The organism is Pseudomonas sp. SIMBA_068 (genome assembly GCF_046534705.1).
Classification (GTDB): Bacteria; Pseudomonadota; Gammaproteobacteria; order Pseudomonadales; family Pseudomonadaceae; genus Aquipseudomonas; species Aquipseudomonas putida.
Genome location: NZ_JAWRYI010000002.1, coordinates 397946 through 454089, shown reverse-complemented (window position 1 = coordinate 454089; position 56144 = coordinate 397946). Strand labels below are relative to the sequence as shown.

At 63.2% G+C, this 56144-nt stretch carries 57 protein-coding genes (2 of these 57 running past the window's edge); 30 read left to right on the top strand and 27 right to left on the bottom strand.

What is annotated here, in order from left to right; all coding sequences use genetic code 11:
• From treS to SB756_RS08295, 3 genes are all read left to right on the top strand, one after another.
• Nucleotides 1-1563, top strand: the 3' portion of a protein-coding gene (gene treS, locus SB756_RS08305; protein ID WP_410910634.1) for a maltose alpha-D-glucosyltransferase. 504 nt of this gene lie to the left of the window's left edge; only the last 1563 of its 2067 coding nucleotides appear in the window; the start codon falls outside the window, past its left edge; it ends in the stop codon at nucleotides 1561-1563.
• Between the two features lie 111 nt (nucleotides 1564-1674).
• Nucleotides 1675-2304, top strand: coding sequence for a riboflavin synthase subunit alpha (locus SB756_RS08300; protein WP_095115087.1), 630 nt, complete (start codon nucleotides 1675-1677; stop codon nucleotides 2302-2304).
• A 9-nt stretch (nucleotides 2305-2313) separates the two neighbouring features.
• Complete coding sequence (locus SB756_RS08295; protein ID WP_410910633.1) at nucleotides 2314-3015, top strand: YoaK family protein; 702 nt, start codon at nucleotides 2314-2316, stop codon at nucleotides 3013-3015.
• Here the strand turns inward: SB756_RS08295 and proP are convergent, their stop codons facing one another.
• The 6 genes from proP to glaH all read right to left on the bottom strand — a co-directional run bounded on the left by proP (nucleotide 3016) and on the right by glaH (nucleotide 10704).
• Nucleotides 3016-4518: a glycine betaine/L-proline transporter ProP gene (gene proP / locus SB756_RS08290; RefSeq protein ID WP_341795745.1), complete on the bottom strand. Its 1503-nt coding sequence runs from the start codon at nucleotides 4516-4518 to the stop codon at nucleotides 3016-3018.
• Nucleotides 4519-4678: 160 nt separating this feature from the next.
• Nucleotides 4679-5653, bottom strand: coding sequence for a porphobilinogen synthase (gene hemB / locus SB756_RS08285; RefSeq protein WP_016499972.1), 975 nt, complete (start codon nucleotides 5651-5653; stop codon nucleotides 4679-4681).
• A gap of 200 nt (nucleotides 5654-5853) precedes the next feature.
• Nucleotides 5854-6747: a PA4780 family RIO1-like protein kinase gene (locus SB756_RS08280; protein ID WP_049272934.1), complete on the bottom strand. Its 894-nt coding sequence runs from the start codon at nucleotides 6745-6747 to the stop codon at nucleotides 5854-5856.
• Nucleotides 6748-6833: 86 nt separating this feature from the next.
• Nucleotides 6834-8225, bottom strand: coding sequence for a GABA permease (gene gabP / locus SB756_RS08275; RefSeq protein WP_028613034.1), 1392 nt, complete (start codon nucleotides 8223-8225; stop codon nucleotides 6834-6836).
• A 151-nt stretch (nucleotides 8226-8376) separates the two neighbouring features.
• Entirely contained in the window at nucleotides 8377-9612 is a 1236-nt protein-coding gene (gene lhgO, locus SB756_RS08270) for an L-2-hydroxyglutarate oxidase (RefSeq protein ID WP_410910632.1), read from the bottom strand.
• Between the two features lie 114 nt (nucleotides 9613-9726).
• The gene (glaH, locus tag SB756_RS08265) at nucleotides 9727-10704 is read right to left on the bottom strand and encodes a glutarate dioxygenase GlaH (RefSeq protein ID WP_016499976.1); all 978 of its coding nucleotides are present in this window, start codon (nucleotides 10702-10704) and stop codon (nucleotides 9727-9729) included.
• Nucleotides 10705-10899: 195 nt separating this feature from the next.
• Here glaH and csiR point away from each other — a divergent pair, with 195 nt between their 5' ends.
• The 3 genes from csiR to SB756_RS08250 all read left to right on the top strand — a co-directional run bounded on the left by csiR (nucleotide 10900) and on the right by SB756_RS08250 (nucleotide 13775).
• Nucleotides 10900-11595, top strand: a complete 696-nt coding sequence (gene csiR, locus SB756_RS08260) for a DNA-binding transcriptional regulator CsiR (RefSeq protein ID WP_341795748.1) — start codon at nucleotides 10900-10902, stop codon at nucleotides 11593-11595.
• Nucleotides 11596-11725: 130 nt separating this feature from the next.
• On the top strand, nucleotides 11726-12406 hold the full coding sequence (locus tag SB756_RS08255) for a response regulator transcription factor (protein ID WP_016499978.1): 681 nt from the start codon (nucleotides 11726-11728) through the stop codon (nucleotides 12404-12406).
• A complete protein-coding gene (locus SB756_RS08250) occupies nucleotides 12384-13775 on the top strand; it encodes a sensor histidine kinase (RefSeq protein WP_410910631.1) in 1392 nt (463 codons plus the stop codon). The genes SB756_RS08255 and SB756_RS08250 overlap by 23 nt, the downstream gene beginning before the upstream one ends.
• 137 nt (nucleotides 13776-13912) lie before the next feature.
• Here SB756_RS08250 and cysS read toward each other — a convergent pair whose 3' ends face one another.
• A complete protein-coding gene (gene cysS / locus SB756_RS08245; RefSeq protein ID WP_016499980.1) occupies nucleotides 13913-15295 on the bottom strand; it encodes a cysteine--tRNA ligase in 1383 nt (460 codons plus the stop codon).
• A 9-nt stretch (nucleotides 15296-15304) separates the two neighbouring features.
• Nucleotides 15305-17008, bottom strand: a complete 1704-nt coding sequence (locus tag SB756_RS08240; protein WP_410910630.1) for a glutamine--tRNA ligase/YqeY domain fusion protein — start codon at nucleotides 17006-17008, stop codon at nucleotides 15305-15307.
• A 248-nt stretch (nucleotides 17009-17256) separates the two neighbouring features.
• Between SB756_RS08240 and SB756_RS08235 the strand changes: the two genes are divergently transcribed.
• Together SB756_RS08235 and SB756_RS08230 are read left to right on the top strand one after the other, a co-directional pair.
• On the top strand, nucleotides 17257-17760 hold the full coding sequence (locus tag SB756_RS08235) for a peptidylprolyl isomerase (RefSeq protein WP_031311992.1): 504 nt from the start codon (nucleotides 17257-17259) through the stop codon (nucleotides 17758-17760).
• Entirely contained in the window at nucleotides 17757-18479 is a 723-nt protein-coding gene (locus SB756_RS08230) for a UDP-2,3-diacylglucosamine diphosphatase (protein ID WP_341795750.1), read from the top strand. Before SB756_RS08235 ends, SB756_RS08230 begins: the two co-directional genes overlap by 4 nt.
• 158 nt (nucleotides 18480-18637) lie before the next feature.
• Here the strand turns inward: SB756_RS08230 and SB756_RS08225 are convergent, their stop codons facing one another.
• A complete protein-coding gene (locus tag SB756_RS08225) occupies nucleotides 18638-20944 on the bottom strand; it encodes an acylase (RefSeq protein WP_410910629.1) in 2307 nt (768 codons plus the stop codon).
• Nucleotides 20945-21140: 196 nt separating this feature from the next.
• Between SB756_RS08225 and SB756_RS08220 the strand changes: the two genes are divergently transcribed.
• Entirely contained in the window at nucleotides 21141-21515 is a 375-nt protein-coding gene (locus SB756_RS08220; protein ID WP_341795752.1) for a fe2+ zn2+ uptake regulation protein, read from the top strand.
• A gap of 36 nt (nucleotides 21516-21551) precedes the next feature.
• On the opposite strand, the gene SB756_RS08215 is transcribed toward SB756_RS08220, so the two are convergent.
• The gene (locus SB756_RS08215) at nucleotides 21552-21740 is read right to left on the bottom strand and encodes a hypothetical protein (RefSeq protein ID WP_016499986.1); all 189 of its coding nucleotides are present in this window, start codon (nucleotides 21738-21740) and stop codon (nucleotides 21552-21554) included.
• A gap of 150 nt (nucleotides 21741-21890) precedes the next feature.
• Between SB756_RS08215 and SB756_RS08210 the strand changes: the two genes are divergently transcribed.
• From SB756_RS08210 to SB756_RS08195, 4 genes are all read left to right on the top strand, one after another.
• Nucleotides 21891-22349 (top strand): hypothetical protein, encoded by a 459-nt coding sequence (locus SB756_RS08210; RefSeq protein ID WP_410910628.1) that lies wholly within the window; start codon nucleotides 21891-21893, stop codon nucleotides 22347-22349.
• Nucleotides 22350-22599: 250 nt separating this feature from the next.
• Nucleotides 22600-22980, top strand: coding sequence for a Mor transcription activator family protein (locus tag SB756_RS08205; protein WP_258657081.1), 381 nt, complete (start codon nucleotides 22600-22602; stop codon nucleotides 22978-22980).
• Between the two features lie 62 nt (nucleotides 22981-23042).
• Nucleotides 23043-23690, top strand: a complete 648-nt coding sequence (locus tag SB756_RS08200) for a DUF2589 domain-containing protein (protein WP_016499989.1) — start codon at nucleotides 23043-23045, stop codon at nucleotides 23688-23690.
• A gap of 72 nt (nucleotides 23691-23762) precedes the next feature.
• Nucleotides 23763-24317, top strand: a complete 555-nt coding sequence (locus tag SB756_RS08195; RefSeq protein WP_341795755.1) for a DUF2589 domain-containing protein — start codon at nucleotides 23763-23765, stop codon at nucleotides 24315-24317.
• Nucleotides 24318-24336: 19 nt separating this feature from the next.
• Here SB756_RS08195 and SB756_RS08190 read toward each other — a convergent pair whose 3' ends face one another.
• The 3 genes from SB756_RS08190 to SB756_RS08180 are packed head-to-tail and all read right to left on the bottom strand — an operon-like array spanning nucleotide 24337 to nucleotide 30453.
• Complete coding sequence (locus SB756_RS08190; RefSeq protein ID WP_410910627.1) at nucleotides 24337-28011, bottom strand: translocation/assembly module TamB domain-containing protein; 3675 nt, start codon at nucleotides 28009-28011, stop codon at nucleotides 24337-24339.
• The gene (locus tag SB756_RS08185; protein ID WP_341795758.1) at nucleotides 28008-29750 is read right to left on the bottom strand and encodes an autotransporter assembly complex protein TamA; all 1743 of its coding nucleotides are present in this window, start codon (nucleotides 29748-29750) and stop codon (nucleotides 28008-28010) included. Before SB756_RS08185 ends, SB756_RS08190 begins: the two co-directional genes overlap by 4 nt.
• 52 nt (nucleotides 29751-29802) lie before the next feature.
• Nucleotides 29803-30453 carry a GNAT family N-acetyltransferase gene (locus SB756_RS08180; RefSeq protein WP_016499993.1) on the bottom strand — a complete coding sequence of 217 codons (651 nt, stop codon included), beginning with the start codon at nucleotides 30451-30453 and terminating at the stop codon, nucleotides 29803-29805.
• 162 nt (nucleotides 30454-30615) lie between these two features.
• On the opposite strand from SB756_RS08180, the gene xthA reads away from it, so the two are divergent.
• Nucleotides 30616-31428, top strand: a complete 813-nt coding sequence (gene xthA / locus SB756_RS08175; RefSeq protein ID WP_410910626.1) for an exodeoxyribonuclease III — start codon at nucleotides 30616-30618, stop codon at nucleotides 31426-31428.
• 180 nt (nucleotides 31429-31608) lie between these two features.
• Here xthA and SB756_RS08170 read toward each other — a convergent pair whose 3' ends face one another.
• Nucleotides 31609-32361 (bottom strand): anti-sigma factor family protein, encoded by a 753-nt coding sequence (locus tag SB756_RS08170; RefSeq protein WP_016499995.1) that lies wholly within the window; start codon nucleotides 32359-32361, stop codon nucleotides 31609-31611.
• Entirely contained in the window at nucleotides 32358-32879 is a 522-nt protein-coding gene (locus SB756_RS08165) for a sigma-70 family RNA polymerase sigma factor (protein ID WP_341795760.1), read from the bottom strand. The genes SB756_RS08170 and SB756_RS08165 overlap by 4 nt, the downstream gene beginning before the upstream one ends.
• 123 nt (nucleotides 32880-33002) lie before the next feature.
• Between SB756_RS08165 and SB756_RS08160 the strand changes: the two genes are divergently transcribed.
• From SB756_RS08160 to SB756_RS08140, 5 genes are all read left to right on the top strand, one after another.
• Nucleotides 33003-34055 carry a catalase family peroxidase gene (locus SB756_RS08160; RefSeq protein WP_410910625.1) on the top strand — a complete coding sequence of 351 codons (1053 nt, stop codon included), beginning with the start codon at nucleotides 33003-33005 and terminating at the stop codon, nucleotides 34053-34055.
• Complete coding sequence (locus tag SB756_RS08155; protein ID WP_016499998.1) at nucleotides 34052-34585, top strand: cytochrome b; 534 nt, start codon at nucleotides 34052-34054, stop codon at nucleotides 34583-34585. Before SB756_RS08160 ends, SB756_RS08155 begins: the two co-directional genes overlap by 4 nt.
• 86 nt (nucleotides 34586-34671) lie before the next feature.
• A complete protein-coding gene (locus SB756_RS08150) occupies nucleotides 34672-35877 on the top strand; it encodes an MFS transporter (RefSeq protein WP_410910624.1) in 1206 nt (401 codons plus the stop codon).
• A gap of 81 nt (nucleotides 35878-35958) precedes the next feature.
• Complete coding sequence (locus SB756_RS08145; RefSeq protein WP_016500000.1) at nucleotides 35959-36504, top strand: cupin domain-containing protein; 546 nt, start codon at nucleotides 35959-35961, stop codon at nucleotides 36502-36504.
• Nucleotides 36505-36506: 2 nt separating this feature from the next.
• Nucleotides 36507-36806, top strand: coding sequence for a hypothetical protein (locus tag SB756_RS08140; protein WP_410910623.1), 300 nt, complete (start codon nucleotides 36507-36509; stop codon nucleotides 36804-36806).
• Here SB756_RS08140 and SB756_RS08135 read toward each other — a convergent pair.
• Together SB756_RS08135 and SB756_RS08130 are read right to left on the bottom strand one after the other, a co-directional pair.
• Nucleotides 36779-37393 (bottom strand): 2-hydroxychromene-2-carboxylate isomerase, encoded by a 615-nt coding sequence (locus tag SB756_RS08135; RefSeq protein ID WP_016500002.1) that lies wholly within the window; start codon nucleotides 37391-37393, stop codon nucleotides 36779-36781. The genes SB756_RS08140 and SB756_RS08135 overlap by 28 nt on opposite strands.
• 29 nt (nucleotides 37394-37422) lie before the next feature.
• Nucleotides 37423-38154, bottom strand: coding sequence for an SDR family oxidoreductase (locus SB756_RS08130; RefSeq protein ID WP_016500003.1), 732 nt, complete (start codon nucleotides 38152-38154; stop codon nucleotides 37423-37425).
• Between the two features lie 89 nt (nucleotides 38155-38243).
• Here SB756_RS08130 and SB756_RS08125 point away from each other — a divergent pair, with 89 nt between their 5' ends.
• Nucleotides 38244-38807: a TetR/AcrR family transcriptional regulator gene (locus SB756_RS08125; RefSeq protein ID WP_016500004.1), complete on the top strand. Its 564-nt coding sequence runs from the start codon at nucleotides 38244-38246 to the stop codon at nucleotides 38805-38807.
• Complete coding sequence (locus SB756_RS08120; protein ID WP_410910622.1) at nucleotides 38794-39387, top strand: DUF4157 domain-containing protein; 594 nt, start codon at nucleotides 38794-38796, stop codon at nucleotides 39385-39387. The genes SB756_RS08125 and SB756_RS08120 overlap by 14 nt, the downstream gene beginning before the upstream one ends.
• Before the next feature lie 40 nt (nucleotides 39388-39427).
• Here the strand turns inward: SB756_RS08120 and SB756_RS08115 are convergent, their stop codons facing one another.
• On the bottom strand, nucleotides 39428-40420 hold the full coding sequence (locus tag SB756_RS08115; RefSeq protein WP_016500006.1) for a bile acid:sodium symporter family protein: 993 nt from the start codon (nucleotides 40418-40420) through the stop codon (nucleotides 39428-39430).
• 119 nt (nucleotides 40421-40539) lie between these two features.
• Here SB756_RS08115 and ampC point away from each other — a divergent pair, with 119 nt between their 5' ends.
• A complete protein-coding gene (ampC, locus tag SB756_RS08110; RefSeq protein WP_410910621.1) occupies nucleotides 40540-41682 on the top strand; it encodes a class C beta-lactamase in 1143 nt (380 codons plus the stop codon).
• 300 nt (nucleotides 41683-41982) lie between these two features.
• Nucleotides 41983-42315, top strand: a complete 333-nt coding sequence (locus SB756_RS08105; protein ID WP_016486521.1) for a hypothetical protein — start codon at nucleotides 41983-41985, stop codon at nucleotides 42313-42315.
• 46 nt (nucleotides 42316-42361) lie between these two features.
• Here SB756_RS08105 and SB756_RS08100 read toward each other — a convergent pair whose 3' ends face one another.
• The 6 genes from SB756_RS08100 to SB756_RS08075 form a co-directional block, all read right to left on the bottom strand.
• Entirely contained in the window at nucleotides 42362-42673 is a 312-nt protein-coding gene (locus tag SB756_RS08100; protein ID WP_016500009.1) for a hypothetical protein, read from the bottom strand.
• Nucleotides 42674-42815: 142 nt separating this feature from the next.
• Entirely contained in the window at nucleotides 42816-43004 is a 189-nt protein-coding gene (locus tag SB756_RS08095; protein ID WP_003253897.1) for a hypothetical protein, read from the bottom strand.
• Between the two features lie 138 nt (nucleotides 43005-43142).
• Nucleotides 43143-43463, bottom strand: coding sequence for a YbjQ family protein (locus tag SB756_RS08090; RefSeq protein WP_016500011.1), 321 nt, complete (start codon nucleotides 43461-43463; stop codon nucleotides 43143-43145).
• Between the two features lie 69 nt (nucleotides 43464-43532).
• On the bottom strand, nucleotides 43533-44417 hold the full coding sequence (locus tag SB756_RS08085; RefSeq protein ID WP_229609908.1) for an EamA family transporter: 885 nt from the start codon (nucleotides 44415-44417) through the stop codon (nucleotides 43533-43535).
• Between the two features lie 128 nt (nucleotides 44418-44545).
• Nucleotides 44546-45301 carry a class II aldolase/adducin family protein gene (locus SB756_RS08080; protein WP_410910620.1) on the bottom strand — a complete coding sequence of 252 codons (756 nt, stop codon included), beginning with the start codon at nucleotides 45299-45301 and terminating at the stop codon, nucleotides 44546-44548.
• A gap of 33 nt (nucleotides 45302-45334) precedes the next feature.
• On the bottom strand, nucleotides 45335-46378 hold the full coding sequence (locus SB756_RS08075) for an ABC transporter substrate-binding protein (protein ID WP_410910619.1): 1044 nt from the start codon (nucleotides 46376-46378) through the stop codon (nucleotides 45335-45337).
• 177 nt (nucleotides 46379-46555) lie between these two features.
• Between SB756_RS08075 and SB756_RS08070 the strand changes: the two genes are divergently transcribed.
• The 3 genes from SB756_RS08070 (at nucleotide 46556) to SB756_RS08060 (ending at nucleotide 50431) form a co-directional block, all read left to right on the top strand.
• On the top strand, nucleotides 46556-48508 hold the full coding sequence (locus SB756_RS08070; RefSeq protein WP_410910618.1) for an FAD-dependent oxidoreductase: 1953 nt from the start codon (nucleotides 46556-46558) through the stop codon (nucleotides 48506-48508).
• Between the two features lie 39 nt (nucleotides 48509-48547).
• Complete coding sequence (locus SB756_RS08065) at nucleotides 48548-49147, top strand: helix-turn-helix domain-containing protein (protein ID WP_410910617.1); 600 nt, start codon at nucleotides 48548-48550, stop codon at nucleotides 49145-49147.
• Between the two features lie 81 nt (nucleotides 49148-49228).
• Nucleotides 49229-50431, top strand: a complete 1203-nt coding sequence (locus SB756_RS08060; RefSeq protein WP_410910616.1) for an NAD(P)/FAD-dependent oxidoreductase — start codon at nucleotides 49229-49231, stop codon at nucleotides 50429-50431.
• A gap of 119 nt (nucleotides 50432-50550) precedes the next feature.
• Here the strand turns inward: SB756_RS08060 and SB756_RS08055 are convergent, their stop codons facing one another.
• Complete coding sequence (locus tag SB756_RS08055) at nucleotides 50551-51162, bottom strand: FMN-dependent NADH-azoreductase (protein WP_043196405.1); 612 nt, start codon at nucleotides 51160-51162, stop codon at nucleotides 50551-50553.
• A 133-nt stretch (nucleotides 51163-51295) separates the two neighbouring features.
• On the opposite strand from SB756_RS08055, the gene SB756_RS08050 reads away from it, so the two are divergent.
• Together SB756_RS08050 and SB756_RS08045 are read left to right on the top strand one after the other, a co-directional pair.
• Entirely contained in the window at nucleotides 51296-52198 is a 903-nt protein-coding gene (locus SB756_RS08050) for a LysR substrate-binding domain-containing protein (protein ID WP_016500019.1), read from the top strand.
• Complete coding sequence (locus SB756_RS08045; RefSeq protein ID WP_016500020.1) at nucleotides 52191-52550, top strand: MmcQ/YjbR family DNA-binding protein; 360 nt, start codon at nucleotides 52191-52193, stop codon at nucleotides 52548-52550. The genes SB756_RS08050 and SB756_RS08045 overlap by 8 nt, the downstream gene beginning before the upstream one ends.
• Nucleotides 52551-52608: 58 nt before the next feature.
• Here the strand turns inward: SB756_RS08045 and SB756_RS08040 are convergent, their stop codons facing one another.
• Entirely contained in the window at nucleotides 52609-53019 is a 411-nt protein-coding gene (locus tag SB756_RS08040; protein ID WP_410910615.1) for a DUF1294 domain-containing protein, read from the bottom strand.
• A complete protein-coding gene (locus SB756_RS08035; RefSeq protein WP_049273419.1) occupies nucleotides 53012-53842 on the bottom strand; it encodes an undecaprenyl-diphosphate phosphatase in 831 nt (276 codons plus the stop codon). The genes SB756_RS08040 and SB756_RS08035 overlap by 8 nt, the downstream gene beginning before the upstream one ends.
• Nucleotides 53843-54142: 300 nt before the next feature.
• Here SB756_RS08035 and mcpP point away from each other — a divergent pair, with 300 nt between their 5' ends.
• The gene (mcpP, locus tag SB756_RS08030; protein WP_341795772.1) at nucleotides 54143-55777 is read left to right on the top strand and encodes a methyl-accepting chemotaxis protein McpP; all 1635 of its coding nucleotides are present in this window, start codon (nucleotides 54143-54145) and stop codon (nucleotides 55775-55777) included.
• A gap of 95 nt (nucleotides 55778-55872) precedes the next feature.
• Nucleotides 55873-56144, top strand: partial view of a nicotinamide riboside transporter PnuC gene (gene pnuC, locus SB756_RS08025; protein ID WP_410910614.1) — the beginning only. It continues 295 nt past the right edge of the window; the window shows 272 of its 567 coding nt (coding positions 1-272); the start codon lies at nucleotides 55873-55875; its stop codon lies beyond the right edge, outside the window.

Here is a 56144-nt window from a genome sequence, read left to right as displayed (position 1 = left end):
GGGCCTTACCCGGGGCTGTACCACATGGTCGAAATCCGCGAAGAAGACTGGCCGCTACTGCCAGAGGTGCCCAACGGCCGGGATTCGGTCAACCTGCTGCCGGCCCAGTGCGACGAGCTCAAAGCCCGCCATTACATCGTCGGTCAGTTACAACGGGTGATCTTCTTCGAGCCCGGTGTGAAGGAAACCGACTGGAGCGTCACGCCGCCCATCACCGGTGTCGATGGCAAAACCCGTCGTTGGGTCTACCTGCACTACTTCAAGGACGGCCAACCCTCGCTGAACTGGCTGGACCCAACCTTCGCCGCCCAGCAAATGATCATTGGTGATGCCCTGCACGCCCTGGACTGCCTGGGCGCGCGCGGCCTGCGCCTGGACGCCAACGGTTTTCTGGGCGTGGAAACGCGGGCCAGCGGCACCGCCTGGTCAGAAAGCCACCCCCTGTCGATCGTCGGCAACCAGTTGATCGGCGGCATGATCCGCAAGGCGGGCGGCTTCAGCTTCCAGGAACTGAACCTGACCCTGGACGACATCGCGCAGATGTCCAAGGGCGGGGCCGACCTGTCCTACGACTTCATCACCCGGCCGGCCTATCAGCATGCGCTGCTGACCGGTGACACTGAGTTCCTGCGGCTGATGCTCAAGGAAATGCACGCCTTCGGCATCGACCCGGCCTCGCTGATCCATGCCCTTCAAAACCACGACGAGCTGACCGTGGAACTGGTGCATTTCTGGACCCTGCACGCCCACGACATGTACCTGTACAAGGGCCAGACCTTGCCAGGGAGTATTTTGCGTGAACATATCCGTGAAGAAATCTACGAACGGCTCTCGGGCGAGCACGCCCCCTACAACCTGCGCTTCGTGACCAACGGCATTGCCTGCACCACGGCCAGCCTGATCGCCGCGGCGTTGGGCATCCGCGACCTTGAGCAGATCGGCGCAGCCGAAATCGAGCTGATCCAGAAAGTGCACCTGCTGCTGGTCATGTACAACGCCATGCAGCCTGGGGTGGTCGCGCTGTCCGGCTGGGACTTGGTCGGCGCGCTGCCCTTGCCCGCCGAAGCGGTCGCGCAACGGATGCTGGATGGCGATACCCGCTGGATTCACCGAGGCGGTTACGATCTGGCCGGGCTCGCCCCACAGGCCGAGGAATCAGTGCGCGGAATGCCGCGGGCCCGGGCATTGTATGGCAGCCTCGACAGCCAGCTGGACCGTGGTGATTCGTTTGCCTGCAAGGTGAAGAAACTGCTGGCAGTGCGACAGGCCTATGGCATCGCCACCAGCCGCCAGGTGCTGGTACCTGAAGTCAGCAGTCCAGGGTTGCTGGTGATGGTTCATGAACTGCCATCCGGGCGCGGTATCCAGATCAGTGCGCTGAATTTTGGCCAGGAAGTAATTGCCGAGGAATTGCAGTTGACCGGGTTCACGCCGGGGCCGGTAGTGGACATGATCAACGAAACGGTCGAAGGGGACCTGACCGAGGACGGACGACTGCTGGTGAACCTGGACCCGTACGAGGCTCTGTGCCTGCGAATCGTCAACAGCAGTGGACATGTGTAAATGGCGCCGGGCTAAGGCGGTGCAGCAGCAGAGGGGCAGGTCGGTCTTGCATTTACAACGCTACGGGCATAGCGTTCGGGAGATTTCTTTTCCGTGCCCAGGAGCAACACCATGTACACCGGCATCGTCCAGGCCGTTCGCCCTCTGCTTGATGTGACCACATACCCGGGCCACAACCAGTTCACCATCGACCTCACACCGGAGCTGCTCGACGAGCTGAAGATCGGCGCCAGCGTCAGTGTCGAAGGCACCTGCCTGTCGGTCACCGAAATCGCCGGCACCCAAGTCAGGTTCGACGCCATGACCGCCACTCTCGAACGCACCAACCTACGCTTCTTCAAGGCGGGCCAGGGGGTCAACATTGAACGTTCGGCGAAAATGAACGCCGAAGTCGGTGGCCACCTGATGGCCGGCCATATCGCCACCACCGCCGAAATCGTCGAACTGTCGATCAAGGAAACCGGCGCCTTCATCAAGTTCCGCATGCCCCCGGAATGGGGCAAGTACGTGTTCCCACGCGGTTTCATCGGGGTCAATGGCTGCAGCCTGACCGTCGCCGATGTCGACGACAACGTCATCACCATCAACCTGATCCCGGAAACCCTGCGCCAGACCACTTTTGCCAGCTACAAGGCCGGCGATCAGCTCAATATCGAGGTCGATCACCAGACCATGGTGCTGGTTGATGTGGTAGAACGCACCATCAAAGGCACCCTGGCCCGCGAAAAACTGCTGCCCTGAGGCCTGCCCATGCTGCCTAACGCCCTCCCCGCGCGCACGGCCAGGCGGCTACGCCTGCAAGTGTTGCGTGGCCGTGTCGGCCTTGGCCTGGTTGCTGGTTTGTCGGTGCTGGCTGGCATGACCGATGCCATCGGCCTGCTGGCGCTGGGTGACTTCGTGTCGTTCATGAGTGGCAATACCACACGCCTGGCCGTGGCCATCAGTGAGGCAGACCTTGCCCTGGTGCTGCGCCTGAGTGGCGCGATACTGGGCTTCGTCGCTGGCAATGCGCTGGGCGTGCTGCTGGCCCGTGGCTTGCGCCGCCGGGCCTGGCCCGTGTTGCTGATGGTTGCGGTACTGCTGGCGTTCGCAGCGGCGTGGCCGGCGGCGGCCACCTTCCCGGCATTGTTGGCCGCCACACTGGCCATGGGCATGATCAATGCCGTGGTTGAACAGGTGAACGGCCTGCCCATCGGCCTGACTTACGTCACCGGCGCCCTGTCCCGCTTCGGCCGTGGCCTGGGGCGTTGGCTGATGGGCGAGCGGCGCAATGGCTGGCGGGTGCAGCTGGTGCCCTGGGCCGGCATGCTGCTGGGCGCCGCGTTGGGCGCCTGGCTGCAACAGCGCCTGGGCCTGCAGGCACTGGCTGGCAGCTGCGCGCTGGCCTGCGTGCTGGCCCTGGTGTCGCGGTTCATCCCACGCGGCTGGCAGCGTGGCTACATGCCGCGCTGATCAATCGATGCGCGGGTGCTGCTGTGCCAGCGTCTCGCGCTTGGCTTCCAGCTCGGCAATCTGCGCATCGATGTCCTCGATCTTCTGCTCGATGTTGTCGTGGTGCTCCTGCAACAGCTCACGCGCTTCTTCGATGTCCGACGCCGCCGGTGCCGCGCCGCGCAGCGGCTTGTTGGCGGTTTCCTTCATGGTCAGCCCGGTCAGCAGGCCAATAGCGGCGATCACCATCAGGTAGTAGGCCGGCATGTACAGGTCGCCCGTGCTCTCCACCAGCCAGGCAGCGAGGGTCGGGGTGAGCCCGGCGATCAGCACCGAAATGTTGAAAGCGGCTGCCAAGGCGCTGTAGCGGATGTGCGTAGGGAACATTGCCGGCAGCGTCGAGGCCATCACACCGATGAAGAAGTTCAGCAGCACGGCGATGATCAGGAGCCCGGCAAAAATCACCCCCAGCACGCCGCTGTTGATCAGCATGAACGCCGGAATGGCCAGGGCGAACAGGCCGACGCTGCCGACGATGATGAACGGCCGGCGGCCGAACTTGTCGCTGAGCAGGCCGATCACCGGCTGCACGAACAGCATGCCGACCATGATCGCAATGATGATCAGCACGCCATGGTCTTCGCTGTAATGCAGGTTGTGCGACAGGTAGCTGGGCATGTAGGTGAGCAGCATGTAGTAGGTGACGTTGGTGGCAATCACCACGCCGATGCAAGTCACCAGGCTGCGCCAGTGCTGTGTGGCCACTTCCTTGAACGACACCTTGGGCCCGGAGGCCAGGCCTTCGCGGTCGCCCTGCTCCAGCTTATCGACATGCTGCTGAAACGCGGGTGTTTCTTCCAGCGCATGGCGCAAGTAAAGGCCGATGATGCCCAACGGCAGGGCCAGGAAGAACGGCAGGCGCCAGCCCCATTCAAGGAACTTTTCTTCGCCCAGAATGGTGGAAATCAGCACCACCACGCCCGCGCCTAGCACAAAGCCGGCAATCGAGCCGAAGTCCAGCCAGCTACCGAGAAAACCGCGTTTTCGGTCGGGGGCGTATTCGGCCACGAAGATTGAGGCGCCGGTGTACTCGCCGCCCACCGAAAAGCCCTGGGCCATCTTGGCCAGCAACAACAGGATCGGTGCCCAGATGCCGATGCTGGCATAGGACGGAATCAGGCCGATGGCGAAGGTGCTGAGCGACATGATGACGATGGTCGCCGCGAGGATTTTCTGCCGCCCGAACTTGTCGCCCAAGGCGCCGAAGAACAGCCCGCCCAATGGCCGGATCAGGAACGGCACCGAGAAGGTGGCCAGCGCCGCAATCATCTGCACGCTGGGGTCGGCGTTGGGGAAAAACACCTTGCCCAGGGCATAAGCCACGAAACCGTAGACGCCAAAGTCGAACCACTCCATCGCATTGCCCAGTGCGGCAGCGGTAATCGCCTTCTTCATCTTGGCGTCGTCGACGATGGTGATGTCCTTCAGGCCGATTGGCTGGACTTTTTTCTTGCGAGGTTTCATACCCGTATCCCTGTCGATGAATGCTCTAAGGGATCAGATACAACGGGACACTAAATAATTCAGCGCTTAATGATTTTTTGTGTGTTTGCGCGGCATCACCGACAGCGCACAAAGAAAAGCCGCTGCAACTGCAGCGGCTTGTTTTACCGAAGGCCTGGCCTCAGATACCTTCGCGCGCCAGGTCCATGGCGAAGTAGGTCAGGATCAGGTCGGCACCGGCACGCTTGATCGCGCCGATGCTTTCACGCACCACCCGGCCTTCATCGATGGCGCCCGCAAGGCCGCCGAACTTGATCATCGCGTACTCGCCACTCACCTGGTACGCCGCCAACGGCAGGCGCGAGGCAGCGCGGATGTCGGCGATCACGTCAAGGTAGGCGCCCGCTGGCTTGACCATCAGCACATCCGCACCCTCCTGCTCGTCCAGCAGCGATTCGCGCACGGCTTCGCGGCGGTTCATCGGGTTCATCTGGTAGCTCTTGCGGTCGCCCTTCAGCGTGGTACCGCCGGCTTCACGGAACGGACCATACAGCGACGAGGCGAACTTGGTGGAGTAGGCCATGATCGCGGTGTCGTGGAAACCGGCACCATCCAGCGCGCTACGGATGGCCTGTACCTGGCCGTCCATTGCCGCCGACGGGGCGATGAAGTCGGCACCGGCAGCGGCGGCAATGACCGCCTGTCTGCCCAGGTTGGCCAGGGTGGCGTCGTTGTCCACGCCATGGTCATGCAGCACGCCGCAGTGGCCGTGGCTGGTGTATTCGCAGAAGCAGGTGTCGGACATCACCACCATTTCCGGCACGGTGTCCTTGCAGATGCGCGACATGCGCGCAACCAGGCCGTTTTCGTTCCAGGTGTCGCTGCCGGTGGCGTCCAGGTTGTGCGACACGCCAAAGGTCATCACCGACTTGATACCGGCACGGGCATAACGCTCGATTTCCTGGGCCAGCAGCTTCTCGGGGATGCGGTTGACCCCAGGCATGCTGGAGATCGGCACGAAGTCATCGATGCCCTCTTCGACGAAGATCGGCAGGATCAGGTCTTCCAGGCGGAATTCGGTTTCCTGGAAGATCGTGCGCAGGGACTCGTTCTGGCGCAGGCGGCGTGGACGAACGGACGGGAATTGGTTGGACATGACAGCTCCAGGGCATTTTGAACGGCGTATACCTTATGCCTGTCGCGCGCCAGTGAAAAGGCTAAATGACGAGATTGTGTCTTGCGTCAATGGTAACGGCCGGGTTTGCCTGTGCCGGCCCCTTCGCGGGTGAACCCGCTCACGCAGAGACAGCACAGCTTCGGGAAAGCCCCACAAAGATGTGAGGCGCCTGCAACACCTTATTGCAACCAGGGCGGCGTGGGCTCCTCTGCCTTGACCGCGCCATGCTCGGCCTCGTCACGCGCTGCACGGCGGCGTGCGTCATCCAGACGGGCGGCGTCGATCTCGCGCATCACCCCGGACACGTCAGCTTCATGTTCGTCATCTGCGAACACCCCAGTCAACGGGCTGTCGGGCAGCAAGTCACCGGCCTCGAACAGCGCCCACATCTCCTGCGCATACCGGGTGCTTTTCAGCTCCGGGGCAAAGCGCCCGAAATAATGGGCCATGTTGTCCACATCGCGCTGCAGCATGCTGAAGGCGTGGTTGTTGGCGGCTGCATCCACGGCCTGCGGCAAGTCGATGATCACAGGGCCGTCCGGGCCGAGCAGCACGTTGAACTCGGACAGGTCACCATGCACCAGCCCCGCACAAAGCATCAGGACGATCTGGCGAATGACAAAGGCATGGAACGTGCGGGCATCCTCGGCTTCCAGGTGCACGTCGTTCAGGCGTGGGGCAGCGTCGCCATCGGCATCGGTCACCAACTCCATCAACAGCACGCCGTCCTGGAAGTCGTAGGGCTTCGGTACCCTCACACCCGCACTGGCCAAGCGGAATAATGCCGCAACTTCGGCGTTCTGCCAGGCATCTTCGGCTTCTTTACGGCCGAACTTGCTGCCCTTGGCCATGGCCCGGGCCTGTCGGCTATTGCGCACCTTGCGGCCTTCCTGGTATTCGGCAGCCTGGCGGAAACTGCGCTTGTTGGCTTCTTTATAGACCTTGGCGCAGCGCACCTGGTTGCCGCAGCGCACCACGTACACGGCGGCCTCCTTGCCACTCATCAGCGGCCGCAGTACTTCGTCGACCAGGCCGTCTTCGATCAGGGGTTCGATTCTTTTGGGTGTCTTCATCAGGCTGTGTTCGGGGTCCTGGCTGTGATGGTCGACATCCTCTCACAGCCGGGGACGACTTGCTCGTCTGTCTTCAGCCAGGCTGATCAGGCGCCCTGCCCTAAGCTGTTGATCGGCACCCCACGCGCCCGCCGGCGCGTGACCAGCAAGCCGGAACACACCACCAACACAGCCAGCACCATGGTCGACACCACTTCCAGGCGATGGTCTGGACGCAGCAGCATCACGACCAGCACGCTGCAGATGAATACGATCACGCCCCAGGTGAGCCACGGGAACAGCCACATGCGGTAACCCAGGGTCTTGCCCTGTGCGGTCAGGCGCTGGCGCAGGCGCAGCTGGGAAATCGCGATAACCAGGTACACCAGCAAGGCAATGGCCCCCGAGCTGGCCATGAGGAAGCCGAACACCTTGGCCGGCACCAGGTAATTGGCGATCACGGCCAAAAATGCCGCGCCAGTGGATAGCAATACCGCTACCACAGGGGTGCCACTGCGGCTGGTCACCTGGGCGCAAGCCGGTGCATCACCGCGGCGGCTCAGCGAGTAGACCATGCGCGAAGCGGTATACAGCGACGAGTTCAGGCAGCTGGTCACCGAAGTCAACACCACAAAATCGATGATGGCTTTGGCATTCGCCACGCCCAGGGTATCCAGCACCGTGACATAGGAACCTTCGGTCGCCAGGCGCGGGTCAGTCCAGGGCACAAGCGCGATGACGATGAATATCGACAGGATGTAGAACAAGGTAATCCGCCAGATCACCGAATTGGTTGCCTTGGAAATATGCTTGCCCGCATCAGAGGATTCGGCTGCGGCAATGGTCACCACCTCGGCGCCGAGGAACGAGAACATGGTGATCAGCATGGCGCTCAGCACCGCACCGAAACCATTGGGCATGAAACCGCCGGTATCCCACAGGCGCGAAACACCACTGACACCGGAACCGGGCAGCAGGCCAAAAATGGCGCACACACCCAGTGCAATGAACGCGACAATCGCCACCACTTTTACCAGTGCCAGCCAGAATTCGAACTCACCGTAGTTCTTCACGCTGAACAGGTTGGTGGCGGTCAGCAACAAGGTAATCACCAACGACAGCACCCAGATCTCCATCTGTGGAACCCAGGAATTGATGATGGTGGCGGCAATATTGGCTTCGATGGGAATGATCAGTACCCAGAACCACCAGTACAGCCAACCGATGGTATAACCCGCCCACTTGCCGATGGCGAGGTCGGCATAGGTGGAAAACGAACCGGTATCCGGCGAAGCAACCGCCATTTCGGCCAGCATGCGCATCACCAGCACCACCAGGCCGCCGGCCAGGATGTAGGCCAGGATGGTGGCCGGCCCTGCTTCAGCAATGGCACGACCAGAGCCGACGAACAGGCCGGCGCCGATCACACCGGCAATGGACAGCATGGTGACATGCCGTGATTTCAATCCATGACTCAAATTGTTCTTGTGGGTTTGCATGGCACTACCTTGTTGTTTTTGTCATGCCCACGCTGGGGCCGCCGGCTGCACGGTCGCCGACGCAGGCGCGAAAAAGCCCGCCCTGCCCTGAATGGTTAGCAGGGCAGTTCGGGTTGAGTAAAAGGAAACCGCAGAACCTGTTACCGCGTTGTCAGCTGGCCGCCAGGTCCGCCTTGCGCACGCTGCCACCTGCAAGGGTGACCTGCTCACACACCTTGTCGACGATGTAGGCGCCGATCGGGATGGCCGAGGTGGCCGCCGGCGACGGTGCGTTGCACACGTTGACGCTGCGCGCGGTGTTGACGAACAGGAAGTCGTCGATCAGCTTGCCGTCGCGCGACACCGCCTGGGCGCGTACGCCAGCCGGGTAAGGCGTGAGGTCGGCCTTGGTGATGCTCGGGCAGTACTTCTGCACCTGCTTGAGATAGCCGCCCTTGAACAGTGAGTTTTTCATCTCGATCAGGCCCGGGCGGAAGTTCTTCGCCAGCACCTTGAGAATGCCGGGGGTGGTCAGGGTCTGGAACAGGTCGCCGGCGCTGACGTCGGTCTTGCGGTAGCCCTCGCGCTTCATCGCCAGTACGGCGTTGGGGCCAACCGTGACGGTGCCGTCGATCATGCGGGTCAGGTGCACGCCCAAAAACGGCATCGACGGGTCGGGGATCGGGTAGATCAGGTGGTTGACGATCTGGTTGTGCTGCTTGGGCAGCAAGTAGTACTCCCCCCGGAACGGGCAGATGACAAACTCGGTGCGCAGGCCCAGCATGCTGACCACGCGGTCGGCCATCAGGCCCGAACAGGTCACCAGGAAACGGCTACGGAACTCGTCGCGCTGTGTGCGCACGATCACTTCGCTGGCCTGCTCCTGCAGGCCGACCACCTCTGCCCCATAGCGGATTTCGCCGCCGGCACGCTGGAATTCAGCGCCCATTGCAGCAGTCACTTTGGCGTAGTTGACGATGCCGCTGGACGGCACGAAGATGCCACCCATCCCCACGATATTGGGCTCGCGCTCGCGCAGTTCGTCGGCCGACAGCCAGTGGCGCTCCAGGCCGTTGGCCGCGGTACGCTCCCACAGCGCCTTCATGCGTTGCATTTCCAGCTCGTTGGTGGCTACCAGCAGCTTGCCGCACTCATCGAAGGGGATGCCGTGCTGGGTGCAGAAGGCCTTTGTGGCCTTGTTGCCTTCCAGGCAGAAGCGCGCCTTGAGGCTGCCTGGGGTGTAGTACACGCCAGCGTGGATCACGCCGCTGTTGTGACCGGTCTGGTGGCGGGCCGGGCCGGACTCCTTCTCCAGCAGAAGAATCTTCGCGTCCGGGTAGACCTTGATCAGGTGCATGGCCGTGGACATGCCCACAATGCCACCGCCAATAATGATGAAATCGTACACAGCCTTACCTCACACGCAGGCATTGCCTGGCTCGCTCACCAAGGCCCGCTCGGGCCCTGGTGGCATCATGTTGTGCGACGACGCATGGGCGGGCGCCCGCCCTGCGCCCTGTCATTATTGCCCGCGCTGGTACAGCGGTTTGGGGAAGGCGACGTAACCACGCTGGCGCATCAGTTCACGGCGCAGGCCCTCGTGCGGGGTGAAGCGGTCGCGACCATGCAGCCAGAACAGGTTGTTGATCAGCAGGAAGCTGCCCACGCCCACCGGTACCGACACCTTCTTCCCGCTGCCTTCCAGCGAATCGGACAGGGCGTTCAGCCAGATGCCTTCCTCGTAGTTTTCCGGCTGCACGAACTGGTCAATGTAGCGCATGGTCGGGCGGCCTTCGCCATCGGTGTCGAAAACGGAGTGGAACACATCTTCGGCGACCTTCTTGCTCGGTGGTGCGGTCCAGCGCATTTCGCGGCGGGCCATCGGGTGGCGGAAGAACTCCTCGCACTGCTCCCAGTCATCCAGGTGCAGCAGCAGCGAGTTGCCGCCTTCCATGTTCTTTTCGTCGATCTTCAGCATCAGCACGTAATCGGTAATCTGGTTAACGAAAGTGCCGTCGTTGTGCAGTTCCATCACCCGATGCGGCTGGCGCAGGTAGCTGTCGGAGTTGTCGGAGTTGACCACCACGAAGCGCGCATAGAACTGCCCACTCATGGCGTCGTAGTTGGAACGGCCGATCAGGTGTGCGCAGGCGGTAGTGAACTTGACCATGTCTTCGGCCTGGCTCACGTCATCCAGGCCCAGCGGGGTAATCAGCATGCCGCCGGTGGCGCGATCAAGGATGGTGTTGAGCAGCACAGGGCGCAGGGTGCCTTGGCACAGCTGGTCAAGGATTTCACCCAGCCGGAAACGCAGGAACGATTTGTACTCCAACGCCTGCACCGGCCACTCGGCAACAGCCTGGACGAACGCTTCGACGGTTTCAGGGGCGAAGGTCAGTTCAAGCAGGCGCGGCGACTGTTTCGAAGGGGCAATGGTGTAACCACGCGGCTCGAGCGGCAGTGGCATCACAAGTTCTTCGATCTGCGTAAAAGCGTTCATGGCAGTGTCCTGGCAGAAAAAGTGGAGAGCGCCGTCCGGTCATGACCTGGATCAGTGCGGGCGAGGTAAAAATATCGCCACTAACTGGAAATGTCTACATTTTTGTATTTGGGCGACAATTTAGTTTTTTATCCATTGTTTTTCGTCAGCAGGCGGTTTCGGTATGATCGGCAAAACGTATTGAGGAACAGGATCTTGGAAGCGCTCGCCCCCCGACAAAACTCAGCTTTCAGCGGGTATGAGAGGCTCAAGAAGGACATCATCCGGGGCGTGTTCAAGCCCGGTGAAAAACTGTTGATGAGCGCCCTGAAGGAACGCTACGACCTGGGCGTGGGCCCGCTGCGCGAAGCACTGTCGCAACTGGTGGCCGAGCACCTGGTCAACGCGATCAGCCAGAAAGGCTACCGCGTGGCGCCCATGTCACTGGACGAGATGAACGACATCTACGATGCCCGCGCCAACGTGGAAGCGATGATCATCGCCTTGGCCATCGAGCGCGGCGACGACGCCTGGGAGGCGTCAGTGCTGGCCCACTCGCATACCCTGGCCAAGGTGGTGGAAGTGAAAACCCGCGAGCAGCGCCTGGATGTGTGGGACGAGCGGCACAAGGCGTTTCATACCGCCATTGCCTCCGGCTGTGGCTCCAAGCACCTGCTTCAGGCGCGCACTTACCTGTTCGACCAGGCCGAGCGCTACCGCCACCTGTGGCTGACGCAGACGGTGTTCTCCGAACAGGCCCTTGAGCTCAAGCGCCAGGAGCATGCGGCGCTGGTCGAGGTGATCCTCGCCCGTGACGCCAAACGCGCCAGCGCCATGATGCGCTCGCACCTGATGACCCCGGTGCCGATCATTGCGCAGATCATGCATGCCGAAGGTATCGGAGCCCGCTGAAACACCGCGCCGCTTGCTTCGCGGGTGAACCGGCCAGTGCAGGTAAAAGACGCTAGATGAATTTTTCTTAAATCGCCGGTTGTCTATTCTTTGGCACAATCAAATCTCTATTAGATGCCCAGGAACCAGCATGCCTCGCGTACTGACCATCGAAGACGACGCCGTCACCGGCCAGGAAATCGTCGCCGAACTTACCAGCCACGGCCTGGAGGTCGAGTGGGCCGACAACGGCCGTGAAGGCCTGGCCAAGGCCATTGCCGGTGGCTACGACCTGATCACCCTGGACCGCATGCTGCCCGAGGTCGATGGCCTGACCATCGTCACCACCCTGCGCAGCCTCAAGATCGCCACGCCGATCCTGATGATCAGCGCCCTCTCCGACGTCGACGAACGGGTACGCGGCCTGCGGGCCGGCGGTGACGACTACCTGACCAAGCCGTTTGCCTCCGACGAAATGGCCGCACGGGTCGAGGTATTGCTGCGCCGCAACAGTGTGCCCATGACCCAGACACGCCTCCAGGTCGCCGACCTGCAACTGGACCTGATCAGCCACGAGGCGCGCCGCGGTGACAATACGCTCAACCTGCTGCCCACCGAATACAAACTGCTGGAGTACCTGATGCGCCACAGCGGCCAGGTGATCACACGGATGATGATTTTCGAAGAAGTCTGGGGCTACCATTTCGACCCTGGCACAAACCTGATCGACGTGCACATCGGCCGCCTGCGCAAGAAAATCGACTCCCCCGGCCAGTCGCCGCTGATCCGTACGGTACGGGGCTCCGGCTATGCCATTGCTGAACCCGTCTAAAGGCTGGAGCTCCTCGACAAGCCGCCTGCTGGCGCTGTACAGCTTTCTGTTCGTGGCCTGGAGCAGCATCCTCATGGGGGTGCTGTACTTCGAGGTGTCCAGCTACCTGAACAAGCTCACCCGCCATTCCATGTTGCAGCGCCAACACCTGTTCGCGCACATGAGCGGCAAGCAGCTGGACGACGCCCTGATCGCCAGCCAGGCCTTCGAGGAGCGCAGCTTTGACGCCTATGGCCTGTTCGACACCCACCTCAACCCGATTGGCGGCAGTGTGCGCGCCCTGCCCCCGGAGCTCAGGCTGGACGGCAAGATCCATGAGTTGAAACGCTGCCTGGATGCCGACGACCCACACCTGCCCCGCGACAGCTGCGATGCGGTGGCGATCAAAGTGCAAGATGGCCGCTGGCTGGTACTGTTCCGCGATAACGGCTCACTGTTCGTGGTTACCCGGATCATCCTCGATGCCCTGCTCTGGGGTATCTCCTTGACGCTGATCCCAGGCTTTGCCGGCTGGTACCTGCTACGGCGCAGGCCGCTCAAGCGTATCCGCGCAATCCAGGCCCAGGCCGAGCTGATCGTTGCCGGCGACCTGACCCACCGCCTCCCGTTGTCGGCCCGGCGCGATGAGCTGGACATGCTGGCAGCCATCGTCAACGCCATGCTGGACCGCATCGAGCGGCTGATGCATGAGGTCAAGGGGGTGTGCGACAACATTGCCCATGACCTGCGTACCCCGCTCACCCGCTTGCGCGCCCAGCTGTACCGGATTCGCCAGCAGAGCGACGTCGACTCCGCGCAAGCCGAGGCGCTGGACCAGGCCATCGGCGAAACCGACACCCTGATGGCGCGTTTTCGCGGGTTGCTACGCATCAGCGAACTGGAAGATCGCCAGCGCCGGGCCGGCTTCGTCCAGCTTGACCCGCATGAACTGCTGGTCGAACTGCACGACTTCTATTTGCCTTTGGCCGAGGATGGCGGCATCCACCTGGAATTGCACCAGCCCGCGCAGCTGCCGGCACTGCACGGTGACCGCGAACTGCTGTTCGAGGCACTGGCCAACCTGGTGGGCAACGGTATCAAGTTCACGCCCGAGGGTGGGCAAGTGCGAATTAGCGCGACACACGACGACACCGGCGTGCGCCTGGCTATCGAGGACAGCGGGCCGGGCATTCCCGAAGAAGAGCGTACTGCGGTGCTGAAGCGCTTCTATCGCAGCGATGAAGGCCATCGCCATGCCGGGTTTGGGCTGGGATTGTCGATCGTTGCGGCGATCGTGGACCTGCATGGGTTCAGGCTGGAAATTGGGGAGAGCGAGTTGGGTGGGGCGAAGTTGGTATTGCACTGCCCGCTTGCCGGGCTTGGCAAGTAAAAGCCGGGGCCGCTTTGCGGCCCTTTCGCGGCACAAGGCCGCTCCTACAGGGGTAGCGCAGCATTAAAGGCTTGCGCGACCTTTGTAGGAGCGGCCTTGTGCCGCGAAAGGGCTGCAAAGCAGCCCCAGTACGCCGATCAGTCAGCCAAACGCCAGGTAGTCGTGCCCTTGCTGTCTTCCAGCACCACACCCATCGCGGTGAGCTGGTCGCGGATACGGTCCGACTCGGCCCAGTTCTTGTCCGCACGCGCCTGCAGACGCGCCTGAATCAGGCCTTCCACCTCGGCAGCATCGACCTTGCCTTCGGCACCTGCACGCAGGAAGTCATCGGCCTCCAGCTGCAGCACACCCAGCACTTCACCCAGCTCGCGCAGGCGGCCAGCCAGGCCGGCAGCAGCCTCCGGGTCGCTGTCGCGCAGGCGGTTGATCTCGCGCACCAGGTCGAACAGCACGGCGCAGGCTTCGGGGGTGCCGAAGTCGTCGTTCATCGCCACGCTAAAACGCTCGACAAACGCTTCGCCGCCTTTGGCCGCTACCCGTGGCAAGCCGCGCAGGGCGTGGTAGAAGCGCTCAAGCGCGCCCTTGGCGTCGCGCAGGCTGTCTTCGGAGTAGTTGATCGCGCTGCGATAGTGGCTGGCCACCAGCAGGTAACGCACCACTTCCGGGTGGTACTTCTCGAGCACATCGCGGATGGTGAAGAAGTTGTTCAACGACTTCGACATCTTCTCGCCGTTGATCCGGATCATGCCGCAGTGCATCCAGGCGTTGGCGTACTGCTTGCCTGTGGCCGCCTCGCTCTGGGCAATCTCGTTCTCGTGGTGCGGGAACTCCAGGTCGCTGCCACCGCCGTGAATGTCGAAGCTCTCACCCAGGCAGCAGGTGGACATCACCGAGCACTCGATGTGCCAGCCCGGGCGGCCCGGGCCCCATGGCGATTCCCAGCTCGGCTCACCGGGCTTGACGCCCTTCCACAGCACGAAGTCCAGCGGGTCCTGCTTGGCTTCGTCGACCTCGATGCGTGCGCCGATGCGCAGGTCTTCGATCTTCTTGCGCGACAGCTTGCCGTAGCCGACGAACTTGCCGACGCGGTAGTACACGTCGCCATTGCCTGGGGCATAGGCATAACCCTTGTCGATCAGGGTCTGGATCATCGCGTGCATGCCGGCGATATGGTCAGTGGCACGCGGCTCCTGGTCTGGCGGCAGGATGTTCAGGCGGCGCTCGTCTTCGTGCATCGCGTCAATCATGCGGGCGGTCAACGCGTCGAAGCTCTCGCCGTTCTCGTTGGCCCGGTTGATGATCTTGTCATCGATGTCGGTGATGTTGCGCACATACGTCAGCTCGTAGCCGCTCTTGCGCAGCCAGCGGGTGACCAGGTCGAAGGCCACCATGCTGCGGCCATGGCCCAGGTGGCAGTAGTCGTACACGGTCATGCCGCACACGTACATGCGCACCTTGTTGCCATCCAGCGGCTTGAAGGTTTCCTTCGCTTTGCTCAGGGTGTTGTAAATGGTAAGCACGGCGTTTCCTCAGCTGCCCCAGGAGTCACGCAGGGTGACAGTGCGGTTGAACACCGGGCGGCCCGGCTGGCTGTCTTTCAGGTCGGCGCAGAAGTAGCCTTCGCGCTCGAACTGGAAGCGGTCCTCGGGTCGCGCCTGGGCCAGAGACGGCTCGGCACGGCAACCGCTGAGCACTTGCAGCGAGTCCGGGTTGATGTTGTCCAGGAAGCTGCCGCCGTCCTCGGTCTTTTCCGGGTTCGGCGAGCGGAACAGGCGGTCGTACAGGCGCACTTCGCACTCGACGCTGCCCTCGGCCGGCACCCAGTGGATCACGCCCTTGACCTTACGGCCTTCAGGGTTCTTGCCCAAGGTGTCCGGGTCGTACGAGCAACGCAGCTCGACGATATTGCCATCGGCGTCCTTGATGGCCTCGTCGGCGCGAATCACGTAGCTGCCACGCAGGCGCACTTCACCGGCCGGTTCCAGGCGCTTGTAGCCCTTGGGCGGCTCTTCCATGAAGTCATCGCGGTCGATGTACAGCTCGCGCGCGAACGGCAGCACACGCACGCCCATGTCTTCTTTCGGGTGGCGTGGCAGCTCAAGCTGCTCCACCTGGCCTTCCGGGTAGTTGGTGATGACCACTTTCAGTGGGCGTAGCACGCACATGGCGCGCGGTGCGGTGCGGTCCAGGTCGTCACGGATGCTGAACTCGAGCATCGACATGTCGACCACGCCGTCGGAGCGGTTGGTGCCGATCATTTCGCAGAAGTTGCGGATCGAAGCCGGGGTGTAGCCGCGGCGACGGAAGCCGGACAGGGTCGACATGCGTGGGTCGTCCCAGGCGTCGACGTGCTTTTCGTCAACCAGCTGCTTGAGCTTGCGCTTGGACGTGATGGTGTAGTTCAGGTTCAGCCGGCTGAACTCGTACTGGCGCGGGTGCGCCGGCACCGGCAGGTTGTCGAGGAACCATTCGTACAACGGGCGATGCCCTTCGAACTCCAGGGTGCAGATCGAGTGGGTGATGCCCTCGATAGCGTCCGACTGGCCGTGGGTAAAGTCGTAGTTGGGGTAGATGCACCATTTGTCACCGGTCTGGTGATGGTGGGCATGGCGGATGCGGTACAGGATCGGATCGCGCAGGTTCATGTTCGGCGAAGCCATGTCGATCTTGGCCCGCAGCACGCACTCGCCGTCCTTGAACTCGCCGGCCTTCATGCGGGCGAACAGCTCGAGGTTTTCTTCCACGCTACGTTCGCGGAACGGGCTGTTCTTGCCCGGCTCCTTGAGGTTGCCGCGGTATTCTTTCGCTTGATCAGGGGTCAGGTCGCAGACATAGGCCTTGCCACGCTTGATCAGCTCGACCGCCCAGTCGTGCAACTGGTCGAAGTAGCTGGACGCATAACGCACGTCGCCGGCCCAGTCGAAGCCCAGCCATTTGACGTCGCTTTGAATGGCGTCGATGTATTCCTGGTCTTCCTTGGCCGGGTTGGTGTCATCGAAACGCAGGTGGCAGACGCCCCCGAATTCCTTGGCCAGGCCGAAGTTGACGCAGATCGACTTGGCGTGGCCGATGTGCAGGTAGCCGTTAGGCTCCGGCGGGAAGCGAGTGACGATGCTGCTGTGCTTGCCCGAGTCCAGGTCGGCCTGGATGATCGGCCGCAGGAAGTTCGCAGGGACAGCGGGGGCGCCTTTGGCAGCGGCGTTGGGCGCGTTGTCGGCAGTGGGCTTGCTCATAGGATCCTTGAATGCACGTGTCCGGCCTGGGTAGGCCGATTGAATCAAAGGGCCTATCATAGCCGAAGCAGTCAAGCTGCTGACAGTCGGGCCCGGACAAACTGGCGTGATTTATCACGGCTTTTTGCCCAAGCCTGGCAAAATGGCCAGTGCGCGCCATGTGTCGTGATCGCCTGAATATGCGTCAGGTGATAACCGGCGCCCTGCGCACCCTAATTCCCGATTGCCTTGAAAAAGCGAGTTTCAGCATGTCCAAAGTCAAACTGACCACCAACCACGGCGACATCGTCATTGAACTGAACGCTGAAAAAGCCCCGATTACCGTGGCCAACTTCATCGAATACGTCAACGCAGGCCACTACACCAACACCGTGTTCCACCGTGTGATCAAAGGCTTCATGATTCAGGGCGGCGGTTTCGAGCCAGGCATGAACGAAAAGCGTGACAAGCGTGCCAGCATCCAGAACGAAGCGGACAACGGCCTGAAAAACGCCAAGTACACCATCGCCATGGCCCGCACCATGGAGCCGCACTCTGCTTCGGCGCAGTTCTTCATCAACGCCTCCGACAACGACTTCCTCAACCACAGCGGCAAGAACGTACAGGGCTGGGGCTACGCGGTGTTCGGCGAAGTGATCGAAGGCCGTGAAGTGGTTGATGCCATCGAGAAGGTCGCCACCGGTTCCAAGGCTGGCCACCAGGACGTACCAAAAGAAGACGTGATCATCGAGAAAGCCGAGATCATTGGGTGATACTGCTGATCTCCGATCTGCATTTGCAAGAAGAGCGCCCGGACATTTCCCGGGCGTTTCTTGATCTGCTCGACGGCCGTGCCCGCCACGCCAAGGCGTTGTACATCCTCGGCGACTTCTTTGAAGCCTGGATCGGCGACGATGCCATGACGCCGTTCCAGCAGTCGATCTGCCAGGCCATGCGCCGGCTGAGCGACTGCGGTACGGCCATCTTCCTGATGCATGGCAACCGTGACTTCCTGATTGGCCAGGCTTTCTGCGACGCTGCGGGCTGCACGTTGTTGAGCGACCCCAGTGTGATCGAGCTGGGCGGTGAACAGGTACTGCTGATGCATGGCGACACCTTGTGCACCCGCGACCTGGGTTACATGAAGATGCGCCGCTTGCTGCGCAACCCGCTGAGCTTGTGGATCTTGCGCCACCTGCCGCTGTCAGCCCGCTACAAGCTGGCGCGCAAACTGCGCAGCGAAAGCAGCACGCAAGTGCGGATGAAGGCCACCGAAATTGTCGACGTCACACCGGAGGAAGTGCCCAAGGTGATGGCGGCGCATGGCGTGCGTACGCTGGTGCATGGCCATACCCACCGGCCGGCGATACACAAGCTGGTGGTTGATGGGGAACCGGCACGGCGCATCGTGCTGGGGGACTGGGACCGCCGGGGCTGGGCCTTGCAGGTAGATGAGCAAGGGTTTCAGCTGGCGCCGTTCGAGTTTTCCTGACGGGCACTGCGTGCCCCATGCAGGAGCGGCCTTGTGCCGCGAAGTGGCCGCACAGCGGCCCCAGATCTCAGCATAACCACCGAAATTGCTGGGGCTGCACCGCAGCCCTTTCGCGGCACAAGGCCGCTCCTGCAAGATCGCAGTCGCAGCAGAAAGCGCTACTGTTGCGCCACTGCCCCTTTGTCACGCTCACTGATCACCACTTCCCGATACGCCGGGTCTGCCTTGATCTGTGCCTCGGTAAACGGCATCACCGCCAGCTGCTTGGCCGCAAAGGCCTTGGTCTGGTCACTGGCATGCGCCGAAGCCGCTTCGCTCGACTGGGAGAACGCCAACAACCCCCGAGCCTCTGGCCCCTTGTCGGTGAAGCTGACCAGTTGCAAGTAGCTGGTACCGCTGACCACCAGCCGCTTGCCCGGCCCGTGCGGCACACTGTACATCGCGTTGTACACCCCCAGCGCCTGCGGGCCACCCGGTACCGGCGTACCATCAAGCGCCTGCTGCACCTGCCCCCAACGCGCCTCCCCCGCTACACCGCTGTCGCTCACCTGCTTGAGCGACGCCAGTGCCGCCTCGTGTACCAGCTTGCGCACGGCCGCCTGCTCCACCGCCAAACCACGCGGCGTGTGCTGCGGGTCTGCCGGATCAAAGGCCACCCGCCAGCTTTCCGGGTGCTCGGCCAAGGCATTGAACAGGTTCTGGAAATGCACCAGTCCAATACCACTGTCGAGGTCAGCCTTGCCATTCCAGGCAGCCAGGCTGCTGCACACGGCCTGTATATCTGCGCCTGCGCCCTCGCACCATTGCAGCAGGTCTGGCAGCACCAGGCTGGCCAGGTAGACCTCGTCGTCGGTCACCATGCGCTGCAGGTCATCCACGCCCAGCCTTGCCGTGCCCTGCAGGCGCTGCAGGGCAAAGCGGCCGCGCATGCCCAACGGCTTGTCACTGCGGCTGACCAAGGGTGAATAGCCGGTCAGCGGCTGCGCCGGGTTGGCCATCCAGGCCGGGTCGTTGGAGTTCTGCACGAAATCCTGGCGTTCAAGGCTCGGCAGCAGTCGCGCCGGGAAGATTCCCGGTTGCGCAGCCTGCGCGTCGACCTTCCACTGACAGGCGCTGCGCGAACCATCCAGCACCACCATGCGCCCTTGCCCTTGTGGGTTGCTGCAGGCACCCAGCAGTTGCTGGTCGACATACGGCACCACCGACTGGTTCAGGTACAACGCCCCACCGCCCTGGTCCACGGCCAAGGTGTTGACCCAAGGAATACCCTGCAACTGCTCGACCGAGCCTTTGAGCGCCGCCAGGCTGTCGGCACGGTTGATCTGGTACCACTGCTGCAACACTCGGGTGTTTTCAAGGTTGGCGTCACGCAAGCTGTAGGCCGCGTGCGCATCCCAGTCCAGGCGCCCGGGCCATTGCACCACCGGGCCGAATTGCGAGCTGTAGACCTGCCGCTCTACCTGGCTCAGGCTGCCATCTTCTGCCTTGACCGCAACGCTGATGGTTTGCCGGGCCAGTGGCAGCGACTTGCCATCAAGCAGGTAACGGGTCGGGTCCTTGGGGTCGAGCTGCAGCCGATACAGGGTGAAGTGGTTGGAGGTGTCGACGGTGTGCGTCCAGGCCAGGTGCGTGTTGAAACCGATATTGACCACCGGCAGGCCCGGCAATGCCGCGCCCATCACATCGAGCTGGCCAGGGATGGTCAGCTGCATCTGGTAGAAGCGCATGCCGCCCATCCACGGGAAGTGCGGGTTGGCCAACAACAGGCCGCGGCCATTGGCCGAACGCTGCGCGCCCACGGCCACCGCATTGCTGCCGCGCTCCGTGGCAAAGCGTTCTTGCCGCGCCAGCGCTGTGGCGAAACCTGCCGACGCTTGCTGGCTGCCCGCCGCAGGTGGGTGCGCGCCCGCCAGTGCCTCGACGAACTGCCCTATACCCCCCTCGGCCAATAGCCTGCGCGTCAGCTTGACCAGGTCCTGGCTGGTGATCGACCGCAGCCACTCACCGTTGCCACATTCGGCGGGCAAGCCTTCGCGGCGGCGCTCGGCGAGCGCCCGGTTGTAGCCGCTGGCATAGCCCGCCAGCAGTGCCTGCACCTGCGCCGGTTGCGCCTGCAGGAACGCATCGACTGCCGTCGGGCTGTTGAGCCAGGTGAAAAACAGGTCGCTGGTCAGGTTGTCACGCTGCTCCAGGGTCTTGCCCTTGGCACCAAAATGGCGTGAGCGCTCACCGCTCACGGTCAGCACCTCGTTGGCCAGCAGGCACAGGTTGTCCTGGGCATAGGCATAGCCAACGCCGTAGCCCAGGCCGCGCTCATCCTTGGCCACGATATGCGGCACTCCGTAACTGGTTCGACGGATCTGCGCGCTGGCATCAGTAGCGGGCTGCGCCTGCACCGCAACGCTGAAGGCCACCAGTGCAGCGGCCAGGCCTGCGCACGTCATGGGACGGGAAAGTGGAAACACGGGCACTCCTCGGATTCGGGGTCTATCCCGATCAGACGAGCGGCCAGGTGAAAATTTTACGTGTTACAAGGCGATGGAACGTCTTGAAGAGGAACAGCCATTTTTTTTACGAGTGGGTTGCAGTTTTTGCGTTCTCATTCGTCCTAGTAAGTGAGGCAACCACATTTCGGGTTCGTCCACGAAAAGGAGCATTCACATGTACAACCCGCAACCCTCGACTCACGCCGGGCGCGTCCCAGGCAAAGCGCCCAACGGACAGGACGTTTTTTCTGAGGAACGCATCGGCAACGAACAGATCCGCGAGCTGCTGCGCACCTTCGGCCTGCGAACCAGCCTGATCCGGCTCAAGGTGATCGATGCCTTGCACGCCGCTGACCGCAATGGCCGCAGCATTGGCGTACGCGGCGTGCACGCACAACTGGAACAGCTGGATATTCCGCTGTCGTTCCTCAGCGTGCGTGAGGTGCTCAAGCGGCTGTGCACCGAAGGTGTCATCGAACTGGGCAACGACAAGTGCTACAGCCTCAACCCCCAGGCGCGCGCCGTACTGGAGCAGACACACACGCCCTGAGCGCATGGCCGGCCACACCTGGCCGGCCCGCACGGATCAGGGCTTGACCTTGCGCCGCAGAATGCCGTTGATCACCACGACCACAACGGCGATGGCGATGGCCGCCATCTGGAAGGTCTGCTCACTGATTGTGCCCTGCTTCTGCAGGTGGGACAGGCCCAGCATCAGGCCCAGTACTACCAGGATGATCAGAAGGGAATATTTGAGGCGCTGCACGTGTGTCATCGAAAGTTCCTTGCAACATCAGGGGCAAATGGCTCGCAACGAGCCGTGGCAATGATACAACGCCCATAGGGCCCGGCGCTGCATTTCCTGCTGGGTAGGGTGGCGACTGCCTGAAAGCATGGGGCTCCAAGCACCCATGCCGGAGGCATCATGTACAAACCCCTGCTGTTCGCGTCCCTGATTCTCACCCCGCTTACCCTTCACGCGCTGGACACCCGCGAGGTAACGGCAGCGCAACTGCTTGAGCTTGGTCGCGACCTGGAGCGCCATGCTGGCGCCAGCCAGTGGCAACAACTGTGGCAGCGCGTGCGTCAGGCTGGCTACCTGCAGGCACCCGACGCCCCACTGCACTTCAGCGCCCCCATGGCCCAGTTGCCTGATTTGGTCCGGCAGACCTTGGCCCAAGCCGATCAGGTGCAGGCGCTGCACCAGACCCAGGCGCTGTACCGCCGCAGCTTTTCCGGCACGGTCATCGGTCAGCGCGGCGGGCAGCCATTGCATGCCTTGTGCCTGCTGGTCGACTGGCGGGCGCTGCCACAAGGCATGCTCGATGCGCCCCAGGCCTACCTGCGCAGCGCCAGCCTGCTGAGCAGCTACCCCTGCAACTGAGGGTACCCTGGCCCATCACTGGACGAGCGGAGCGCCCTGATGGGAAATCACCGGCCACAGCCACATCGTGGAGACATGTCCTACAACGCAGGATATCGCTGCCTGCAATCGCTGTTCACCGAGGCTACAAGCTGCAACCCACATGTCGCCTAGCGACGCGCCAGGGGTGTCACACAGAATTTGCTCACACCGTCGACATAACGCCGCTGGTGATCGGGTCGCACATTCCCCCATCCCGAAGGAGCGCCATATGGAATTACCAGACTTGAGCCTCATCGATATCAGCCAACTGCCCCACTCGCTGCAGGCCCTGGTCGACTGTATCGGCATCGACAACGCCTACCAGTTGACCTGCGCCTACGGCGGCAGGCCCAAGTACATCCCCAAATACCGCGAACGTACCAAGCTCGCCGACGTACTGCCGGCCGAAGCGCTGGACGCACTGATCAAGCGCTTTGCCGGAGTAGCCCTGGAGATCCCCAAGGCTGACCACTTCCTACGCCAGCTGCGCAATCAGCAGATCCAGAAAGAAAGCGCCAATGGCCTTTCACGCAGCCTGCTGGCCAACAAGTACGGTCTGAGCCTGCGCCAGATCGGCAACATCCGTCGCCAGGAAACTTGCGCTCGCTGACGACCAGCACCGAGGCCGCCAGAGGTGGCCACCCTTCCCCTCCATAAAAAGAGCAACAAAACATGTCGATAGATAACAGCCTCATCGGATCCGTGATCAACGCCTTGCCCATGGACCGCATGATCGCAGGCCCCCTGCAGGCCATGGTCCAGGCCCAGGTTACCGCCAGCAAGTCGTACGCCGACTTCCTGATGCAGGTATGTGTGCAAGACGGCAAGGCCGTGGCTATCCAGTTCGATTACGACGAGACCATCGTCGACGAACAGGGTGAATACAAGGGCGTGGTCAGCAAGACCATGAAGGTGCCATTGCTGGCGGCCATCACACACCCGAACATCTCCATCGATGAAGGTAATGTCGAATTCGAGCTGATCATCAATCAGATGTCGGAAGACACCTCCAGCACGGAAATGGGTGCGGACGTGACCGGCTCACTGGGGTGGGGGCCCTTCAAGCTGAACGTAAAGGGCAGCGTCAGCCACAAGTCCGCCCAGACACGCAAGACCGACACCCGCGCCCGCTACGCCTTCAATACGACGATGAAGCGCCAGGAGCCACCTGAAGCGATGATGAGGGTGATCGAGTTCCTCACCGACGCGGCAACCAAGCCAACCGTGGTCAGAACCGCCGAACTGCAAAGCCCGGACGAAATTTCCCAGGCCGACACCTTGAAAGACCCTGCTGCCGATGCAGGCAACAACACCCCTTGAGACGCTCCACGAGCCGCAAACAGCCCCCTGGCCAGCACCGGGGGGCACCACCTGGCCTGAGGAGTCGAGCCCATGAACAAGCCCCCTGCCCCGATGACCTCCATCGACCTGCGTGAGATCACCCGTGGCCTGCAGGAAGCCGCAAGCGCCACCAACAGCCTGATTGCACAGCAGTACATCAACCTGTTCGACCAGTTCTTCGAGTGCGACAGCGACGCCTTGGGCGCCCCCATGAAAGCCAAGATGGTCGAAGTGGCCATGGATGGGCAGCACATCATGCGCGTCCCCCTGTTTGCACTGGTGTCGCCCAAGGGCCTGGCCCTGGAGCGCATGCAGGTGGACCTGTCGGTCCGGGTCAAAGGGACCGAAGCACAACAGGCACTGCTGACCGCGAGCGAGAACAAGGCTGCCAGCTTCAAGGTCACCATCGGTGGCCAAGGCCGTCAGGGCGAAGGCCGTGACCCTGACGAAGTGCAGATCCGCATGCAGTTCCAGGCCAGCGAGCCGCCGGAAGCCCTGAACCGGCTCATCGAGGAGTACACCAGCCTGATCACCCCGGTACGCGCCCCCGGCCCACTGCCCTCGCCCGACACCAACGAATACATCGAGGCGGCCACTGTCCGTTGACGGCAGCCCCGGCACCGCTTCAGAAATCGCGCTTGTAGAAGATGTCCAGTGAGCTGGCCAGCCCACTGGCAGCTTCCAGGTACACCTTCTTGCTCAGCTTGTAACGCAACGCGATGGTGTTGGCAGGCTCGAACACACCCACGCCGTAACGCAGGCTCAGCTTCTCGGTGATGTTGCCGCTGGCGACCACGCTGGTGCTGTTGCCCGAGCCTTCGGTGTCCAGCTGGAAGTCGTCGATCCCCAGGCTCGATGCCAGGCTGCCGGTGATGCCGGCACTGCCTGCCAGCCCCAGGCCCAACGCTGCCTCGGCAAGCATGTTGTTGTCCTCGCCAGAGTTGCCCAGAGGCCGCCCCAGCACGAGGTACGACAGCGCCTGTTCCTGGCTCATGGCCGGTTCCGAAAACACCTTGGTTGTGGGTTGCTCGGCACTGCCGCTCAGGCGGATACCGGCAATAACATCATCGACCGTGCGGATGGCTTCGATGTCCAGGTACGGCTGGTCGATCGGGCCGGCGAACAGCAAGCGCGCACGGCGGATGGTCAGGCGCTGGCCGTAGGCACGGTAACGACCGTCAGCCAGGCTCAACTCGCCACGGGTGTCGAGGTTGTCGCCGATATGCACGTGGCCAAGCAGGTTGGCGGTCAGGCCAAAGCCACTGAACGACAACTTGTCGCGGCCCACCTCGACATCGATGTCCATGGCCATCGCCATGGGCGGTTTGCCCTCTTCGGTCTGGTGACCGACGATTACCGTGTCATCCGATACCTTCACGGTCGACGGTGGCAGTTCGCGCACGGTGATCTTGCCTTTGGGTACTTGCACCTTGCCGGTAACCGCCAGTTTGTCGTCGATCAGGCGCAAGGTCAGGTCCGGGGCGACCTCCAGCGTTGCATAAGGCTCGACCGTGACCGGCAGTTGCTGGCCTTGCAGGCGCAAGTCCATGCCCAATGCCTGCCCCCACGTGAGGTTGCCACTCAACTGGCCGCGCCCTGCATCGCCGCTGCGCCAGTTGCCATTGAGTTGCACCTGCTCGCCGGCGATCAGCGCCTGCAACGTCAGGTCCTCAAGGCTGGCCGGCAACTCGGCGCCACTCACTTCGCCACCGCTGAGCATCAGGTTGCCGTTGACCTGTGGTGCCAGCAAGGTGCCTGAAAGCCGCCCACTGCCGTTGAGCTGCCCGGCCAGGCGTTCGACCATCGGCACGAACGGACGCGCCACCGACAGGTCCAGCCCGGCCAGGCGGAAATCACCTGACAGAGGCTTGTTCTTGCCCAACGGGTCGAGGCGCGTATTGACGTTCAGCTCGCCCAGGCGCTCTCCACGGAACGCCAGGCGGGTATCGATACGCCGTGGCGCCAACGTGCTGTCGACACGCAGGGCCTGATAGGGGAAATCGACCCAACGGCCCTTGTCGCGCACACGCAGCGTGCCGCCACTGGCATCAATGACAATGTTGCCTTTGGGGCCGCTGGCCGGGATGTCCAGATTGATATCCGCATTGAGCAGGCCCTGCCAGGCGAAGTCTTTTGGCAGCCACTGGGCAAGGCTGTCGAGCGGGAACTGCTTGAGGTGGTAGCGCAAGCGCGGCTCGGGCGCCAAGCGCTGGTCGTCACCACACAGGCTGGCCTGGCCAGATCGCCAGCAATGGGCACCGAAGTCCAGCTGGCCGCTGGCCAGACGCTGCAGGCGTGCCGGCGATTGCAGCTGCCAATCCTGGCCACCGGCCTGGATACGCCCACTCGCAAGGCGGCCACGCCAGTCACCCTTGCTCAACTGGCCATCCAGTCCGAGGTCAAGCTTGAGTTGCGGGCCATCCAGCGCCAGGGTCAAGGCTTGCTGGCGAATGTCGCCTTTGCCGTTGGCCTGCAGCGTGCCCAATGCCGTGTCGCCCAGGTGAATGCCAGTGGCCTTTAGCTCGATCACACCGCGCTGGGCGTTGTCCAGGCGGGCATCCAGGTCCAACTGTTGCAGCCGGTTTTCGGCCTGGGCCAAGTGCTGGCCCTGCAAGGTCAGCGTGCCTTGAGGAGCCTGCAAGGTGCCGGCAACATCCAGCCGGCCCTTGACCTGGCCTTGCAGCCTTGGCCACAGCTGGCCCAGGCGCGGGAGGTCAAGGTCGATTCGCCCGGCCAGGCGCTGCTGCAAGCTGCCACTGCCGTTGATACGGTTGTCACCCAGCTGGATCGCCAGGGCGCCGAGTGTCCAGTTCTGCCCCGCCCCCTGGGCCTCAGCCTTGAACACTGCCGGCTGGCCGCGCAGGCGGCCCTTGAGATCAAGCTGGGCATCAAGGGTGAGCACCTCGCCCTTCATCTCGCCCTTGCTGCGCAGCGGACCCGCCAAGGTGCCCGGCAGCTCCGCCAGCCAATAGGCCGGGTCGAGCGCCGAAAGCTGCAAGTCGACATCCCAGGCCAAGGTGTCGGCAAAACGCACGGCCACACTGCCGGCGGCCTTGCCTTGCCCGGCGGTCAGCGCCAGTTGCGGCAGTTTCACCTGGGTCAGGTCACCTTCGAACGGGCTGACCAGGCTGAACGCCCCTGCCGGGCCGTCCAGGTCGCCTTTGAAGGTGCCCTGATAATTGCCATCGCGATAATGCACCTGCGTATTGAAACGCTTGAGGGTAACCTCGGGGGGTGTCTCCAGCGGGTACAGGCGCAACCACGGGAAGTCCTGCCAGTCCAGCTGCGCATCGGCGGTCAGGCCTTGCTGCCAGTCGGCCGTGGCCTGCAGTTTCACGCGCTGGGTGTCGCTGGCGGTCAGGTCAAGGGCATCGAGCCTGGCGCCTTTGCTGTCGACCAACCCGGACAGCGCCAACGCGATTGGCGACTGTTCAGCCGGCAGGCTGGCCGTTCCCGACAGTTGATAACCCTTGAGCAGGTCGCCCTTGGCATCAAGCTTGAGCTGATTCAACTGCAAGGTATCGGGCAGCGAGCCCGCCGGCTTGAACGCCTCTGAACGAATCTGCAGGGTCGCCGGCAGGTGCTCGGCCAACGCCTGCAACTGCCCGTTCAGCGTGGCGTCGAGGTAACCGCTGCTGGTGCCCGCAAGCTTCAGGGTCTTTTGCAATTCGCCGGTGGCGGTCAGTGCCAACTGCCAGGGTTTGCCGTCCACGGCTGGCAGTTGCAGCTGCGCCTGGAGTTGCACTGGCCAGTCACCTTCGGGCTGCAGGTCGCCCTGCAGGTTCAATTGCAGGTCATCGCGCTGCAGGTGCAGGCTGTCGATGCGCATCCCGGTGCCGGTCCAGTGCGCCGCCAGTTGCAAGTCACCCAGCAGGTCGCTGCCATCCAGCCGCAGTTGGCCGACCTTGACCTCGCCCAGTTCGATGGCCAGCGGCAAGCGCAGCGCCGGCAGCTGCAGCGGGCCGCTTTCGGCCGGCTCGGCACTTGGCGCAAAGGCCATGTCGATGCGTTGTGCCTGCAACCGGTCGATGCACAGGGTGGCGCGCAGCAGGCAGGCAGGCGACCAGGCCAGTAGCGGTGCCTGCAACTCTACCGTGCTGCCACCGTCGGCCCAGCGCAGCATGCTGGCCTGCCAGCTACCCGCCAGGCGCCCCTGGAAATTGGTCACCTCAAGCCCGGGCACCTTGCCCAGCGCCCAGCGGCTACCCGCCTCGGTACCCAGCAGCAGGCCTAGCACCAGGCCCAGGCTCGCGACTACCCCGAGCAGGCCCAGCAGAATGTATTTGATCACGCGTTTCACAGCTCAGGCCCCATGGAAAAGTGCAGGCGAATGCCCCCTTCGTCATCCAGCGCCTTGGCCAGGTCCAGGCGCAATGGCCCGACCGGCGAAACCCAGCGCACACCAAAACCGACACCGGTCTTGAGGCTGGGCAGCTCAAGGTTGTTGAACGAGTTACCCTGGTCGACAAACGTCGCGATCCGCCACTTTTCGGTCAACGAATACTGGTACTCGACACTGCCGGCCACCATGTAACGCCCGCCGATGCGGTCGCCATCGCTGTTTTTCGGTGACAGGGTCTGGTAGTCGTAGCCACGCACGCTCTGGTCGCCACCGGCGAAGAAGCGCAGCGACGGCGGAATGTTGTTCTTGAAGCCATTGGTCGCACTGCCGCCGAACTGTACGCGACCGAGCAAGCGGTGGTTCTGGCCAAGCGTGGTCAGGCCCTTGAGCAGTACATTGCCGTGCAACAGGTTGGTGTCGGAAACCAGCCCTTCCTTGGCCGCCTGTACATCGAACTGCAGCCGGTAGCCGTTGTGCGGATCGATGCGGTTGTCACTGCGCAGGAAGGAATAGCTCACGCCAGGCATCAGCAGGTTGCTCAGCCCGGAATCGTCACCCAGGCGATACTCCTCGCGCTGGTACTTGAGCGAAATGACCCGCTGCCAGCCACTGGGCAGCTTGCTGTGCCACTCGGGGCCGACTGTCAGCAGTTTGCTGAGGGTATCGGTACCGGCAAGCTCCTCGTTCTGGTAGCCGCCGGCGAAGCGCAACTTGTCGGTCAGTGGCGGGTCGAGGGGGATGTCGTACCACAGGCCAACGTTCTGCCGCGGTGCCGACAGCTCGGTTTCCCAACCATAACTGTGGCCCTGCGGGTTGACCCAATGGCGGGTCCAGTTGGCCTTGCCACGCGGACCGACGTCGGTCGAGAAGCCCAGGCCCAGGCCCATGGTGCGTGGTTTGCGGGTTTCCAGGCGGACATCCACCGGGATTTCTTCGCCCACCGCGGCGGTGGGCGCAGCATCCACCCGCACGCCTTCAAAATACCCGCTCGATTGCAGGTCATTGTTCAGTTCGGCAATCAGTTCCGAGTCGTAGGGGGTGCCCGGCTGGAACGACACCATGCGCTGCAGCAGGTCATCGTCCAGCGGCGTGTCGCCGCCGAAGGTCACTGCGCCCAAGTGATAGCGCGGACCACTCTGGTAGACCAGTTCGATATCGGCCACACCGGCCTGCGGGTCGACGGCCAGGCGCTGGCTGCTGAAGCGGCCACTGAAAAAACCGTAGCGCGACGCCTGGTTCTGGATCAGCCGCTTGGCATCTTCGTAATGGCCGTGGTTGAGTTGTTCACCTGGGCGCAGTGCCTTGCTGTCGGGCACACGGAAGGCCTTCATTTCGCTGGCGGGGCCTTCGATGCGCACGGTCACGTTGCGCAGGCGGATCGGCTCGCCCGGGTTGATGCTGAGGATCAGTTGCGGGGAATGGTCTGCGTCTTTGGGGGGCTTTACCTCGGTATCGATCTGCGCCTGGTAGTAGCCAAGTGCCTGCGCGGCTTTGCGCGCCTGCTCCTCTGCCCCGCGACTGAAGCGTAACAATGCTTCTTCATCGCGGTCACCAAGGGTGCCTATATAGCCTTCGACATTGGCCTTGAGCGCTTTGTTGGCTGGTTTTACCTTCACCAGCAACTCGCTCTGGCCCCATGCTGCGAAACTGGCGGCCCAGATAACCAGGCCCCAGGTCAATCTTCCTGAATACGTCATGCGGCAAATGCTACCAGAGCCAGACGCTCAAGGGAGCCGCCTGGCGGGATGTTCAGGCAAAAGTGGAGGTTGAAGAGACTGGATTGGGATGGAAGAAGACCCGTTCCCGGATAGGTCCTACGGCGACCTCACCAATTTCTTCATAGCCCTGGCGCTGGTAAAAGGCCAGGTAATGCTCATTGCCGGTGTCGAGCACCACGCCCTGGGTGCCTGGTTGATCCGCGCACCAGTCGTGCACGGCTTGTAACAATTGCTCCCCGTAATGCTTGCCCTGAAATTGCGGATGTACCCCCAGCAATGGCAACACATGCACCTGATCGGTGGGCAGGCAGGTGGACAGGGCGGCCTGGTAGTCCATGTAACGCCGCGTGCAGCGCAGGCCAGTGCCGAGGATCATGCGCAGGCGCCAGGCCCAGCTGTCGGCAACGCCCAACCGGCGCACCGGCGGCACGATCAGGGCCAGGGCAATCAGGCGGTCGTCCACCAGCAAACCGATGGCAGGTAACTGCAAGTAAAAGTGCTGACGCACCCATTCGCGCACCATCACCCGCAAGCGTTGCTCATACCCTGGGCGCTGGGCTTCGAAGATATAGGCAAAGGTAGGTTCGTGGCGGTAGGCGTTGTACAGCAGCGAACGCGCCTCGCGGCTGTAGCCGTCATCGAGCAGGCAGACTTGAGCCGGAGCGGCAGTGGTTTCGGGCATTGCGGGCAGACCTCCTGGAATGGGCGTACATTGCCTTGGAGGTGCACCACCGCGCTTCGTTCACCCCCTACAGCACGTTAGCAGCAGGCTTCCCAAGCCGCCATGCTGGTGATGTGGGGCGATGTCGGCTAGCATCCCGCCTTTTACCGGGATCGTCTTTCCATGAAGATCGTCTGTTTCAACATCAACGGCCTGCGAGCCCGCCCGCACCAGCTGGCAGCGCTGATCGAAAAGCACCAGCCGGACGTAATCGGCCTGCAGGAAACCAAGGTCAGCGACGATCAGTTCCCGCTGGCCGACGTAGAGGCGCTGGGTTACCACGTGCACTACCACGGCCAGAAAGGCCATTACGGCGTGGCGCTGCTGTCGCGCCAGGCCCCGTTGAGCCTGCACAAGGGCTTTGCCACCGATGAAGAAGAGGCCCAGCGCCGCTTCATCTGGGGCACCTTCGCCGATGCCGATGGCAACCCGATCACCATCATGAACGGCTATTTTCCCCAAGGCGAAAGCCGCGACCACCCAACCAAGTTCCCGGCCAAGCAGCGTTTCTACAGCGACCTGCAGGCACTGCTGGAAGGCCAGTTCCGCAACGACCAGCCACTGCTGGTCATGGGCGACATGAACATCTCGCCGCAAGACTGCGACATCGGCATCGGCCCGGACAACGCCAAGCGCTGGTTGAAGACCGGCAAGTGCAGCTTCCTGCCAGAAGAGCGTGAGTGGATGGAGCGCTTGAAAGGCTGGGGCCTGGTTGACAGCTTCCGCCACCTGCACCCGGACGTGACCGACCGTTTCAGCTGGTTCGACTACCGCAGCCGTGGTTTCGAGGACGATCCCAAGCGCGGCCTGCGCATCGACCTGATCATGGCCTCGCAGCACCTGGTGCCGCGCATCAAGGGAGCGGGCGTGGACTATGAACTGCGTGGCATGGAAAAGCCCTCGGACCATGCGCCGATCTGGCTGGAACTGAGCTGATCGCCGGGGGCCATATCCGCATCACCGCCGCCCTGTGGGAGCGGCCTTGTGTCGCGATAGGGCTGCATCGCAGCCCCAGCAATGTAGACGTTGACGCAGAAATCCTGGGGCCGCTGCGCGGCCCTTTCGCCACACAAGGCCGCTCCCACAGTAAGTGTGTGGCGCTTTCGACCTCCGCACTCACAAGCCCAGCCGCAACGCCTCCCCCACCCCGGCCCCACGGACATCGTCCGCCGCGCTGACCAGGGCAAAGTTGTAAGCCCCATGCGACCAGTAACGCGCCTCCAGCTGGCCATCGACCCGCTGCCCGTCCGGCATGCGCCGATACAGCTCGCCCGGTGAGCGCAAGAACAGGCTGATGCGCTGGCCCTTGCCATCCTCAAACACCAGCAGCGCCGCCGGCCCCTGTTCGTTGCTGAGCAAGCGCGCCCCCACCGGTTTGAAGCCATAGCCCGCCAGGTCCGGCAATTGCCCCACGCGGCTGAAATGCCGCCCCAACCAGTCGCGCAACTGCCCCGCATCACTGGCCTGGATATCCAGCGCCTCGCTGCCGGCAAACAAACGGTGCGCCTGGACGGCATCGGCCATGGGCAGGTCGACTCGTGCCAGGGACGCATCGCGCACCTGCCAGCCGCCCAGCCCTCCCACACCCAATGCCAGCATCACCACCGCCGCTGCGGCCCACCGCCGCTGCCGACGCTGGCGCAATTGCCGACGCACCTGCCCAAGGTCCAGCTGCGCCGCCCCAGGCAGTTCGCCAAACCCGGCCAGCGCCGTACGCAACCGGCGGGCATCGGCGCGCCAGCCCTCCACCCGTGCCGCCGCCTGTGGGTTGGCCGCCAGCCAGGCCTGCACCTCGGCCCGGCGCACAGGCGCCAGGCGCTCATCGACGTAAGCGTGCAATTCGTCTTCGCTGGGGATCAGACGCGTCATTTCAGTCTCCGCAAGGCCGGTGGCTGGGGGTTGCCCTCGGTCAGTTCGCGCAAGGCACTGCGGGCGCGCGACAGGCGCGACATCACAGTGCCGATAGGGATGCCCAAGGCCTGGGCGGCTTCCTTGTAACTCAAGCCTTCAATGCTGATAAGCAGCAACAAGGCGCGCTGTTCGGCTGTCAGCCGGGCAAACGCCTGCAAGTCGGCCTGGGCCAGGACACTGGCCTCAGGGTTGGCCCCTTGCGGCTCCTCCTCGTACTCGGCACGGCCGAACCAGGACAGCCAGCGCGCATGCAGGCGGTCGCGGCGCTTACCATCAAGGAAAAGCCGATAGAGGATGGTAAACAGCCAGGCCCGCAGCGCCTCGGCATCGCGTTGCTGGTCGCGTCGGCTGAGGGCCCGCTCGACCGTGGCCTGCACCAGGTCATCGGCGCTGCCCGGCTCGCGGGTCAGCCACACGGCAAAGCGGCGCAGGCGGGCCAGCAGCTCGCGCCACTGGTGGTCATCCAGATCGTGCATGGAAAAGTCCCGGCCTTTGAAGTTGTCATTGTAAAGGCAGACGCCTGCCAGGAAATTCTATTCCCGCCGATGGAATAAGTTTTTCCCTGCCGCGTCGTACTGGCACCTTCACCAAACCGGACGATGACCATGAACTCACCTTTGCACGGCCCGGCGAAAGCCGTGCGCCTGGCTGCAATCGGCGCCGTGATGCTGGCCGCAGGCGCCGGCTTTGCCTACGCCGCCGGCTGGCTCGGCGAAAGCCGGCTGACGCCACAGCGTATCATCGACACCTTCGAGGCCCAGGCCGGGCATTACCCAGGCTACCGGAAGAACCATGCCAAGGGCCTGTGCGTCAGCGGCTACTTCCAGGCCAGCGGGCAGGCCGCCAACCTTTCTACTGCGCGCGTCTTCAGCCAGGCACGCGTGCCGGTAACCGGCCGTTTCGCCATTGGCGGTGCCAACCCGTTCGCACCGGACACCGGCATACCCGTGCGCAGCCTGGCCATTCAGCTGAGTACCGACGACGGGCAGGTTTGGCGCACCGGCATGAACAACCCGCCAGTGCTGGCAATCAGCACACCGCAAGGGTTCTACGAGCAAGTGCTGGCCAACACGCCGGACCCGGCCACCGGCAAACCGAACCCTGCCAGCCTGCAGGCGTTTTTCGCAGCCCACCCGGAGAGTGCGGCGTTTCGCCAATGGGCGGCGGGCTATAAGCCCAGCAACAGCTTCGCCAACACCCAATACCACAGTATCAACGCCTTTCACCTGATCGACGCAGGCGGCACGCGCCACCCGGTGCGCTGGCAGCTTGAGCCGCAAACCGCGTTTGCCGCGCTGCCCACCCAGATCGATGACAAACAGTTTCTACAACACGACCTGCAGCAACGCTTGGCCCAGGGCCCTTTGCGCTGGACGCTTCGCCTGGTGCTGGCCGAACCCGGCGATGCGGTGGACGACCCTGCCCGGCCCTGGCCCGCCGAGCGGCGCAGCGTAGACGCCGGCACCCTGGTGCTGGAACAGGTCGACGCCCCTGAGCAGGGGGCATGCCGCGACCTCAACTTCGACCCGTTGATCCTGCCCCGAGGCATAGAGGCATCTGCCGACCCGATCCTCGCCGCCCGTTCGGCTGCCTACTCGGAATCGTTCAACCGCCGCAGCCGTGAATCGCTCAGCACCGGAGCCCGCCCATGAAACCCGAAGCCTTCCACCCTTTCGCCCGCCTGCTGCACTGGCTGATGGCCGTGCTGATCCTGGCCATGCTGTTCATTGGGGTGAGCATGGTTGCAGACCTGTCGCTACGCCACCCTGTACTGATCGGGTTGCACAAGGCCACCGGCCTGGCACTGCTGGTGCTGGTAGTGCTGCGTATCGGGGTGCGCCTGGCCGTGCCTCACCCACCCTTGCCGCGAGACCTGCCAACCCTGCAGCGCTGGGCCGCCGGGGCATCGCACTTGCTGCTCTATGGCCTGATGCTGGCCATGCCGCTACTGGGCTGGGCCATGCTGTCGGCTGGTGACTACCCTCGCCCGCTGGGCTTGCCCGCCATCGCCCCGCACAACCTGCAACTGTATGCCGTGTTGCGCCTGGCACACGGCTGGGCCGGCTACCTGCTGTTCGCCACGGTGCTGGTGCATGTGGGTGCAGCCTTGATGCACGCGTGGGTGCGCCGCGACGGCGTGTTGCGTAGCATGTGGCCTGGCCCCCTGCGCCGCAGCGAATGACCTGCAGCAGCCCGGGGCATTCGACAATCAATAATCGTTCTTAATAAGATCGGCTTTCTATTTGCCTTACTGCCCTGGACTGCCCTATGAACGTCGCAAAGGATCCTGCAACCCTGAAACCTGCCAGCACCCTGGACTTGCGTCCGCTGCTGCTGGCCAACATGGCCTGTACCATGTCGATGATGGCCTTCGTCGCCCTGATCGGCCCGATTGCCCGCCAACTCGGCATGGCCACCTGGCAGGCCGGCGCTGCCGTGACGGTGGCCGGCGGAGTCTGGGTGCTGCTGGCCCGGCCCTGGGGCCGTGCGGCAGATCGGCTGGGCCGGCGACGTATCCTGTTGCTGGGGACCGCCGGCTTCACCCTGGCTTACTGGCTGTTATGCCTGTTTGTCGAGGGCGCGCTGCGCTGGCTGCCGGGCGCGACCGCAGCGTTCATCGGGCTGATGGTCGCACGCGGCTGCATCGGCGCCTTCTATGCTGCAATCCCGGTAGGCTGCAACGCGCTGATCGCCGACCATGTCGAGCCGCAGCGGCGTGCCCGGGCCATGGCTTCGCTGGGGGCGGCCAACGCGGTCGGCCTGGTAGTAGGGCCGGCACTGGCGGCGCTGCTGGCGCGGCATAGCCTGAGCCTGCCTTTCCATATCATGTCGCTGCTGCCGGCCAGTGCCTTTCTCGTGCTGCTGTTCACCCTCAAGCCGCAGGCGCTACCCCACAACCATGCCCCGAGCCCGGTGCGTTTGAACGACCCACGCCTGCGCCGGCCCTTGCTGGTAGCGTTCAGTGCCATGCTCAGTGTTACCGTGTCGCAGATCATTGTCGGCTTCTTTGCCCTGGACCGCCTGCACCTCGGCCCGGCAGAAGCTGCCCAGGCCGCCGGCATCGCTTTGACCACGGTGGGCGTGGCACTGATGCTGTCACAGGTACTGCTGCGCAAACTGGAATGGCCGCCACTGAAAATGATCCGGGTAGGCGCTACGGTTTCGGCCCTGGGCTTTGCCTGCGGCTCGCTCGCGACCACCGCACCTTGGCTATGGGGCTGCTACTTCGTCGCGGCCGCGGGCATGGGCTTTGTCTTCCCGTCGTTTTCAGCGCTGGCGGCCAACGCCATGCACGCCTCCGAGCAAGGTGCCACAGCCGGTTCCATTGGTGCGGCCCAAGGCATGGGCGCGGTGATCGGTCCACTGGCCGGCACCCTGGTCTATGCCCTCGATCCGCGCCTGCCATTTCTGGCCGTGGCCGCGCTGTTGCTGCTGGTAGGGCTATGGCCGATGCCGCGCGACCAGCGTGCCTGAGAAGCACAGCGCGCAAGCGTGCAGAGTGTGTTTTAATGCGCATCGCTCATTATTTTTTACACCTCTGATTACAAGGCGGCTATGGACACGGGGACGCGACTCAAACTGGTGCGTGAACGCAACAACCTCTCCCAACGGGAACTGGCCCGCCGCAGCGGGCTGACCAATTCGACGATCTCGCAGATCGAGCAGAATCGCGTCAGCCCTTCGGTCAGCTCCCTGAAAAAACTGCTCGAAGGCATTCCCATGAGCCTGGCGGAGTTCTTCAGCTTCGACGAGCCGGTGCGAGAAGAGCGCTTTGTGTTCCGCGGCGGCGAGCAGCCCGATCTGGGCCGTAACGGCTTGCGCATGCTGCTGGTCGGCGCCAGTGTCGAGGGCCGGCAGATGCGCATGCTGCGCGAGCTGTATGCACCGGGCGCGGATTCCGGCGAGCCGATCGTGCATGCCGAGGGCGAAGAATGTGGCCTGGTCACTCGCGGCACCGTAGAGCTGTGGGTCGATGGCCAAGTCAGCGTGCTCAGCTCGGGCGACGGCTACTACATCCCCACTACACTGCCGCACAGCTTCAAGAACATCGGCCCGGACGAGGCCGAGATCATCAGCGCCAACACGCCGGCGAACTTCTGACCTTGACGCGCAGCGCTTCGCTGAGCACCCGGGCCATCTACCAGAGCCTGCGCAACGCAGCCCTTGGCGTGCATCACCTTGAGGTGAGTGCACGCCGCGATGGCGGTTTGGTCGATGTCGACATCCAGGGCTGGCAGATGACGCTGGCCCTCGATCCCGAAGGCCTGGCGCATTGCATCAGTTGCCAATCCCCTGACGGCCAGCAGGCCGGGACCGAGGACTGGCAGCGCTACGGCACCAACCCGGTCGACCTGCTCAGCCTGTGGGAACGCACTCAGCTCGAGAAGCTGCTGGCCCGCTGACTTAACGCCTCCTCGACAAAGTCCAGGCGGTCCTGCCCAAAGAACATTGCCTCACCTACAAAGCAGGTCGGCGCGCCAAACACGCCGCGTTCGACGGCCACCTCGGTCGCCTGCTTGAGCGCTGCTTTCACTTCAGGGTCAGCCGCCAGCGCGTGAAACGCCTGCGGGTCGAACCCTGCCTGGCTCAGTGTTTCGTCCAGAACGGCGCTATCGCTCAGGTTGCAACGCTGCACCCACAGCCCATTGAACAGCACCGACAGCAACGCCTCCAACCGCTCTGGCGAGCGCAACTGGGTGCCCATCACCCCCCGCATCAAGGCCAAGGTATTGACCGGAAACCCCGGCGGCAGCCCGAACGGTACCCCATAGCGCGCGGCAAAGCGTGCCAGGTCGGTGAACATGTAGCGCCCCTTGGCCGGGACCATGGCCGGCGAAGCATTGCCGGTAGCCTGAAAAACCCCGCCCAGCAGCATTGGCCGGTAATGCAGCGTGGCACCCTGGCGGGCACACAGGCCTGGCAGTTGGGTCCAGGCCAGGTAGCTGGCCGGGCTGCCCAAGTCAAAAAAGAAATCGACAGTCTTGTGCATGGTTACGGTCCTTGCGTGGTGAGAGGGGCTTACCAGCGTTCCATCCAGGGGCGCAGGTCCAGTTCGAACGTCCAGGCGTCTCGGGGCTGGGCGTGCAGAAACCAGTAGCTGTCGGCAATGTGCGCCGGGGCGAGGATGCCGTCCTGGTCCTTGAGGGCATAGCGCTCGGGGAAGCTGTCGCGGATGAAGGCGGTGTCGATGGCCCCGTCCACCACCACATGCGCGACATGGATATTCCGTGGCCCCAACTCTCGCGCCATGCTCTGGGCCAGGGCGCGCAAGCCGTGCTTGGCCCCGGCGAAAGCCGCGAAACCTGCTGCACCCCGGGTGCCAGCGGTGGCGCCGGTGAACAGGATGGTGCCGCGCTCACGCTGGACCATGCGCCGGGCAACCGCCTGAGCGGTAAGAAAGCCGGCGAAGCAGGCCATTTCCCAGATCTTGAAGTACTTGCGCGGGGTTTCCTCAAGGATGCTGCAGGGGACATTGGCGCCGATATTGAAAACAAACGCCTCGATCGGGCCGATATCGCGCTCGATAGTATCGACCAGCGCTGCCACCTCCTCCTCCTTGCGCGCATCGGAGCCAAAACCATGGGCCTGGCCGCCAGCAGCGCGGATTTCCTCCAGCAGCGGTTGCAGCTTTTCTGCCTGCCGCCGCGTCACGCAGGCAATGTAGCCCTCCCGGGCAAAGCGCTTGGCAATCTCGCCACCGGTGGCGTCGCCCGCACCGATCACCAGCACTACTTTTTGTTGTTCTGACATGCCTGCCTCCATTGGTGAATGATCGTTTAGTAAACGAACGCTATGTTATGATCCCCGTCATCGTCAAGCCCGCCTGCAGAGGCAAGTGAATGCGTTATTCCAACGAACACAAGCAGCAAACTCGCGAACGTTTGCTGAGCAGCAGCGGTGCGCTGGCCAAGCGTGGGGGCTTTTCCAGCACTGGCGTCGCCGGGCTGATGAAGGCAATCGGCCTGACCGGCGGCGCCTTTTACAACCACTTCCCTTCCAAGGATGACCTGTTTACCGAGGTGGTACGCCAGGAGCTGCACAACAGCCCGCTGGCCCGCCTGGCCACTCAAGGCGCCAGCCGCGAGCGCCTGGGCCGCTGCCTGCAGCAGTACCTGAGCCTGGCCCACCTGCACAATGCCGAAAGCGGCTGCCCGCTGCCGCCGCTGGGTGTGGAAATCGCCCGGGCCGCAGCACCGGTGCGCGAAGAGGCCGAGCACTGGCTGGTCGACCTGCACCAGGCCTGGAGCGCAACGCTGGAGGATGATCAGCTGGCCTGGGTGCTGATCAGCCAGTGCGTAGGTGCATTGATGGTCGGGCGCATGCTGGCCACTGAACATGTGCAGTCGCAAGTGCTGGACGCAAGCCGCCAGTTTGTCGAAAAGGCCCTGCATGAAGTGGATTAGCCTGCTGCTGGGCCTGACGCTGGCGCTGCCCGCGCTTGCCGAACAAGCCTGCCCATCCGGGCAGTATCAAGTGTGCCTGATGGGCTGTTTTTGTGCGCCGATAGACCCTGGTCAAGCGGGCCAGATTCTAAAGGATGTGGAGGTCATGGCCTCGTCCAGCCTCACGTTCGCCTTGCGCCAGGCCAGGGATGAGGCCACCGCCAGCGGCGTCGAGCCGATCCCGCTGCATATCCGTGCGCAACTCGAACCCTGGTACGACTTTGCCGTGCTCGATGCGGCGCGCTTCCGGGTGGGTGACGAACAGCAAATGAGCGCGGCCAACGCGCTGCTGCAGAACCCCGACGTGAACGCCGTGACGCTGATCGACACGATCATCTTCCGCCGGGCCGGCGATGCCGAGGACAACGTGGCCCTGTGGGCGCACGAGCTCAAGCATGTACAGCAGTACCAGGAGCTGGGCGTGGAGGAATTTGCCCGACGCTATACGCGCAACTATGACGACCTGGAGGGGCCGGCCTACAAGATCGAGGCCGAAGTCGGCAAGGCGCTGCGCGAACGCGCTTCGGGGCAGGCCCACTGATATCAGTTACTACGCGATCCCTGTGCAGGAGCGCATGCGCTCAGGACGCCGCCGAGGCCTCTTCAGCGTCCTGCTCACGGCTGGCATAACGCTGCGCCAGCACCGCGCAGACCATCAGCTGGATCTGGTGGAACAGCATCAGCGGCAGGATCATCGCGCCAATACCGCTGCCCACGAACAACACCTGGGCCATGGGCACGCCCGTAGCCAGGCTCTTCTTGGAGCCGGCAAACAGAATGGTGATGCGGTCCTCAAGGTCGAAGCCCAGTGCCTTGCCAAGCACGCGGGTGCCAAACAGCACCACCGCCAGCAGGATCCCGCACACGACGAACAACCCGGCCAGGTGCTGCGGCGATACCGTGTGCCACAAGCCCGTGACCACGGCTTCGCTGAAGGCGGTATACACCACCAGCAGGATCGAACCCTGGTCCACCACCTTGAGCCAGCGCGCATTGCGCTTGACCCAGGCGCCGATCCAGCGCCGCGCAATCTGCCCGGCAACGAACGGTACCAGCAGTTGCAGGGTGATCTTCAGCACGGCATCCAGGCCAGAACCGGTGTCACCACTGGCGCCCAGCAACATCATCACCAGCAAGGGGGTCAGGAAGATGCCCAGCAGGCTGGATGCCGCCGCGCTGCAAATGGCTGCTGGCACGTTACCGCGGGCCAGCGAGGTGAAGGCGATGGCCGACTGCACCGTGGCCGGCAAGGCGCACAGGTAGAGCACGCCCAGGTACAACTCGTTACCCACCAGCGGCACGAACAGCGGCTTGAACGCCAGGCCAAGCAGCGGGAACATCACGAATGTGCAAGAGAACACCAGCAGGTGCAGGCGCCAATGCCCGGCACCGGCAATGATCGCCTCGCGCGACAGCTTGGCGCCATGCAGGAAGAACAGCAGGCCGATGGCCAGGTTGGTCAGCCAGCCGAAATACACCGCACCATCGCCCGAGCAAGGCAGCACGGTGGCGATCAGAACGACCCCGAGCAAAGCCAGGGTGAAATTGTCGAATAACATCCGCAAATACTTCATCACAGTGTCCGTCTTGTCATTGTGCAAGGGCAGACGATAAGGTCTACGGCTTTTCGGCGCTAACGCCGGAACCCCCATCGGTATCGCTCAACGGACACGTTCCGCAAAAGGACCCGCTCATGCCCCTCTCCCGCCCGGCCGCGCTAGCGGCTGTCATCGCACTGGTTCTGGGCCAGACCGGCGCCCAGGCCGACGACCAGTTGCAAGCCAAGGTCGACCAGATCATCCGCCCGTTGATGCAGGAGCAAGGTATCAGCGGGATGGCCGTGGCGATCTACGCACGCGACCATGCGCACTATTTCAGCTATGGCGTGGCCAGCAAGGCCGACAATGTGCCCGTCAGCCGAGACACCCTGTTCGAGATCGGGTCGCTAAGCAAGACCTACACCGCCACCTTGGCCGCGCTGGCCAGCGCCGAGGGCAAGCTGGACCTTGACGCCCCGGCCAAGCGCTACCATCCGGCACTGGCGGGGGCGCCCATCGGTGATGCGACGGTGCTGGAACTGGGCGCCTACAGTGCCGACTGCCTGCCCTTGCAGTTCCCCGATGCGGTGCAGACACCGCAGCAAGTCGTCGATTTCTTCCGCCACTGGCAACCCCGTGCCAAACCCGGCACCCAGCGCTGCTATTCGAACCCCAGCCTTGGCCTGTTCGGTGACCTGGCCGCCCGCGCGCAGCATCAACCGTTTTCTACACTGATGACCGAGGGCCTGCTGGCTAAAATGGGCCTGAAAAACACCTACCTGCACGTCCCGGCCAGTGCTCAGGGGCTTTATGCCCAAGGTTACGACGCCGCCGACAAACCGGTGCGCGTCGGCCCCGGCGCGTACGCCGACGAGGCCTACGGCATCAAGACCAGCGCCAGCGACCTGCTGCAGTACGTGCGGCTGCACATGCAACCGCAGGGCCTGCCACCGGCACTTGCAAAAGCAACCGCCATTACCCAGCAGGGCTACTTCCAGGTCGGCAGCATGACCCAGGGCCTGGGCTGGGAACGTTATCCCTACCCAGTCACGCTGGGTGCCCTGGTAGATGGCAACAGCGCGCGGATGATCCGTGAACCGCACGCAACCACGCGCTTGCAACCGGCCCTGCCGCCGCTGCCAGCGGCCTGGTACAACAAGACCGGTGCAACCAACGGTTTCGGTGCATACGCCGCCTTTGTGCCCAGTGAAAAGCTGGCAGTGGTGTTGCTGGCGAATCGCAATTACCCGAACGAAGAGCGGGTTCGTGCAGCCTTCGAGATACTGTCCGGGCTGTAGTGCGAGCAGCGATTGTCGAACAAAACGACAGAAATGTAGTGCGCAAAAAAATTCACTACAAAACCATTGACGCCTCTCATCGCCCTTGTGCATGATGAAGCCGTCTCCCTGATCGGGAGCGGTGGCAAGGGTGTTCCAGACGGCTTGCGCGGTAACGCAGGCCGTCCGTGGAGAGGGAACTGTCCAAAAGGCAGCGTGAGAAAGCCCCTGTTGCGATGCTGCTGTAGCAGCGTTGGTAGTGCGCTACACCGTGTTAGCGCCAACTGTGAAAATCACCTACGAATGGGTAATGGGGGCTTTATGATGAACTTGAACAACAATCCGACTATCGATCAACTGGCGCAGCTGTTCGCCGTACGCAAGGACAGCCTTGACGATCACTTGCTGTGGGTCAGCCAAACCGGTGAGGTGCGGCTCGACCGCCTGCCACCGAACACGATCGAAGATGAATTTGAAGAGCACCTGCCCAGCATGCGTGCCCGCTTCAAGGTCTACCGCCGTGGCCAAGGCTACGTCGGCAAGAAGGCCGCCGCCGACACCGAGTTCGTTGGCCGCGTCCTGCAGACCCTGCAACAAGAATGGCCCGCCGCCCGTGAGCGGCAGGCAGTCAAGGTGATCGAACCGCTCAACTGAGGGTTCTCACCCTTAAGCAAGCCCGGCCCGCATAGGCCGGGCTTTTTCATGCCTGGCGCCGCTGCCGGCGGCTTTGCGGCAATGGCAAGGCTCCGGTAGCCATCGCACGGGCGCGGTCGACACCCCACACCAGGGCGCGGGTCATGGTCTCCCCTGGCCGCGCAGGGTAGTACTCCTCCAGCAATGCCCGCCCATCCCCGGCATACAACCCCAAAAACAGCTGAGTCGCCCCCAGACGTGACAAGCGCACCTGCACATCCAGCGTGGTGCCGTCACTGAGGACTTCGTCGTGGCTGCGGCTGTGCAATTGGGCGTCGGCCCACTGCCAATAAGTCTGTTCCCTGACGCGCATGAGCATTCAATCCTCCGTTGCTGGAATGCCCCGACAGAAAACCACAACCTCACCCAGCCGGCGAGCGCAACCCGGCAATGCCATGAGGCGGATCAATAAAGCGCAATAAAAACCCCGCCATTGGGCGGGGTTATGTACGGGGGCGGGATCACTTCTTCAGCGGAACCCGCGGCATGAAGCGGCCTTTTTTACTGCGTTGCAGATGTGCAGGCTGGAGCTGTTCGGAATCATCCAGCGTCATGTGGGCGAACCCCAGGCGGAAGGCCGCCTGGCCGCAGCGCACTTGGCTGTTGATGGGGAACGCATCGTTCAGGTCTTCGAAAAAGGATTCGCTCATGCCCTGTCTCCCTCCAGTGGCAGTCGCGCCGGCAACCAGAAGAGTCGCCCAGAAAACGCGGCCTGTGAAAAAGAGACTAGCTGGTCATTTGCGGACCACCCGGACAAGAGCTTTGCAGCCGACCAGTGGCAGACTGCTCTACTTCAGGCGCACCGCTGTGCCGGTGGCAAATACCACCACCATGCCGCCCTGCACTGACGGCATGCTGATCTCGAAATCCACACCCACTACCGCGTCGGCGCGCAACTGCAGTGCCCGCGCCTTGAGTTCTTCGGTGGCCTGCTCGCGTGCTTCACGCAGGGCGCTTTCCAGGGTTTGCGAGCGGCCGCCGAAAAAGTCGCGAAAACGCGCAAAGAAATCGCGTACGAAGTTGATGCCCTGCACCGATTCGGAGCTGACCACGCCCAGGTATTCGGCAATCGGGCGCCCTTCGAGCTGGCTGGTGGTGGAAATGATCATGAAAGCGCTCCGTCGGCCTGGATAAAGAGGCCGATTCTAACAGAGCGCCGAGCACCCTATTTGCGCGGTTTACGCGCTGACTGCCCGCAACCTTTGCCCGATACGCGCGCCGAACACGTTCACCAGCAACCCCGCCATCACCAGCAAGGCGCCCCAGCCCTGGATGGCGGTCAGGCGTTCGCCCAGCAACAGCGCCGACGAACTCAAGCCAATCACGGGTACCAGCAGCGAGAACGGTGCCACCTTGCCGGCCGGGTGGCGCGACAGCAGCTTGCTCCACAGGCTGTAGCCGAGCATGGTGGCGACAAAGGCCAGGTACACCAGGGCCAGCACCGAGCTCCAGCTGATGTTGGCCAGTGCATGGCCGATCCGCTCCGGCCCTTCCAGCCACCAGGACAACGCCAGGAACGGCAGTGGCGGTATCAGCCCGCCCCAGATCACCAACGCCACCAGGTCAACCGAGCCAAAACGCCGGGTGATGATGTTGCCCATGCCCCACATGGCACCAGCGCACAAGGTCAGTACCAGTGCCAGCAGGGGCACATGGCCGCCATCTTCGCTGCCAATCAACGCCAGGCCGCTGGCCGCTACCAGCAGCCCCAGCACACTGGCCACGCGCAGCCGTTCACCGAGAAACAGCGCGGCAAAACCCAGGGTAAAGAATGCCTGAGACTGCAGGATCAACGAGGCCAGCCCAGGCGGCATGCCGCTGTACATGGCCTGGAACAGGAAGGCAAACTGACCCAGCGAAATCGTCGCGCCGTAGGCGATCAACCAGCGCCAGGGCAGTTTCGGCCGCTTGACCAGCAAGATTGCCGGAAACGCCACCAACAAGAAGCGCAACGCCCCCAGCAACATCGGCGGCAAGCCATCGAGGCCTACCTTGATGACCACGAAGTTGACTCCCCAGGCGACGATCACCACCAGGGCGATGAGCAGGTCCTTAAGCGGCATTGCAGCGTCCTTCCTCAGGCTTTATATACATATTTCGTTACAGCATAAGATGATTCCCTCAAATGGGACCATTACAGTTGCGGCCAAGGGTTGCGCAACAGTGACTGTTCCTGGCCGCTGGACGGAGTTCAATCCTGATAACCAGGCGCTACCCGCTCCAGCATCCGCAACAACGCCGCCCACGCCAGCTGCAGCGCATCCGGGTCGGTCAGCTCACCCTGCTTCAACTCCCTCCCCGGCGCGTTGAACTGCCGCTCGGTATGCGCGCACACTTCAGCCGGCGGCAGTATCAGTTGCCCGGCACTCTGCGCTGCCAACTGGATCTCACAAGCCTTCTCCAGGTAGTACATGCGCAGGAATGCTTCGGCCACGCTACCCCCGGTGGCCAGCAGGCCATGGTTGCGCAGGATCATCACCGGCTTGTCGCCCAGGTCGGCAACCAACCGCTGCTGCTCGTCCATATCCAGCGCGATACCTTCATAGGCGTGATAAGCCACTTGGCCGTAAAACTCCATGGACATCTGGTTGACCGGCAGCAGCCCGCACTCCAGCGCAGCGACCGCGCAACCTGCACGGGTGTGGGTGTGCAGCACGCAGTGGGCGTCCTCGCGGGCGGCATGAATGGCGCTGTGAATGACGAAGCCAGCCGGGTTGACCGGGTGCGGCGAAGGTTCGACCGGCCTCCCCTGCAGGTCAATCTTCACTAGGCTGGAGGCCGTGATTTCGTCGAACAGCAGGCCGTACGGGTTGATCAGGAAGTGATGCTCCGGCCCTGGCAGGCGCAGGGATATGTGGGTGAAGATCAGGTCGCTCATGCGAAAATGCGCGATCAGCCGATAACAGGCGGCGAGTTCCTGGCGCAGGCGCTGCTCCGTTGCGTTCATGGTCGATATCTCTGTAGATGAAGTGGCCTGAAACTACTTGCTCGCCCAAGCATTGAAGCGCTGTTCCAGCTCTTCGCCATGGTCGACCCAGAATTCCACATTCATCGCCAGCGCCCCTTGCAGGTTCTGCGGCGCAGTGGGTACCCAGCTGGCCAAGGCCGGGTCCAGCCTGGCAGCTGCCTGGGTGTTGGTCGGTCCATAGGGAATCTGCTGCACATAGCGCACCTGGGTATCAGGCTGGTTGGCATAGGCAATCAATCGCTTGGCCTGGTCGACATGCCGCGAGCCTTTGATGATGGCCCAGTAGTCCATGCCATACAGGCTCCCAGGCCATACCACGGCCAGCGGGCTACCTTGTTGCGCCGCTACGGCGATGCGCCCGCTGTAGGTCGAAGTCATTACCACATCACCTGCAGCCAGCCACTGCGCAGGCTGGGCGCCCGCGTCCCACCACTGGATATAGGGCTTGAGTTCGCTGAGCTTGGCGAACGCACGCTCGACCCCGGCCGGCGTCGACAGCACCTTGTAGACCTCCTCCACCTTCACCCTATCGGCCAGCAGCGCGAACTCCAGGTTGTACACCGCACGCTTGCGCAGGCCTCGCTTGCCCGGGTACTTGTTCACGTCCCAGAAGTCGGCCCACGAGGCCGGTGCCTCAGCCAGCTTGTTGCGGTCGTAGGCGATGGCCACGCTCCACACCAGCGCAGCCGAACCGCAGTCCTGAGCTGCGTCAGGGATCAGCTCGGCGCCATGGCCCAGGCGCTGCCAGTCAAGGTGTTCGTAGACCCCCTCTTCACAGCCGCGCATCAAGTCCGGCCCCTCGATCTGCACCACGTCCCAATCGACGTTGCCGGTGTCGGCCATCACCTGGATTCGCGCCATCTCGCCGTTGTATTCGCTCTGGATCAGCTTGCTGCCATCCTGGGCACTGAAGGGCTTGAAGATGGCCTCATCCTGGGCCTTCTGGCCGGCGCCGCCATAGGCCACCACGACCATCTGCGGCGCGGCATGCGCGCTGCCCAGGCCAAGGGCAAGCAACGTTGCGCATAGGCCAGGAACACGGGGTATTACCTGCATCGTAGCTTCCTCCTACCGGTGCCCCAAGGGCCCGTTTTCTTGTTGTTGTGAGGTCACACCCTCGCGGTGAGGGTGAACAAAACCTAGTCGCGCACCAGTAAAAAAACAAGTTGATTTTTTACTGGAGCTACACTTTCATAAACAAAACAAGAACAACACCGCACTGGAGCCGCCTGTATGCAGACCGCCTTCCCTCACCTGTTCGAAGCCTTGCAGCTGCGCGGCAAACGCTTGAAGAACCGCATCATGTCCACCGGCCATGACACCTGCCTGCCCACCGACAACCTGGTCAACGACAAGCTGATCGCCTACCAGCGCGACCGCGCAGCCGGTGGCGTCGGCCTGATCGTGCTGCAGGTTGCGGGGGTGCATGACAGCGCCCGCTACACCTCGCATGTGCTGATGGCCACCGACGATGCCTGCATCGACGGCTACCGGCAGCTTGCCGAGGCCTGCCATGCACACGGCACCGTGGTGCTGTCGCAACTGTTTCACCCCGGGCGGGAAATCATGGAGTCGGCGGACGGCCTGCTGGCGGTTGCCTACTCCGCGTCGTCGGTGCCCAACGAACGCTTCCGGGTGATGCCACGTGCACTGGACCAGCCGATGATCGACGAAATTGTCCAGGGCTACGCCAGTGCGGCCCGGCGCCTGCACCAGGCCGGGCTGGATGGCGTCGAGGTGGTGGCCAGCCATGGCTACCTGCCCGCGCAGTTCCTCAATCCGCGGGTGAACCTGCGCAGCGACGGCTACAACGGCAGCCTGGAACAGCGCCTGAGGTTCCTGCGTGAAGTGCTGGCCGCCGTGCGCGCCGCCACCGACGAGCAATTCATCATCGGCCTGCGCATAAGCGCCGACGAGCGCGACAGCCAAGGGCTGAGCGAGGATGAGTCGCTGGCCGCCGCGGTTGCCCTGCAAGCCCAGCTCGACTACCTGCACATCGTCGCTGGCACTTCGGCGTCCCTGGGCGGCGCCGTGCACATCGTCCCGCCTATGGCCATCCAGGCGGCTTACCTGGCCCGAGAAGCGGGAACCTTCAAGCAGCAACTGGACATTCCGTTGTTCGTTACCGGGCGCATCAACCAGCCCCAGGAAGCCGAACTGATCCTGGCCCGCGGCCAGGCGGATGTCTGCGGCATGACCCGTGCACTGATCTGCGACCCGCTGATGCCGAGCAAGACCGAACGCGGCCAGGTCGAAGATGTACGCGCCTGCATTGCCTGCAACCAAGCCTGCATCGGCCACTTCCATCGTGGCTTGGCCATCTCCTGCATCCAGCGGCCAGAAACCGGCCGCGAATTGCAATACGGGCAGCTGACGCCCGCCACTACGCCCAGGCGCATCCTCGTCGCCGGTGGCGGGCCCGCCGGCATGAAGGCCGCCGCCGTGGCCGCCGCCCGTGGGCACCTGGTAACGCTGTACGAAGCCAGCCCGCAGCTCGGTGGCCAGGTGCTGCTGGCCCAATTGCTACCGCGGCGCAGCGAGTTCGGCGGGGCCAGCACCAACCTGCAACGGGAAATGGCCCTGGCCGGCGTGGAAGTCGTTCGCAACACCCGGGTGGACCGCGCCCTGGTCGAGCGCGAGCGCCCCGACCTGGTCATTGCCGCCACTGGCGCTACCCCCTACTGGCCCGCGTTCGAGCGCATGGGTGAACTGCAGGTGGTGGACGCCTGGCAGGTGCTGCGCAATGAAGTGAAGCTGGGGCGTTCGGTGCTGGTGATCGACTGGCGCTGCGACTGGATCGGCCCTGGCATCGCCGAACGCCTGGTGCGCGAGGGGCACCAGGTGCAGTTGGCAGTCAACGGCACCCATTGCGGCGAGAACCTGCCGCTGTACGTACGCGACCAACTGGCCGGCGAGCTGCATCGCCTGGGCATCCCCATCACCCCTTATGCGCGCTTGTATGGCAGCGACGACAACACGGTGTACCTGCAGCACACCGCCAGCGGCGAACCGATGATATTCGAGGGCATCGACACCCTGGTGCTTTGCATGGGCCATCAGCCGGAAGACAGCCTGGCCAGCGAGCTGGCCGGCCTGGTAGAAGTGCGGCGCGTTGGCGACTGCCTGGCACCACGTACCGCGGAAGAAGCGATTCACGACGGCTTGACGGTTGCCTGGTCGCTCTGAGGCTGTACATACTGCGGCTTTTGCGATGGACCGACGTGCATGAGCCAACTCCCCCAGCCCCCCGCCAGCGAAGCCGGGGGCGCCGCACCGCAGTTCCTGGGCACTCGCATCCGCGGCCTGCGCAAGCGCCGCGGCATGACCCTGGCGGAGCTGGCCGCGCACAGTGAACTGACCGCCGGTTACATCAGCCAACTGGAGCGCAACCTTTCCTACCCGTCGATCCCGGCGCTGTTCAACATCGCCCGCAGCCTGGGTGTCACCATCCAGTGGTTTTTCGCCAGCGAAGCCACCACTGCTCCAGAGGACCAGGGCTATGTGGTGCGGCGCAACAGCCGCCTGAGCGTGCACTATGAAGATGGCATCGTCGATCAACTGCTCACCCCCCAGCCCAACCGCCAGCTGGAGATCCTGCACTCGCGCTTCCCTCCAGGCACCTACAGCCAGCAAAGCTACAGCCATGAAGGCGAAGAAGCCGGCTACGTCCTGAGTGGAAGCTTCGAGCTTTGGGTGGGCGAACGGCACTTCCAGCTGGGTGAAGGCGACAGTTTCAGCTTCTCCAGCCAGGAGCCCCACCGCTACGGCAACCCGGGCGAGGTGGATGCCGTGGTGATCTGGGTGATCACGCCGCCAACATTCTGAAGCACTCCTGCAGGCGTTCGTAACACCGTTGACCTGCAAGACGGTCTACCTTGTCCACCGAACTTGAAAAGGAGCACAACCATGAAGCAGATCCTGATCATTGGCGCGGGCTTTGCCGGCCTGTGGAGCGCACTCAGCGCCATCCGCCAGCTTGACCTCAACGGTAGCAAGGACGTCGAGGTCACCTTGCTCGCCCCCAAGGCCGAACTGCATGTGCGCCCACGCTTCTACGAGCCCAACGTTCACACCATGGCCGCGCCGCTGCAGGACCTGCTCGATGCCGTCAACGTTCGCTTCGTGCAAGGCACGGCATTCCACATTGATGAAGCGGCCCGCCGGGTCAGCTACCGTACCCGCAGCGGCACCCAGTGCGCCCTGCCCTACCACCGCCTTATCATGGCCTGCGGCAGTGTGCTCAACCGGCCTGACATGGGCGGTATCGAGCACGTTTTCGACGTCGACAAGATCGACAGCGCTGCGCGGCTGGAAAGCCATCTCAAATCGCTGGCCAGCCTGCCCGACACGCCGGCGCGCAATACCGTAGTGGTGGCCGGTGGCGGTTTTACAGGTATCGAGACGGCCACCGAGCTGCCGGCACGGCTTCGGGAAATCCTCGGTGAGGACGCAGCGTTGCGTGTGGTAGTCATCGACCGCGGCGCCAGGATGGGTGCTGCGTTGGGAGACGGCATTCGCCCGGCCATCGAACAGGCTTGCGAGGCGCTGGGGGTGGAGTGGGTGTGCGGTGCCACAGTCGCTTCGGTTGACCCAGCCGGTGTGTTGCTGGACAACGGCCAGCGCATCGACGCCAATACCGTGGTGTGGACGGTGGGCTTCAAGGCCAACCCGCTCACCGAACAGATCAGCGGCGAGCGTGACCGCCTGGGGCGCCTGCACGTGGATGGCAACCTGAAGGTCAAGGGCAATGATGCGGTATACGCAGCCGGTGATGTGGCCTATGCCGCCTGCGACGAGCTAGGCAATTACGCAGTGATGTCCTGCCAGCATGCGATTCCGCTGGGGCGCCATGCAGGCAACAATGCCGCTGCCGAGCTGATTGGCGTGGCACCCATGGCCTACAGCCAGCCCAAGTACGTGACGTGCCTGGACCTGGGGGCCTGGGGCGCGGTGTATACCGAGGGGTGGGAGCGTGCGGTGTCGCCACCGGAGGACAAGGCCGAGGCCAAGGTGCTGAAGGCGCAGATCAATACACAGTGGATCTACCCGCCAGCGGCCGATCGGGCAGTGGCACTGGCAGCTGCCGACCCAACCATCCCGGTCGCCTGAAACGGCCTCATCGCCGGCAAGCCAGCTCCCACATGTACTTCGCATGACGCGAAGTCGATGCGTACGGTGTGGGAGCTGGCTTGCCGGCGATGAGGCCCTGACAGGGCAGATAATGAGGATCAGGCAGCAGCAAACAGCTCGTTGGCAATCTGCGCCTGCGCAGCATCAATCGCCTGGCTACGCTGCTCCGGGCCATAGGCCAGGCCATGGGCGCGGACGATTTCCAGGTCGGTCACACCAATAAAGCCCAGGAACACTTTCAGGAAGTCTTCATGCCCGGCGCCAGTCGGCTGGCCAGCGTGCAGGCCACCGGCGGTGGACACCAGCACCACTTTCTTGTTGCCGCACAGGCCTTCCGGGCCCGCTTCGGTGTAGCGGAAGGTCTTGCCGGCAACAGCAACGCGGTCGATCCAGGCCTTGAGCTGGGTCGGCACGGTGAAGTTGTACATCGGCGCACCAATCACCACGGCATCAGCGGCCAGGAACTCTTCCAGGGTTTCCGCGCTCAGCTTGGCTTCGAACGCCTGGGCTGCATCGCGCACATCCTCAGGGGTACCTGCGGCCACCAGGGTGGCGGCAGAGAAGTGGGCGATGGCGTCGGCGGCCAGGTCGCGATACACCACTTCCACGCTCGGGTCAGCGGCTTTCCAGGCTTCGACCACTTCACGGCTCAGTTGGCGGGAGGCGGAATTGTCGCCCAGGATGCTCGAATCGATGTGCAACAGTTTCATGGGACTCTCCTGTGATTGAAGACCGCAGCGTTGGGCGATCACGATGGAGAGAATCCTACCGGGATGAGTAATGGCTGATAAGTCGGCAAAAATGCGCTAGTTTGTCCCACAGATGGAACAGTGAGCCATTCCCATGCAAGATCTCAACGACCTTTTCTACTTTGCCCGCGTGGTCGAAGCCGGCGGTTTCGCTGCAGCCGGGCGTCAGCTGGGCATCCCCAAGTCGCGCCTGTCACGGCGTATTGCCGAACTGGAGGAACGCCTGGGCACCCGCCTGCTGCAACGCACCACACGGCAGCTGAAACTCACGGCGGTGGGCGAACGCTACCTGCACCACTGCCAGGCCATGCTACTGGAGGCCGAAGCCGCCGATGAAGCCGTGGCCAGCATGAGCAGTGAGCCGCGCGGGCGCTTGCGGGTGTCTTGCCCGGTGGCGCTGGCGCATGCCTTTCTGCCGGATGTGATCAGCCGCTTTCTTGCCCAGTACCCGCTGGTGCAGCTAGACATGGTACTGCTCAACCGCCGGGTCGACCTGATTTCCGAGGGCATCGACGTCGCGCTGCGCGTGCGAGACCTGGGCGATGAAGACCCCGCCCTGGTTACCCGTCGCCTGCGCCAGGCGCAGATGCAACTGGTGGCCGCGCCCGGTTTCGCCGACCACATCCGCGAACCGGGCGAGCTGGCGTCATTGCCGGTGCTGGGCGCCGCCGAAGCAGACCGGCTGGTGCACTTCCGCCTGTTCGGCCCCCAAGGCAAACAGCAGGAAATTGCCCTGGAGCCACGGTTGGCCATCGATGATTTCGTGGTACGTAACGCTGCTGTACGGGCTGGCCTGGGCTTCACCGCGCTGCCCAGCATGTTCTGCGAAGAAGAACTGGAACGCGGCGAACTGGTGCGCCTGCTGCCAGATTGGTCACTGCCAGGCGGCTACCTGCAGGCGGTGTACCCGCATCGGCGCGGTGTATTGCCCGCGGTGCGGGTATGGATCGATCACCTGGCGGCCTCATTCGAGGCCTGTGGAGAGCGGTATGTCTGACAGGAAGATGAGCGAAGCCCAGGTGGCAGCGTTTTGCCTGAGCCTGCCGGGTGCACGGGAAGACTACAAATGGGGCGGCATTCGGGTGTTTTCGGTGGCGGGCAACAAGATGTTCGCGGTGCTGGACCTGGCAGGTGCGGGGCTGTCGTTCAAAGTGGCCGATGAGCTGTTTCTCGGCTACTGCGACCGCCCAGGGGTGCGGCCTGCGCCGTATCTGGCGCGGGCGCGGTGGATCAGCATGGCGCTGCCCTACCCCATGGGTCGTGATGAGCTGTGTGATTTGCTGCAGCGCTCGCACCAACTGGTGGTGCGGCGGTTGCCTAAGCGGTTGCAGGTGGGTTTGTTGATCTAGTCAGCCTGTACAGGCTTCTTCGCGGGCTTGCCCGCGAAGAGGCCGGTACAGGTAAAAATCAATTGAAGGGCAGATAGCGCCCCTCAAAAAACAGCCAGTCCGCCCAGAACACCTGATGCACCAGCACAATCCCCCAGAACACCAACTGATACGAAACCTTGCGGGTCTTGTGCCGAAACAGCTGCTGTGCCAGCAAGGCCCCAGGCCAGCCACCCAGTAATTCACTGGCGTGCAGCACTTTCTCGGGTGTACGCCAGGCCTGTGTACGCGCCTGCTGCTTATCCTGCCAATACAGCAACAGGCTGATCAGGCTCATCGCCGGGTACAGCGCCAACGGCCACCAGGCTTCATCGTTCCAGGCCATGCGCGCAGCACCCAGGCCAGGCAACAGGCAAAGCAGGCCCAACAGCAGCAGCTTCAGGCGCACATTGCGTACGCCTTCACGCTGCCCGCGCAACGCCTCAGCCATGAGCTGTGGACCAGTCAACCCAGCCGAACTGCCAGGTCGCCAGAATCAGCAGGCCGAAGACAATGCGATACCAGGCAAATGCGGCGTAGCTGTGGTTGGCAATGAACTTGAGCAGCGCACGCACAGCGATCATGGCGAAAATGAACGAAGTCACGAAGCCAATGGCAAACACCGGCAAGTCACTGGGCTGGAACAGGTCCCGGTACTTGTAGCCCGAGTACACCGCCGCACCGACCATGGTCGGCATCGCCAGGAAGAACGAGAACTCGGTCGCCGCTTTGCGCGACAGGCCGAACAGCAGGCCGCCGATAATGGTCGAGCCGGAGCGCGAAGTGCCCGGGATCATCGCCAGGCACTGGACAAAACCGATCTTCAGCGCATGGCTCCAACGCATGTCGTCCACATGGTCCACCTGCACGCTGTGGTCGCGACGCTCGGCCCAGAGCATGATGACCCCACCCACCACCAGCGCCGTCGCCACGGTGATGGGGTTGAACAGGTACTCGTGAATCAGGTCGGCGAACAGCACCCCCAATACCACCGCCGGCATGAACGCCAACAGCAGATTGCCGGTAAAACGCCGTGCCTTGGGCTGGCTGGTCAGGCCGAACACCACTTCGAGAATCTTGCCGCGAAACTCCCACACCACTGCCAGGATCGCCGCCAGCTGGATAATGATGTTGAAAGCCATGGCCCGTTCGCCGCCAAAACCTATCAGGTCGGCGACGATAATCTGGTGCCCGGTACTGGAAATCGGCAGAAACTCCGTCAGCCCTTCAACCACGCCCAAGATGATTGCCTGGAAGGCAGTCCAAAAATCCATCATTCCCCCGGATGGAGCGCTGCTTGGTGCAGGCCCCTTGTTCTTGATTTGCTTGAAATTGCCGCACGCGGCCCGGCTGTTTTACAGCGACTGTTGGGCGCAACGCCAGTGGAAAAGTTCACGGCGGCTAAAGGTTTCATCTTGCGCGGCCGAAATCCTAGCAGAGCGCCTTTGCATTCGCTTTACGAGACCTGCTGCAGACTATTACTAAGATATCACTTAGCCATTAGTCGAGTGGGGCCCTGGCGCAAAGCATGCTTGGATGCACCTCAATAAAAAGAACAATGCGGGAGCTCGTGGATGAAGACTCTGAGATCGATGTCGATCAGCCGTCGGCTGTGGCTGATCCTGGTGGTGGCAGTGGCCATGCTGGTGGTGCTGGGCCTGCTGATGCTGCGCCAGATCCACGGTGACCTGTACCAGGCCAAGGCGGAAAAAACCCGCCACGTGGTGCAGACCGCGGCCGGTGTACTGGCCTATTACCAAGGGCTGGAGGCGGCCGGCACACTCAGCCGCGAAGCCGCCCAGCAGCAGGCGCTGCAAGTGGTGCGGGCGCTGCGCTACGACCACGACGACTACTTCTGGATCAACGACCTGGGGCCCAGGATGATCATGCACCCGGCCAACCCCAAGCTCGACGGCCAGGACCTCTCGGCCATTCGCGACCCTGACGGCTTTGCCGTGTTCAACGAGATGGTCGCACTGGCCCGCCTGCAGGACGCCGGGCCGGTCAACTACCGCTGGCCCAAGCCCGGCGCCAGCGAGCCAGTGGCCAAGACTTCCTATATACAGCTGTTCAAGCCCTGGGGCTGGATCATCGGGTCTGGCGTGTACGTTGATGATGTGCAGGCCGAATTCGCCCGCCAGCTGCGCGACGCCTCACTGGTGGGCGTGGGCATCGCCCTGCTGATGGCGCTGGTGGTCTTGCTGATTGCCCGTAGCATCGCCCGCCCCTTGCAGGAGGCCGTGCAGGCCATGGGCAACATTGCCAGCGGCGAAAGCGACCTGACCCGGCGCCTGGACACCCACGGTCGTGACGAAATCACCCACCTGGGCGAGCACTTCAATCGCTTCAACGGCAAGCTGCAAGGTGTGGTCGGCCAGCTGAAGGGCGCCGCCCACGCATTGGCCCAATCCGCCGGGCATGTGGGTGACAATGCGGGTGCCGCACAACAGCACAGTGCCCAGCAATCGCTACAGATGGACCAAGTGGCCACCGCCGTGAACGAGGTGACGTACGCCGTGCAGGACGTGGCCAAGACCGCCGAACAGGCCGCCGGGGAAATGCGCACCGCGCAGCAGCAGGTAGCGCATGGTCAGCAAGCCATCCATGGCAGCCTGGCACAGATCGATCGGCTGTCGCTGACCATCGACCAGGCCGTGCAAGTGATCCGCGACCTGGCCGGGCACAGCACGCGCATCGGTGGCGTACTGGACGTTATCCGCTCCATCGCCGAGCAGACCAACCTGCTGGCGCTGAACGCAGCCATCGAGGCGGCACGGGCCGGGGAGCAAGGTCGCGGCTTTGCCGTGGTCGCCGATGAGGTGCGCCTGCTAGCCCAGCGCACAGCGCAGTCGACGGCCGAGATCCATACCATGATCGAGCACCTGCAAAGCCAGTCGGACGCGGCGGTCAAGGCCATCGACACCAGCAGCGAAGCCTCGCGCCAGACCGTCGAGCAAGCCCGCGAGGCCGGCGCCAGCCTGGATGCCATCAACCAGGTGCTGAACAACCTCACGGCCTTGAATGCATCCATTGCCAGTGCCACCTTACAGCAGGCGCATGTAGTCGAGGAGATCAACCGCAACGTGCTGGATACCGCCGGGCTGTCCCAGCAGACCGCTGACGCGGCGCGCCAATCGAGTGATGCCGGGGTGGCGTTGGGGCAGTTGAGCGAGGAGCTGGAACAATTACTGCGGCAGTTCCGGGTCTAGCCTTTGGACATCGACGCTCCCACAATGTGCGCTACAACTTGGCCCAATGACCCGCTACAATCTCGCCCCTTCCCCGTAGCCTCCAAGGATCGCCGATGACCGGCCTTGAACTCATCGCCGCCGTCCTCGGCGTTACCGCTGTCTGGCTAACGGTCAAGCAGAACGCCTGGTGCTGGCCGATCGGCCTGGTCATGGTGCTGATCTATGGCTGGCTGTTCTACGAGGTAAAGCTGTATTCGGGCATGTTGCTGCAACTGGCCTACGCCATCCTGCAACTGTACGGCTGGTGGCAATGGAAGCGCCCCGGTCATGAGGAAGACGCCCGCCAGGTTTCCCGCCTGCAACGCCCGGCACTGCTCAGCGGCCT

Coding starts and splice junctions, on each gene's coding strand:
- SB756_RS08205 (WP_258657081.1), top strand. CDS start 22,600: ATGGAATTACCAGACTTGAGCCTCATCGATATCAGCCAACTGCCCCAC.
- SB756_RS08255 (WP_016499978.1), top strand. CDS start 11,726: ATGCCTCGCGTACTGACCATCGAAGACGACGCCGTCACCGGCCAGGAA.
- SB756_RS08250 (WP_410910631.1), top strand. CDS start 12,384: ATGCCATTGCTGAACCCGTCTAAAGGCTGGAGCTCCTCGACAAGCCGC.
- SB756_RS08045 (WP_016500020.1), top strand. CDS start 52,191: ATGTCTGACAGGAAGATGAGCGAAGCCCAGGTGGCAGCGTTTTGCCTG.
- proP (WP_341795745.1), bottom strand. CDS start 4,518: ATGAAACCTCGCAAGAAAAAAGTCCAGCCAATCGGCCTGAAGGACATC.
- SB756_RS08040 (WP_410910615.1), bottom strand. CDS start 53,019: ATGGCTGAGGCGTTGCGCGGGCAGCGTGAAGGCGTACGCAATGTGCGC.
- SB756_RS08200 (WP_016499989.1), top strand. CDS start 23,043: ATGTCGATAGATAACAGCCTCATCGGATCCGTGATCAACGCCTTGCCC.
- SB756_RS08295 (WP_410910633.1), top strand. CDS start 2,314: ATGCTGCCTAACGCCCTCCCCGCGCGCACGGCCAGGCGGCTACGCCTG.
- hemB (WP_016499972.1), bottom strand. CDS start 5,653: ATGTCCAACCAATTCCCGTCCGTTCGTCCACGCCGCCTGCGCCAGAAC.
- SB756_RS08060 (WP_410910616.1), top strand. CDS start 49,229: ATGAAGCAGATCCTGATCATTGGCGCGGGCTTTGCCGGCCTGTGGAGC.
- SB756_RS08215 (WP_016499986.1), bottom strand. CDS start 21,740: ATGACACACGTGCAGCGCCTCAAATATTCCCTTCTGATCATCCTGGTA.
- SB756_RS08235 (WP_031311992.1), top strand. CDS start 17,257: ATGTCCAAAGTCAAACTGACCACCAACCACGGCGACATCGTCATTGAA.
- mcpP (WP_341795772.1), top strand. CDS start 54,143: ATGAAGACTCTGAGATCGATGTCGATCAGCCGTCGGCTGTGGCTGATC.
- SB756_RS08075 (WP_410910619.1), bottom strand. CDS start 46,378: ATGCAGGTAATACCCCGTGTTCCTGGCCTATGCGCAACGTTGCTTGCC.
- glaH (WP_016499976.1), bottom strand. CDS start 10,704: ATGAACGCTTTTACGCAGATCGAAGAACTTGTGATGCCACTGCCGCTC.
- SB756_RS08080 (WP_410910620.1), bottom strand. CDS start 45,301: ATGAACGCAACGGAGCAGCGCCTGCGCCAGGAACTCGCCGCCTGTTAT.
- SB756_RS08220 (WP_341795752.1), top strand. CDS start 21,141: ATGTACAACCCGCAACCCTCGACTCACGCCGGGCGCGTCCCAGGCAAA.
- SB756_RS08170 (WP_016499995.1), bottom strand. CDS start 32,361: ATGACGCGTCTGATCCCCAGCGAAGACGAATTGCACGCTTACGTCGAT.
- SB756_RS08300 (WP_095115087.1), top strand. CDS start 1,675: ATGTACACCGGCATCGTCCAGGCCGTTCGCCCTCTGCTTGATGTGACC.
- SB756_RS08100 (WP_016500009.1), bottom strand. CDS start 42,673: ATGCTCATGCGCGTCAGGGAACAGACTTATTGGCAGTGGGCCGACGCC.
- SB756_RS08155 (WP_016499998.1), top strand. CDS start 34,052: ATGAAACCCGAAGCCTTCCACCCTTTCGCCCGCCTGCTGCACTGGCTG.
- ampC (WP_410910621.1), top strand. CDS start 40,540: ATGCCCCTCTCCCGCCCGGCCGCGCTAGCGGCTGTCATCGCACTGGTT.
- SB756_RS08095 (WP_003253897.1), bottom strand. CDS start 43,004: ATGAGCGAATCCTTTTTCGAAGACCTGAACGATGCGTTCCCCATCAAC.
- SB756_RS08050 (WP_016500019.1), top strand. CDS start 51,296: ATGCAAGATCTCAACGACCTTTTCTACTTTGCCCGCGTGGTCGAAGCC.
- SB756_RS08125 (WP_016500004.1), top strand. CDS start 38,244: ATGCGTTATTCCAACGAACACAAGCAGCAAACTCGCGAACGTTTGCTG.
- SB756_RS08280 (WP_049272934.1), bottom strand. CDS start 6,747: ATGAAGACACCCAAAAGAATCGAACCCCTGATCGAAGACGGCCTGGTC.
- SB756_RS08035 (WP_049273419.1), bottom strand. CDS start 53,842: ATGGATTTTTGGACTGCCTTCCAGGCAATCATCTTGGGCGTGGTTGAA.
- SB756_RS08105 (WP_016486521.1), top strand. CDS start 41,983: ATGATGAACTTGAACAACAATCCGACTATCGATCAACTGGCGCAGCTG.
- SB756_RS08090 (WP_016500011.1), bottom strand. CDS start 43,463: ATGATCATTTCCACCACCAGCCAGCTCGAAGGGCGCCCGATTGCCGAA.
- SB756_RS08165 (WP_341795760.1), bottom strand. CDS start 32,879: ATGCACGATCTGGATGACCACCAGTGGCGCGAGCTGCTGGCCCGCCTG.
- xthA (WP_410910626.1), top strand. CDS start 30,616: ATGAAGATCGTCTGTTTCAACATCAACGGCCTGCGAGCCCGCCCGCAC.
- SB756_RS08070 (WP_410910618.1), top strand. CDS start 46,556: ATGCAGACCGCCTTCCCTCACCTGTTCGAAGCCTTGCAGCTGCGCGGC.
- SB756_RS08055 (WP_043196405.1), bottom strand. CDS start 51,162: ATGAAACTGTTGCACATCGATTCGAGCATCCTGGGCGACAATTCCGCC.
- SB756_RS08120 (WP_410910622.1), top strand. CDS start 38,794: ATGAAGTGGATTAGCCTGCTGCTGGGCCTGACGCTGGCGCTGCCCGCG.
- SB756_RS08130 (WP_016500003.1), bottom strand. CDS start 38,154: ATGTCAGAACAACAAAAAGTAGTGCTGGTGATCGGTGCGGGCGACGCC.
- SB756_RS08180 (WP_016499993.1), bottom strand. CDS start 30,453: ATGCCCGAAACCACTGCCGCTCCGGCTCAAGTCTGCCTGCTCGATGAC.
- SB756_RS08150 (WP_410910624.1), top strand. CDS start 34,672: ATGAACGTCGCAAAGGATCCTGCAACCCTGAAACCTGCCAGCACCCTG.
- SB756_RS08065 (WP_410910617.1), top strand. CDS start 48,548: ATGAGCCAACTCCCCCAGCCCCCCGCCAGCGAAGCCGGGGGCGCCGCA.
- SB756_RS08135 (WP_016500002.1), bottom strand. CDS start 37,393: ATGCACAAGACTGTCGATTTCTTTTTTGACTTGGGCAGCCCGGCCAGC.
- SB756_RS08210 (WP_410910628.1), top strand. CDS start 21,891: ATGTACAAACCCCTGCTGTTCGCGTCCCTGATTCTCACCCCGCTTACC.
- SB756_RS08145 (WP_016500000.1), top strand. CDS start 35,959: ATGGACACGGGGACGCGACTCAAACTGGTGCGTGAACGCAACAACCTC.
- SB756_RS08185 (WP_341795758.1), bottom strand. CDS start 29,750: ATGACGTATTCAGGAAGATTGACCTGGGGCCTGGTTATCTGGGCCGCC.
- SB756_RS08115 (WP_016500006.1), bottom strand. CDS start 40,420: ATGAAGTATTTGCGGATGTTATTCGACAATTTCACCCTGGCTTTGCTC.
- SB756_RS08160 (WP_410910625.1), top strand. CDS start 33,003: ATGACCATGAACTCACCTTTGCACGGCCCGGCGAAAGCCGTGCGCCTG.
- SB756_RS08195 (WP_341795755.1), top strand. CDS start 23,763: ATGAACAAGCCCCCTGCCCCGATGACCTCCATCGACCTGCGTGAGATC.
- SB756_RS08085 (WP_229609908.1), bottom strand. CDS start 44,417: ATGCCGCTTAAGGACCTGCTCATCGCCCTGGTGGTGATCGTCGCCTGG.
- SB756_RS08240 (WP_410910630.1), bottom strand. CDS start 17,008: ATGAGCAAGCCCACTGCCGACAACGCGCCCAACGCCGCTGCCAAAGGC.
- gabP (WP_028613034.1), bottom strand. CDS start 8,225: ATGCAAACCCACAAGAACAATTTGAGTCATGGATTGAAATCACGGCAT.